Origin of the sequence: Hydrocarboniphaga effusa AP103 (genome assembly GCF_000271305.1) — a bacterium.
Lineage (GTDB): Bacteria > Pseudomonadota > Gammaproteobacteria > Nevskiales > Nevskiaceae > Hydrocarboniphaga > Hydrocarboniphaga effusa.
This window is the reverse complement of sequence record NZ_AKGD01000001.1, coordinates 57,672-113,179: the sequence shown is the minus strand read 5'-3', so window position 1 is coordinate 113,179 and position 55,508 is coordinate 57,672. Positions and strand designations below refer to the sequence as shown.

52 protein-coding genes and 2 tRNA genes (2 of these 54 cut by a window edge) are annotated in these 55,508 nt (G+C 66.1%); 23 read left to right on the top strand and 31 right to left on the bottom strand.

Features of this window, described 5'->3' with window-relative positions; all coding sequences use genetic code 11:
* The 5 genes from WQQ_RS00460 to WQQ_RS00440 all read right to left on the bottom strand — a co-directional run.
* A protein-coding gene (locus WQQ_RS00460) for an ABC transporter ATP-binding protein (RefSeq protein WP_050997634.1) crosses the window boundary here: on the bottom strand, positions 1-614 show its 5' portion. Its footprint begins 154 nt before the window's first position; the window shows 614 of its 768 coding nt (coding positions 1-614); its start codon is at positions 612-614; its stop codon lies off the left edge, out of view.
* A gap of 183 nt (positions 615-797) precedes the next feature.
* Positions 798-1,433 (bottom strand): glutathione S-transferase family protein, encoded by a 636-nt coding sequence (locus tag WQQ_RS00455; RefSeq protein WP_007183238.1) that lies wholly within the window; start codon positions 1,431-1,433, stop codon positions 798-800.
* A gap of 49 nt (positions 1,434-1,482) precedes the next feature.
* Complete coding sequence (locus WQQ_RS00450; RefSeq protein ID WP_007183237.1) at positions 1,483-1,737, bottom strand: hypothetical protein; 255 nt, start codon at positions 1,735-1,737, stop codon at positions 1,483-1,485.
* A 55-nt stretch (positions 1,738-1,792) separates the two neighbouring features.
* Positions 1,793-2,488 carry a glutathione S-transferase family protein gene (locus WQQ_RS00445; RefSeq protein ID WP_007183236.1) on the bottom strand — a complete coding sequence of 232 codons (696 nt, stop codon included), beginning with the start codon at positions 2,486-2,488 and terminating at the stop codon, positions 1,793-1,795.
* A 43-nt stretch (positions 2,489-2,531) separates the two neighbouring features.
* Positions 2,532-2,966: a hypothetical protein gene (locus tag WQQ_RS00440; protein WP_007183235.1), complete on the bottom strand. Its 435-nt coding sequence runs from the start codon at positions 2,964-2,966 to the stop codon at positions 2,532-2,534.
* Between the two features lie 19 nt (positions 2,967-2,985).
* On the opposite strand from WQQ_RS00440, the gene WQQ_RS00435 reads away from it, so the two are divergent.
* The 4 genes from WQQ_RS00435 to WQQ_RS22715 all read left to right on the top strand — a co-directional run bounded on the left by WQQ_RS00435 (position 2,986) and on the right by WQQ_RS22715 (position 10,256).
* The gene (locus WQQ_RS00435; protein ID WP_007183234.1) at positions 2,986-3,153 is read left to right on the top strand and encodes a hypothetical protein; all 168 of its coding nucleotides are present in this window, start codon (positions 2,986-2,988) and stop codon (positions 3,151-3,153) included.
* A gap of 96 nt (positions 3,154-3,249) precedes the next feature.
* Entirely contained in the window at positions 3,250-5,319 is a 2,070-nt protein-coding gene (gene flhA / locus WQQ_RS00430; RefSeq protein WP_050997633.1) for a flagellar biosynthesis protein FlhA, read from the top strand.
* Between the two features lie 222 nt (positions 5,320-5,541).
* Positions 5,542-6,615, top strand: coding sequence for a ribosome small subunit-dependent GTPase A (gene rsgA / locus WQQ_RS00425; protein ID WP_007183232.1), 1,074 nt, complete (start codon positions 5,542-5,544; stop codon positions 6,613-6,615).
* 212 nt (positions 6,616-6,827) lie between these two features.
* Entirely contained in the window at positions 6,828-10,256 is a 3,429-nt protein-coding gene (locus tag WQQ_RS22715; protein WP_050997540.1) for a DUF4394 domain-containing protein, read from the top strand.
* A 131-nt stretch (positions 10,257-10,387) separates the two neighbouring features.
* Here the strand turns inward: WQQ_RS22715 and WQQ_RS00410 are convergent, their stop codons facing one another.
* Positions 10,388-11,059 carry a cytochrome b/b6 domain-containing protein gene (locus WQQ_RS00410; RefSeq protein WP_007183230.1) on the bottom strand — a complete coding sequence of 224 codons (672 nt, stop codon included), beginning with the start codon at positions 11,057-11,059 and terminating at the stop codon, positions 10,388-10,390.
* 16 nt (positions 11,060-11,075) lie between these two features.
* Entirely contained in the window at positions 11,076-11,552 is a 477-nt protein-coding gene (locus tag WQQ_RS00405; protein ID WP_007183229.1) for a c-type cytochrome, read from the bottom strand.
* Positions 11,553-11,699: 147 nt separating this feature from the next.
* Between WQQ_RS00405 and WQQ_RS00400 the strand changes: the two genes are divergently transcribed.
* The 3 genes from WQQ_RS00400 (at position 11,700) to WQQ_RS00390 (ending at position 13,278) form a co-directional block, all read left to right on the top strand.
* A complete protein-coding gene (locus tag WQQ_RS00400; RefSeq protein WP_007183228.1) occupies positions 11,700-12,140 on the top strand; it encodes a YeeE/YedE family protein in 441 nt (146 codons plus the stop codon).
* Complete coding sequence (locus WQQ_RS00395) at positions 12,137-12,553, top strand: YeeE/YedE family protein (RefSeq protein ID WP_007183227.1); 417 nt, start codon at positions 12,137-12,139, stop codon at positions 12,551-12,553. Before WQQ_RS00400 ends, WQQ_RS00395 begins: the two co-directional genes overlap by 4 nt.
* Positions 12,554-12,651: 98 nt before the next feature.
* The gene (locus tag WQQ_RS00390) at positions 12,652-13,278 is read left to right on the top strand and encodes a TetR/AcrR family transcriptional regulator (protein WP_040452766.1); all 627 of its coding nucleotides are present in this window, start codon (positions 12,652-12,654) and stop codon (positions 13,276-13,278) included.
* A gap of 562 nt (positions 13,279-13,840) precedes the next feature.
* Here the strand turns inward: WQQ_RS00390 and WQQ_RS00380 are convergent.
* From WQQ_RS00380 to WQQ_RS00370, 3 genes are all read right to left on the bottom strand, one after another.
* On the bottom strand, positions 13,841-15,190 hold the full coding sequence (locus WQQ_RS00380; RefSeq protein ID WP_007183225.1) for a DUF1329 domain-containing protein: 1,350 nt from the start codon (positions 15,188-15,190) through the stop codon (positions 13,841-13,843).
* A 32-nt stretch (positions 15,191-15,222) separates the two neighbouring features.
* Positions 15,223-16,851, bottom strand: a complete 1,629-nt coding sequence (locus WQQ_RS00375; protein ID WP_007183224.1) for a DUF1302 domain-containing protein — start codon at positions 16,849-16,851, stop codon at positions 15,223-15,225.
* Positions 16,852-17,185: 334 nt separating this feature from the next.
* Entirely contained in the window at positions 17,186-18,922 is a 1,737-nt protein-coding gene (locus WQQ_RS00370; protein ID WP_007183223.1) for a sigma-54-dependent Fis family transcriptional regulator, read from the bottom strand.
* Between the two features lie 220 nt (positions 18,923-19,142).
* On the opposite strand from WQQ_RS00370, the gene WQQ_RS00365 reads away from it, so the two are divergent.
* On the top strand, positions 19,143-20,114 hold the full coding sequence (locus WQQ_RS00365; protein WP_007183222.1) for a PDR/VanB family oxidoreductase: 972 nt from the start codon (positions 19,143-19,145) through the stop codon (positions 20,112-20,114).
* 78 nt (positions 20,115-20,192) lie between these two features.
* Positions 20,193-21,272, top strand: coding sequence for an aromatic ring-hydroxylating dioxygenase subunit alpha (locus WQQ_RS00360; RefSeq protein ID WP_007183221.1), 1,080 nt, complete (start codon positions 20,193-20,195; stop codon positions 21,270-21,272).
* A gap of 238 nt (positions 21,273-21,510) precedes the next feature.
* Here the strand turns inward: WQQ_RS00360 and WQQ_RS00355 are convergent.
* The 7 genes from WQQ_RS00355 to WQQ_RS00325 form a co-directional block, all read right to left on the bottom strand.
* Positions 21,511-21,587, bottom strand: a tRNA-Pro gene (locus WQQ_RS00355).
* An 11-nt stretch (positions 21,588-21,598) separates the two neighbouring features.
* Positions 21,599-22,567 (bottom strand): polyprenyl synthetase family protein, encoded by a 969-nt coding sequence (locus WQQ_RS00350; protein WP_007183220.1) that lies wholly within the window; start codon positions 22,565-22,567, stop codon positions 21,599-21,601.
* Between the two features lie 142 nt (positions 22,568-22,709).
* Positions 22,710-23,258, bottom strand: coding sequence for a DUF3016 domain-containing protein (locus WQQ_RS00345; RefSeq protein ID WP_040452762.1), 549 nt, complete (start codon positions 23,256-23,258; stop codon positions 22,710-22,712).
* Positions 23,259-23,339: 81 nt separating this feature from the next.
* Complete coding sequence (locus WQQ_RS00340) at positions 23,340-24,290, bottom strand: hypothetical protein (RefSeq protein ID WP_192812938.1); 951 nt, start codon at positions 24,288-24,290, stop codon at positions 23,340-23,342.
* 363 nt (positions 24,291-24,653) lie between these two features.
* Positions 24,654-25,652 carry an inorganic phosphate transporter gene (locus WQQ_RS00335; protein ID WP_007183217.1) on the bottom strand — a complete coding sequence of 333 codons (999 nt, stop codon included), beginning with the start codon at positions 25,650-25,652 and terminating at the stop codon, positions 24,654-24,656.
* On the bottom strand, positions 25,652-26,278 hold the full coding sequence (locus WQQ_RS00330; protein ID WP_007183216.1) for a DUF47 domain-containing protein: 627 nt from the start codon (positions 26,276-26,278) through the stop codon (positions 25,652-25,654). Before WQQ_RS00330 ends, WQQ_RS00335 begins: the two co-directional genes overlap by 1 nt.
* 149 nt (positions 26,279-26,427) lie before the next feature.
* Positions 26,428-26,658, bottom strand: a complete 231-nt coding sequence (locus WQQ_RS00325) for a lipoyl domain-containing protein (protein WP_007183215.1) — start codon at positions 26,656-26,658, stop codon at positions 26,428-26,430.
* Between the two features lie 235 nt (positions 26,659-26,893).
* Between WQQ_RS00325 and WQQ_RS00320 the strand changes: the two genes are divergently transcribed.
* Entirely contained in the window at positions 26,894-27,523 is a 630-nt protein-coding gene (locus WQQ_RS00320) for a type 1 glutamine amidotransferase domain-containing protein (protein WP_007183214.1), read from the top strand.
* A 54-nt stretch (positions 27,524-27,577) separates the two neighbouring features.
* Here the strand turns inward: WQQ_RS00320 and WQQ_RS00315 are convergent, their stop codons facing one another.
* The 3 genes from WQQ_RS00315 to WQQ_RS00305 all read right to left on the bottom strand — a co-directional run bounded on the left by WQQ_RS00315 (position 27,578) and on the right by WQQ_RS00305 (position 29,891).
* A complete protein-coding gene (locus WQQ_RS00315) occupies positions 27,578-28,132 on the bottom strand; it encodes a hemerythrin domain-containing protein (RefSeq protein ID WP_007183213.1) in 555 nt (184 codons plus the stop codon).
* Between the two features lie 336 nt (positions 28,133-28,468).
* Entirely contained in the window at positions 28,469-29,050 is a 582-nt protein-coding gene (gene pth, locus WQQ_RS00310) for an aminoacyl-tRNA hydrolase (RefSeq protein WP_007183211.1), read from the bottom strand.
* 166 nt (positions 29,051-29,216) lie between these two features.
* Positions 29,217-29,891: a 50S ribosomal protein L25/general stress protein Ctc gene (locus WQQ_RS00305; RefSeq protein ID WP_007183210.1), complete on the bottom strand. Its 675-nt coding sequence runs from the start codon at positions 29,889-29,891 to the stop codon at positions 29,217-29,219.
* 169 nt (positions 29,892-30,060) lie between these two features.
* Here WQQ_RS00305 and WQQ_RS00300 point away from each other — a divergent pair, with 169 nt between their 5' ends.
* The 4 genes from WQQ_RS00300 to WQQ_RS00285 all read left to right on the top strand — a co-directional run bounded on the left by WQQ_RS00300 (position 30,061) and on the right by WQQ_RS00285 (position 34,573).
* Positions 30,061-30,717: a response regulator transcription factor gene (locus tag WQQ_RS00300; protein WP_007183209.1), complete on the top strand. Its 657-nt coding sequence runs from the start codon at positions 30,061-30,063 to the stop codon at positions 30,715-30,717.
* Positions 30,714-32,039, top strand: coding sequence for an ATP-binding protein (locus tag WQQ_RS00295; RefSeq protein WP_007183208.1), 1,326 nt, complete (start codon positions 30,714-30,716; stop codon positions 32,037-32,039). The genes WQQ_RS00300 and WQQ_RS00295 overlap by 4 nt, the downstream gene beginning before the upstream one ends.
* Complete coding sequence (locus WQQ_RS00290) at positions 32,039-32,893, top strand: DMT family transporter (RefSeq protein WP_007183207.1); 855 nt, start codon at positions 32,039-32,041, stop codon at positions 32,891-32,893. Before WQQ_RS00295 ends, WQQ_RS00290 begins: the two co-directional genes overlap by 1 nt.
* Before the next feature lie 213 nt (positions 32,894-33,106).
* The gene (locus tag WQQ_RS00285; RefSeq protein WP_050997538.1) at positions 33,107-34,573 is read left to right on the top strand and encodes a DegQ family serine endoprotease; all 1,467 of its coding nucleotides are present in this window, start codon (positions 33,107-33,109) and stop codon (positions 34,571-34,573) included.
* Positions 34,574-34,719: 146 nt separating this feature from the next.
* Here the strand turns inward: WQQ_RS00285 and WQQ_RS00280 are convergent, their stop codons facing one another.
* Genes WQQ_RS00280 through WQQ_RS00265 form a run of 4 tightly spaced genes read right to left on the bottom strand, consistent with a single transcriptional unit; the run spans position 34,720 to position 39,635 of the window.
* The gene (locus WQQ_RS00280) at positions 34,720-36,858 is read right to left on the bottom strand and encodes a phosphocholine-specific phospholipase C (protein WP_007183205.1); all 2,139 of its coding nucleotides are present in this window, start codon (positions 36,856-36,858) and stop codon (positions 34,720-34,722) included.
* Positions 36,859-36,881: 23 nt separating this feature from the next.
* Positions 36,882-37,901, bottom strand: coding sequence for a phosphonate ABC transporter, permease protein PhnE (gene phnE / locus WQQ_RS00275; protein ID WP_007183204.1), 1,020 nt, complete (start codon positions 37,899-37,901; stop codon positions 36,882-36,884).
* On the bottom strand, positions 37,894-38,706 hold the full coding sequence (gene phnC / locus WQQ_RS00270) for a phosphonate ABC transporter ATP-binding protein (RefSeq protein WP_007183203.1): 813 nt from the start codon (positions 38,704-38,706) through the stop codon (positions 37,894-37,896). The genes phnE and phnC overlap by 8 nt, the downstream gene beginning before the upstream one ends.
* A complete protein-coding gene (locus WQQ_RS00265; protein WP_007183202.1) occupies positions 38,703-39,635 on the bottom strand; it encodes a phosphate/phosphite/phosphonate ABC transporter substrate-binding protein in 933 nt (310 codons plus the stop codon). The genes phnC and WQQ_RS00265 overlap by 4 nt, the downstream gene beginning before the upstream one ends.
* 192 nt (positions 39,636-39,827) lie before the next feature.
* Here WQQ_RS00265 and WQQ_RS00260 point away from each other — a divergent pair, with 192 nt between their 5' ends.
* The 3 genes from WQQ_RS00260 (at position 39,828) to WQQ_RS22710 (ending at position 43,876) form a co-directional block, all read left to right on the top strand.
* Positions 39,828-40,799: a LysR substrate-binding domain-containing protein gene (locus WQQ_RS00260; RefSeq protein WP_007183201.1), complete on the top strand. Its 972-nt coding sequence runs from the start codon at positions 39,828-39,830 to the stop codon at positions 40,797-40,799.
* A gap of 166 nt (positions 40,800-40,965) precedes the next feature.
* On the top strand, positions 40,966-43,203 hold the full coding sequence (locus WQQ_RS00255) for a TonB-dependent receptor plug domain-containing protein (protein WP_007183200.1): 2,238 nt from the start codon (positions 40,966-40,968) through the stop codon (positions 43,201-43,203).
* Between the two features lie 13 nt (positions 43,204-43,216).
* A complete protein-coding gene (locus tag WQQ_RS22710) occupies positions 43,217-43,876 on the top strand; it encodes an HAD family hydrolase (RefSeq protein ID WP_050997537.1) in 660 nt (219 codons plus the stop codon).
* Between the two features lie 124 nt (positions 43,877-44,000).
* Here WQQ_RS22710 and WQQ_RS00245 read toward each other — a convergent pair whose 3' ends face one another.
* From WQQ_RS00245 to WQQ_RS00225, 5 genes are all read right to left on the bottom strand, one after another.
* A complete protein-coding gene (locus WQQ_RS00245) occupies positions 44,001-44,954 on the bottom strand; it encodes a ribose-phosphate diphosphokinase (protein WP_007183198.1) in 954 nt (317 codons plus the stop codon).
* Positions 44,955-45,197: 243 nt separating this feature from the next.
* Positions 45,198-45,272, bottom strand: a tRNA-Gln gene (locus WQQ_RS00240).
* A gap of 40 nt (positions 45,273-45,312) precedes the next feature.
* The gene (gene ispE, locus WQQ_RS00235; protein ID WP_007183197.1) at positions 45,313-46,170 is read right to left on the bottom strand and encodes a 4-(cytidine 5'-diphospho)-2-C-methyl-D-erythritol kinase; all 858 of its coding nucleotides are present in this window, start codon (positions 46,168-46,170) and stop codon (positions 45,313-45,315) included.
* 37 nt (positions 46,171-46,207) lie between these two features.
* On the bottom strand, positions 46,208-46,822 hold the full coding sequence (gene lolB, locus WQQ_RS00230; protein WP_007183196.1) for a lipoprotein insertase outer membrane protein LolB: 615 nt from the start codon (positions 46,820-46,822) through the stop codon (positions 46,208-46,210).
* Entirely contained in the window at positions 46,819-48,558 is a 1,740-nt protein-coding gene (locus tag WQQ_RS00225) for a tetratricopeptide repeat protein (RefSeq protein ID WP_157534453.1), read from the bottom strand. Before WQQ_RS00225 ends, lolB begins: the two co-directional genes overlap by 4 nt.
* 294 nt (positions 48,559-48,852) lie before the next feature.
* Between WQQ_RS00225 and hemA the strand changes: the two genes are divergently transcribed.
* From hemA to WQQ_RS00195, 6 genes are all read left to right on the top strand, one after another.
* Positions 48,853-50,115 (top strand): glutamyl-tRNA reductase, encoded by a 1,263-nt coding sequence (hemA, locus tag WQQ_RS00220; RefSeq protein WP_007183194.1) that lies wholly within the window; start codon positions 48,853-48,855, stop codon positions 50,113-50,115.
* A 77-nt stretch (positions 50,116-50,192) separates the two neighbouring features.
* Positions 50,193-51,269: a peptide chain release factor 1 gene (prfA, locus tag WQQ_RS00215; protein ID WP_007183192.1), complete on the top strand. Its 1,077-nt coding sequence runs from the start codon at positions 50,193-50,195 to the stop codon at positions 51,267-51,269.
* Entirely contained in the window at positions 51,262-52,113 is an 852-nt protein-coding gene (gene prmC / locus WQQ_RS00210) for a peptide chain release factor N(5)-glutamine methyltransferase (RefSeq protein WP_040452758.1), read from the top strand. The genes prfA and prmC overlap by 8 nt, the downstream gene beginning before the upstream one ends.
* A complete protein-coding gene (locus WQQ_RS00205; protein WP_007183190.1) occupies positions 52,110-52,877 on the top strand; it encodes a HesA/MoeB/ThiF family protein in 768 nt (255 codons plus the stop codon). The genes prmC and WQQ_RS00205 overlap by 4 nt, the downstream gene beginning before the upstream one ends.
* 3 nt (positions 52,878-52,880) lie before the next feature.
* Positions 52,881-53,225: a hypothetical protein gene (locus WQQ_RS00200; RefSeq protein WP_007183189.1), complete on the top strand. Its 345-nt coding sequence runs from the start codon at positions 52,881-52,883 to the stop codon at positions 53,223-53,225.
* Positions 53,226-53,333: 108 nt separating this feature from the next.
* Positions 53,334-54,422, top strand: coding sequence for a hybrid sensor histidine kinase/response regulator (locus WQQ_RS00195; protein ID WP_040452756.1), 1,089 nt, complete (start codon positions 53,334-53,336; stop codon positions 54,420-54,422).
* Positions 54,423-54,478: 56 nt separating this feature from the next.
* Here WQQ_RS00195 and WQQ_RS00190 read toward each other — a convergent pair whose 3' ends face one another.
* A complete protein-coding gene (locus WQQ_RS00190; RefSeq protein ID WP_007183187.1) occupies positions 54,479-54,877 on the bottom strand; it encodes a hypothetical protein in 399 nt (132 codons plus the stop codon).
* A gap of 116 nt (positions 54,878-54,993) precedes the next feature.
* Positions 54,994-55,508, bottom strand: the end of a protein-coding gene (locus WQQ_RS00185) for a sensor histidine kinase (protein WP_007183186.1). The gene runs 517 nt beyond the window's last position; 515 of the gene's 1,032 nt are visible here — the last part of the coding sequence; the start codon falls outside the window, past its right edge; it ends in the stop codon at positions 54,994-54,996.

Sequence of the window (55,508 nt, the reverse complement as noted above, 5' to 3'; positions counted from 1 at the left end):
ACTTCCTGCACCTCGAGCATGTTGTGCGAGGTCCACAGGATTCCGCCGCTGCCGTGAGTGGCGATGGCCTTGATCTGCGCGCGGATGTCGCGCGCGGTGGCCGGATCGAGCGAGGCCGTAGGCTCGTCGAGCAGCAGCAATTGCGGCATGTTGAGCATGGCCTTGGCCAGGCAGACGCGAGTCTGCTCCCCCGACGACAGCACGCCACAGCGCGTGTCACGGAAGCGCACGAGGTCGAACTGCTCGATCAGTGTCTCGATGCGCCGGGCGAGATTGCGCACTGCATAGAGCAGGCCGAAAAAACGCAGGTTCTCGTAGACCGTGAGATTGCCCGGCAGCGGCGCATAGACGGCCGCGAAATTGGTTCGTTCGAGCGCCTTGCGGCGCTGGCGCTGCACGTCGAACCCTTCGATCAGGATGCGTCCGGCGCTCGGTTCGAGCACCCCGAGCACCATGTTGAGGGTCGTCGTCTTGCCGGCGCCATTCGGACCCAGTAGGCCCACGATCTCGTTGCGCCCGACCTCGAACGACACGTCCGAGACGGCCGCGCGCTCACCATATCGCTTGCCGAGGCCTGACACCTGCAGTACCGGAGAAGACGGTTTCGGATTCACGAGTTTCGAAAGTGGCGACAGCCGCCAAGCTTGCCACGGAAAGCGCAAGCGTCGTTGCCCGTGCGCGACCGGTTGCCAAGCCGATAGGGCGGGGCCGCTCGCACGCAGGCCAAGACCCGCCTGGATTCACGACGTGGCACCATCGGCGCTTACTCTCGGCGGACGCACCTGGCGCCGAAGCGCCTAGGCTTGCTGCGCCGCCGCGAGCTCTGCATCGGCCTTGGCGGCCGCGACGATCTTCGGCCGCGAACCGATACGCTCGACATAGGCCTTGACCACCGGCGTGCCGTCGACGAGACCGAAGCCGAGCATCCACTTGAGTGCGAGCCCCCACAGCACGTCGGCCGAGGTAAAGCGGTCGCCGAGGATGTAAGGCCCTGCCGAGAGCTGCGCTTCGATGGTCGCCATCATGGTGTCGAAGTCGCCGTAGGGGCACATCGACGGCGGCGCCGGATCGCGCTTCATCGCCTTGTCGGTCACCGCGGGCTCGAACGAGGAGCCGTAGAACGCGAGCCAGCGCAGGAACGGCCCGCGCAGCGGATCGCCCATCTGCGGCGCGAGGCCGGCTTCTGGATAAAGGTCGGCGAGGTACTGGTAGATCGCCGACTGCTCGGTGATCAGCGAACCCAGGTGCACGATCGCGGGCACCTTGCCCATCGGGTTGATCGCGAGATACGCCGGCTCGCGCGTCTGCCCGGTCTTGAGGTTGAGCGCGTGCAGTTCGTAGTCGGCGCCGAGCTCCTCGAGCAGGGCGCGCACGCCGGCCGAGCGGCTTTGCGGTGCGTGATAGAAGATGACGCGGCGGTCGCTTGGGCTCATGGTTTCAACTCGATTCAATTCAACTCGATGCGCGGGCGAGGGTGCAGCCTCAAAGCGCAGCCGCTTCGCGAGTGGTTTCACGATCCCCGCTGGTCGGGAAGATGCATCCCAGGGCTCGCCGCAGAACGAAGCGGGTTCCTTCTGGAGAAGGCACGTCGAGGTCGGCGTTGACGCAGCGCGAGCCGTTCCAGCCTTGCTCCACTTCGAGCGCGCTCAACGAATCGGAGGTCTTGGGCTGCGTTGCGCAGGCACCGAGCAATCCGCAGGCGAAGAGCGCTGTGAGGATGACGAGCTGCCGGTTCATCGGGGGCTCCATGCGGGTTCTGCCAGAGAAAAGCCGTTTCGGGCTGGGCTGGATACTAAACGGCACGCAAGTCCTGCAGCCAGACGCCGACACTGCGTGCCTCCGCCTCGTGATCCGCTTCGCGCCAGGTCTCGGCGAGGCCGGCTGTGTACCAGTCACGCATCGCCGGTAGCGCGAGCAGGCGATCCGCATAAGCCTGCGCGGCCGGGCTCAGCGCCAGTGCGTAAGTCTGCACGCGAAACGCGACAGGACCGTAAAACGCATCGACGGCGCTGAACTTCTCGCCGGCCAGGAACGGTCCGCCGAATCGGTCCAGCCCCTGGTTCCAGAGTTCGTCGATGCGGCTGAGGTCCTTCTGCAGCGCCGGCGAGATCGCGTGCAGGCGCACGCGGATGCCGCAGTTCATCGTGCATTGATTGCGCAGCTCGCCGAAGCCCGAGTGCATTTCGGCCGCGGCGCAGCGGGCCCAGGCGCGGGCGGCGGCGTCGGTTGGCCAGACGCCGGCGTGGCGCTCGGCGAGGTACTCGGTGATGGCTAGCGAATCCCAGACCACGGTGCCGCCATCGACGAGGCAAGGCACCTTGCCGGTCGGCGAGAAGCGGCGGAATTCGTCCCAGTTCGAGCCCGGCGAAAACGGGGCCAGGTGCTCGTCGAAGCCGATGCCGAGTTCGCGCATCAGCAGCCACGGGCGCAGCGACCAGGACGAGTAGTTCTTGTTGGCGATGTGGAGCGCGTAGCGAGGCTCGGTCACGGTGGCGGTCCGTCTGCGTTCGGGTCGCTACCGTAACAGCCGCTCAGGAACCGCGCAGCGCTGGTTTGAGCTTGCCAGGCGCCGGCTCCGGCGGCGGAACCCAGTGCCGGGCCAGCAGCGCACAGCCGGCATAGAGCGTGCCCCAGCAGACTCCGGAGACGACGTATCGCATCAGCGAGAACATCGGCACGGTCGATTCGATGCTCAGGTGCCACCAGATGCAGAGCAGGAAGATCAGCAGGCCGATGGTGCCGCCCGAAAGAATGAAAGCCGGCGTTGCCGGCAGCCTGGGCCAGATTCGCAGCAGCAGGGCACCGAGCAGGTAGGCCGCGACGCAGCCTGTGGTCATCATCGCGCCGGCGAACGGAATGAGCGCCAGGCGTGAGATGTCGCCGTGGCCGACCGTGACCGAGCTGACGATGAAATAAAGTTCGGCCGCTGCGAAGCAGAGCAGGGTGGAGAGCAGCAGGCGTTTCATCGAGGCTCAGGCGGCGACGATGCACGCGCCCGATGGCCTGCTGTGGCTGCGCGACATCGGCAGAAGATTCGCTTGGAAGCTCGACATGGCTGCAAGGCTCGCGTCGGAAGAGGCCACTGAAAGTCTGCGCCCAAAAGATGCCCGCTCGCCATGCGGCGAGACGGACGTGCGTCGCATGCCGCTGTAGGAAAAAACCGGAATCGATGCCGCCGATCGAGGTCGGCCGTTCGTGTCGATCCGCGCTCGGGTGAGAGCGCGGGCACGCCGCTTGTACGGCAGCGGCGTGAACAACCCGACCTCCTTCCTCTCGCTCCTGCGCGGCGGCGCCTCCAAGGGCCTCGGCGCTCCGCTCGTACTGCTCGCGATCCTCGGCATGATGGTGGTGCCGCTGGCCCCGTTCGCGCTCGATCTGCTGTTCACCTTCAACATCGCGCTGTCGATCGTGATCCTGCTCGCGGTCATCTACGTGATGCGGCCGCTGGAGTTCTCGGCGTTCCCGACCGTACTGCTCGGCGTGACCCTGTTGCGGCTCGCGCTCAACGTGGCTTCGACGCGCGTGGTGCTGCTGCACGGGCACGAAGGCTCGCACGCGGCCGGCAAGGTGATCGAAGCCTTCGGCAACTTCGTGATCGGCGGACATTACACAGTGGGTTTCATCGTGTTCATCATCCTCACGATCATCAATTTCGTCGTCGTCACCAAGGGCGCCGAGCGCGTGTCGGAAGTCTCGGCCCGCTTCGTGCTCGACGCGCTGCCCGGCAAGCAGATGGCGATCGACGCCGACCTCAACGCCGGTTTGTTGACGCGCGAGGAGGCGAAAGCCCGTCGCGAGGACGTGCGCGAGGAAGCCGACTTCTACGGCTCGATGGACGGCGCCAGCAAGTTCGTACGCGGCGACGCCATCGCCGGCCTGCTCGTGCTCGTCATCAACATCATCGGCGGACTGCTGATCGGCACGATGGAGCACGATCTGCCGATCGGTGAGGCGGCCAGGAACTACACCTTGCTGACGATCGGCGACGGCCTGGTGGCGCAGATTCCGGCGCTGCTGCTGTCGACCGCGGTCGCGGTGCTCGTCACGCGCATGTCCAAGGCCCAGGACATGGGCCAGCAGCTCGCCGCGCAGATCTTCGGCCAGGCCAAGGCACTTGGAATCGCCGCCGCGGTGCTCGCGCTGCTCGGCATCATTCCGGGCATGCCGAACCTGGTGTTCCTGAGCCTCGCGGCGGGCTGCGGCTACCTCGCGTTCAGGCTGTCCCGACGCAAGCAGCAGGCGACCGAAGCCAGGAAGACGCAGGAAGCGCTGCCGGCGCCGAGCAAGCTGCCCGAGCTGAGCTGGGAGGACGTCGCGCCCGAAGACGCGCTCGGGCTCGAAGTGGGCTACCGGCTGATTCCGCTCGTCGACGCCAAGCAGGGCGGCGAGCTGATGGCGCGCATCAAGGGCGTGCGCAAGAAGCTCACGCAGGACCTGGGCTTTCTGATTCCGCCCGTGCACATCCGCGACAACCTCGAGCTGTCGCCGAACGCCTATCGCGTCACGCTCAACGGCGTGCCGCTGGCGAGCGGCTCGGTGCATGCGGACAAGTTCATGGCGCTCGATTCCGGCCGCGCGCTCGGCACCATCCCCGGCATCGCGGCCAAGGATCCGACCTTCGGACTCGACGCCACCTGGATCGAACGCGGGGCGCGTGATCATGCGCAGTCGATGGGCTACACGGTCGTCGATCCGGCCACCGTCGTCGCCACCCATCTGTCGCACCTGATCGGCCAGCATGCCTCGGACCTGTTCGGCCATGACGAGGCGCAGGCGCTGCTGAGCAATCTCGCCAAGGCCTCACCCAAGCTCGCCGAAGACCTCGTGCCCAAGACCCTGCCGATGGCGGTGTTCGTCAAGGTGCTCAAGAGCCTGCTGGCCGACCGCGTGCCGATCCGCGCGTTTCGCAGCATTGCCGAGGCGCTCGCCGAAGTGGCGCCCAAGAGCCACGATCCGGTCGCGCTCGCCTCGGCCGTCCGCGTCACGCTCGGGCGCCAGATCGTGCAGGACATCAACGGCATGGACGCCGAACTGCCGGCCTACACGCTGGCCCCGCAGCTGGAGCGCCTGCTGCAGGACACGCTCAACGCCGGCAGCCTCGCGCTCGAACCGGGCCTGGCCGAGCGCATGCAGCAGTCGATCGCCGACGGCGTGCAGCGCCAGACCGCGATCGGCCAGCCGGCCGTGCTGCTGGTTCCGGGCCCGCTGCGGCCGCTGCTGTCGCGCTTCACGCGCCAGACCGTGCCGGACCTGCACGTGCTCGCGTACAACGAAGTGCCCGAGAGCAAGCGCGTGCGGCTGATCGGGGCGCTCGGCTGAACAAAGCCCTGCGTTGACCCGGCGCAGGCCGCTCGCCATCATGCGCCCCGCGACCACCACGGTCGCCCGATCCCTCTGATGCCTGTGACTGTCTTTGCCTGAGCGCTCGACGCGCGTTTCCGCCGCTGCCGGTCCCTGCCGGCCCGGCGGTGCGTGCTTCGAAATCCTTCGCCGCGCCCACTGCGGCGCGGCGGCCTGCCGCTCTTTTTCACAGGACTTCCCATGTCTTCGAATCGATTGCCGCCCGCGCTAGCCGCGCTGGGCTGGACCGAGCGTTGCAGCCGCGAATTCGCGGCGCTCGATCTGCGCGGCGACGCCTTCGCCCCGGCGCGCGTCGTCGAACAGCATCGCCATCATTTCGTCGTTCATGACGGCCTCGAAACCGCCAGCGTCGAGATGAATCCCGCGCTGCTGCAATCGCTGCGACAGCAGGACGACGGCCTGTCGGTCGGCGACTGGGTCGTGCTCGATCGCAGCAGCGATCCGCAGCGCATCGCGCACTGCCTGCCACGCTCCAGCCTGCTCGTGCGCGGCATGGCCGACGGCTCGCGCCAGCGCATCGTCGCCAATGCCGATTGCGCCTTGCTGGTGATGGGACTCGACGGCGACTACAGCCCGAACCGGCTCGAACGCTATCTGCTCACGGTGAGGTCCGCCGGCCTGATGCCGGTGGTGCTGCTGACCAAACCCGATCGCTGCGAGGACGTGGACGCGCGCATCGAAGAAATCCAGAGGCTGGCCGGGCCGGCGACGCCGGTGCACGCGCTCGATCCGCGCCACGACGATGTGCCCGGACGGCTCGCGCCTTATCGATCGCCCGGAACCACGCTGGTGCTGCTCGGTTCCTCGGGCGTCGGCAAGTCGACCTGCATGAACGCGCTGCTCGGCGTGTCGGTGCAGAAGACGCAGGCGACGCGCGAGGGCGACGACACCGGCAAGCACACCACCACGGTGCGCAGCCTGCGCCAGCTGCCGGGCGGAGCCTGCCTGATCGACACCCCGGGATTGCGCGAACTGCGCCTGGCCGGCCGCGAATCGGTGGAGAAGGACGCCTTCGACGACGTCGCCGCGCTCGCGGCGCAGTGCCGCTATTCCGATTGCGCGCACGAGCGCGAGCCCGGCTGCGCCGTCGTTGCCGGCTTGCCGGCCGAACGCCTGGCCAGCTACCGCAAGCTGCGCGACGAGCTGACGGCGCTCGCGCGCTCGCCTCGGCAGATGGCCGAGCGCAAGCAGCAGGACAAGCAGGTCCATCAGGCGCAGAAGCGCTTCCGGCGCGAGCACGACAAGCGACGTTGAGTCTCTGGCTGCGGCGATGTCCACGCTCGTTTCGGCGCGGCGGGCATCGCTTTCGGTGTGCGGACCACGGCGCCGGAGGGGCGATCTGACGAATCGTTCGGGTTTCTGCATCCGGTCGTCGCGAGCTGCCGTAGCACTCCCAACGGCGGGCACTGGCGCTCGTCGTCCACGCGTCGCCATGAAGGCCGCGCGCACCATCAAGGGAGATGCAAATGAATAGCCGCTGGGTGAAGAGCCCGATAGCCGCCGTGCTGCCCGCCGTATTCCTGCTCAACGCCTGCAGCGACAAGGGGCCGCAGGCCGGCGAGCTGCTGTTGAGCGCCGCCAACTATTCGGTCGAAGAAGGCGCCGGCACCGCGACGATCACGGTGTTCCGCAATGGCCCGAACCTCACCCAGGCGCGTGTGAACTACGCGGTGAGCGCGGGCAGCGCGACCGCCGGCGCCGATTTCACCACCGTTTCCGGGACGCTGAGCTGGGACGTCGGCGACGCCGAACCCAAGAGCATCGTCGTCCCGATCCTCGAAGACACGATCATCGAGGGCAACGAAACCTTCACGGTGACGCTGTCCGAGCCCTTCCTCGCCGATCTCGGCTCGCCGGCGACGGCCACCGTCACCATCATCGACAACGACGCGGTCGGCGACAGCGTGGGCCTGGTCGGCAACCAGCTCGTCACCTTCAATCGCGCGGCTCCGGCCAGCGCGACGAGCGTCGTCACCGTCAGCGGCCTGGCCGCCGGCGAAACCCTGGTCGGGCTCGATCGCCGTCCGGCCGACGGCGCGCTGATCGCGCTGTCGACCGCCGGCAAGCTCTACACCATCGACGCCGGCACCGGCGCGGCGACGCTCAAGTCGACGCTGATCGCCGATCCGACCGACACCAGCAATCCGTACGCGAGCCTGTCGGGCGCGCGCTTCGGCGTCGACTTCAACCCGGTTCCGGATCGCCTGCGCGTGGTCTCGGACACCGGCCTGAATCTGCGCATCAACGTCGACACCGGCGCGACGATCACCGACGGCGTCATCAACGGTGCGGCGACCGGCTACTCGACGGCCGCGTACACCAACTCGTTCGGTGCGGCCTGCCGCACCGCGCTCTACGCGATCGACACGCAGACCAACCAGCTGCTCCTGCAGAACCCGCCGAACGACGGCACCGCGGTGGTCGTCGGCCCGCTCGGCATCGATGTCGATGCGGTCAACGCCTTCGACATCGCCACCGACGCCGCGGGCGCCAACAGCGCGTTCGCCGCACTGTCGGTGAGCGGCAGCACGGCGCTGTATTCGATCAACCTGAGCACCGGCACGGCGACGCGCGTCGCCGCCCTGCCGCTCGCCACGAGCGCGTATTCGGGCCTCGCGCTGAGCATCGCCTCGGGCAGCCGCCCGCAGGCGGCCGGCGACACGCTGGGCCTGACCGAGAGCAGCAAGCTCGTGAGCTTCAACCGCGCCGCGCCGGCCAAGCTCTGCACCTCGACCGCCGTCAGCGGCCTGGGCGCGGGCGAGGCGCTGGTGGGCTTCGATACGCGTCCGGCCGATGGCCTGCTCTACGCGCTCAGCAACGCGAGCAAGCTCTACACGATCGACAAGACCACGGCCGCCGCCACACTCAAGTCCACGCTGACCACGGCGCTGGCGGGCAGCGAATTCGGCGTCGATTTCAACCCGGTTCCGGATCGCCTGCGCGTGACCTCCGACACCGGCCAGAACCTGCGCATCGACGTGAGCACCGGCGCGACGACGGTCGACGGCGCGCTCAACGTGGGCGGCAGCGCGCGCGGCGCAACCGCGGTCGGCTATACCAACAGCCTCGCGGGCGGCAACGCGGCCTCGCTGACGACCACCACGTACTACCTCGACAGCGCCAACGATCAGCTGCTGACCTCGACCAACCCGAACGCGGGTGAACTCAGCGTGGTGGGCAGCCTCGGCGTCGATGTCTCGGGCATCAACGGCTTCGACATCAACGGCAGCGACAACACCGCGACGATCGCGGTCAACGCGCAGGGCACCACCACGACCACGCTGCACACGATCGACCTGGCGACCGGTGCGGCGAGCGCCTCGCTCGGCACGGTCGGCGGCGGCGAGCGTCTGCTCGGCGTGACCGCGTTCGCGGCTCCGGCGGTGGCGACGGTTTACGGCCTGACCTCGGGCGACGAACTCGTGAAGTTCTCGCCGGCGACTCCGGGCACGGTGACCACGGTCGGTGCACTCAGCGGCCTGCAAGGCGGCGAAAGCGTGCTCGGCCTGGACTTCCGTCCGTCCACCGGCAAGCTCTACGCGTTCACGAGCGCTGGGCGTCTGTACACGGTCGATACCGCCACCGCGGCGCTGACCGCGGCCTCGACGCTCGCGGCCGATGCGAGCGACACCAGCGATGCCTACGCCGGCCTCGGCGCGGACAGCGCCTACGGTGTCGACTTCAACCCGACCGGCCCGGTCGCGCTGCGCATCGTCGGCAACGCCGGGCGCAATCTGCGCGTGGCCAATCCGGATGCCGGCAACACCTTCACCGACGGCACGCTCTCGTACGGCGCCTTCGGCGTGAGCGGCGCGGCCTACACCAACAGCTTCGCGGGCACCGCCACGACGAGCCTGTTCGTGATCGATCCGACCACCGACCGTCTGTTTCTGCAGGCGCCGCCGAACGATGGCGTGCTCAAGGATCGCGGTCCGCTCGGCGTCGATGCGAGCAGCGTCAACGGCTTCGACATCGTCGGTGCGGATACCGCTTTTGCGGCGCTCACGGTGAATGCGATCACCTCGCTGTATCGCATCGACGTGACGTCGGCGTTCGCGGCAGCGCGCGCGACGAGCATCGGCGCCATCGGCATCGCCGGCGTCAAGGGCCTGGCGATCGCCCCGGCCACCGTCGCACCGGCCGATCCGACGATCGTCGCGCTGGTCGGCGCGGCGGGCGTCGACTCGCTCGTGAGCTTCGCGGCGAGCGCTCCGGCCACGGTATCGGCTCCGGTGATCATCACCGGCCTTGCCGTCGGTGATGCGCTGATCGACATCGATTTCCGCCCGGCCACCGGCGCGCTCTACGGCCTGTCGGGCAGCGGAGCGATCTACACGATCGACACCGTCACCGGCGTCGCCACCGCGGTGCCGGCGCTGACGGCCGATCCGACCGACACCACCGCTCCGTACACGGGCTTGAATGGTACGGCGCTCGGCATCGACTTCAACCCGGTTCCGGATCGCCTGCGCGTGGTCACCGATGCGGGGCAGAACCTGCGCATCAACGTCGGCAACGGCATCACCATCACCGACGGCACGCTCACGCGTCCGCCGCAGGCGGTCGCCGCTGCGTACACCAACAGCTTCCGCGCTTCGACGGCGACGCAGCTGTTCGTGCTCGACGGCAACAGCGCCGGCCTGAGCCTGCAGGCGCCGCCGAACGACGGCGTGCTCCGGAGCATCAACACGCTCGGCGTGAACCTCACCGACGCGAGCGCGATCGGCTTCGACATCGCCGGTGGAGCGAACGGCTTCGCACTCGCCGTGCTGGTCGTCGATGGCGCAACGCAGTCGAGCCTCTTCCGCGTGAACCTGGCGACCGGGCAGGCGACGCTGGTCGCGCCGATCGGCGTGCCGACTCCGCTGCGTGCGCTGAGCATCGAGGTGAAGTAAGTGTTGCGATTGACGTGAGCAGTACGAAAAAGCCGGCCTGATGGCCGGCTTTTTCGTGGCTCGCGATGCTGCGATCGCTCGCGCTCCTCGGATCTGCGCGCTGCGAATGGCCTGGGATGAGCTGTTCCTGGCTAGGCGCGAGCGATCAACACGCTGATCACCACCGCGACGACGATTCCAGCCAGCGCTTTGCCCATCGATGCGAACTGCAGCGGAGGTGAGGCTTCCGGGGGCAGGCGCTTGTCGCCCGTGAACATCGGCGTGATCAGGTTCTGCCGCTTGTAGAACAGATAGAACAGGACCACCGCCACGTGCAGGCCGACGAGTATCAGCAGCAGGTCGAAGCTGAGGCCGTGCACGCTCGCGTACGAACGCCCGGTGGAAAAGCTCACGAATCTGGCGAGCGGCCCGGATTCGAGGCCATCGGTGTCGACCGAAAACAGGCCCGTGAACACCTGCAGGCTCAGCAGCACGATCAAGGCGAGCACGCTCCAGCCGCCCATCGCGTTGTGCCCGGGCGTGATCGGGCCCTGGCGCGTGAAGAAATGCGCGGCGTAGTCGAGCACTTCGCGCGGGGTCTTGACGAAGCTGGAGAATCGCGAAGTCGTGCTGCCGGCGAAGCCCCAGTACCAGCGAAACAGCAGCAGCGCGAGCAGCACGTAACCCGAAACGCGATGCCAATCCATGCGCGCGTTTTCGGCGGACCACCACGAAAAGCAGAACAAGCCCGCCAGCGACCAGTGGAATACACGCGTCGGCAGATCCCAGATGCGCGTGCGGGTGGTGAGGGCGGGCTCGATCATCGTGCGGCTCCGACGCTTATTTCTTCTTCTGGCGATAGCTGTCGTGGCAGGCCTTGCAGGTGCCGCCGACGGTCTTGGTCTGCGCCGCGAAGCCCGCCGCGTCGCCCGCATCGGCCAACTGTGCCCAGCGCGCGGATTCGGTGACCAGGTCCTCGCGCTTTTTGCCGAAGTCGTCCGGGTTGCTCCAGATATCGGCCTTGGCCTCGGTCTTGGCGCCGGTTTCGGGGCCCGAACCCTGCGGGAACCAGTTGGCGATCTTGGTGGCTTCGACGCTGATGGTGCGCGCCGCCGCAGCGGTTTCCTCGTCGAGCCCGCCGCCGGCCTTGAGCTTGTCGTTCACGAGCTTGAAGTTGTCGCCGATCTTCTCGAAGCCGTCGTGGCGCTCCTTCATGACGGCTTCGGTGGCCGGATCGAGCTTGGGTTTGTTGCAGCCCGCGAGCGCGGCGGCGGCGATGAAAACGAGGCCCCAGGCCGGTGTGTATGGGTTCTTCATGCGTACATCCTTTGTCTGGACTTGAAAGGTCTGGATCGCTGCGCGCGAACTGGCCCGGCAGCGCCGGGACTATAGCGGCGCCAGACCGAACCAAGCCAGCGGCTGGGCTTATAGTCGCGGCTCGGATTCTGGGGATAGGGGAGTGCAATGCAGATCGTGGTGGATATCGCTGCCTGGCAGCGCGGGCTTGCCGGTGGCTTGCTGATCGGGGCGGCCGCCGCGACGCTGCTGGCGGCCAACGGACGCATCGCCGGCATCAGCGGGGTGATCGGTGGCTTGCTGAGCGCTCAGCCGAGCGGGGGTCGGCGCTGGCGCCTGCTGTTCGTACTCGGCCTGCTCGCCGGCGCGCTCGTCATGGCCAGGCTCGCGGGCCTGCACCACACGCCGGTCGCGGGTAGCCTCGCGGTGACGCTGGTCGCCGGCCTGCTGGTCGGTTTCGGCACGCGCATGGGCAACGGCTGCACCTCCGGTCACGGCGTCTGCGGTATTGCCCGGTTCTCCCGCCGCTCGATCGTCGCCACGCTGGCGTTCATGGGCGCGGGCATTGCAACCGTGTTCGTGCTGCGACTGCTCGGAGCGGTGTCATGAATGCCGTCGCCGCAATGCTCGCCGGCGTTCTGTTCGGTGCCGGGCTGGTGCTCTCGGGCATGACCGATCCGTCGCGCGTGCAGGGCTTTCTCGATCTGTTCGGCGATTGGGATCCGACGCTCGCCTTCGTCATGGGCGGAGCCTTGCTGTTCAACATTCCGGCGTATTGGCTCACGCGCCGCCGCGCCCGGCCGCTGTTCGCCGAAAGCTTCGAAGTGCCGACGCGTCGTGATCTCGATGCGCGGCTGATCGGTGGTGCGGTGCTGTTTGGAATCGGCTGGGGGCTGGCCGGTTATTGCCCCGGCCCTGCGGTGGTTTCGCTGCTGACCGGATCGAGCGACGTGCTGTGGTTCTGTGCGGCGATGCTGATCGGAATGCTGATCTGGGATCGCGGGTTTTCGCGGCGTCTTTGAGTCGAGATTTGGATGACAGCGAATGGGCCTTGGCTCGTCGTGTTGACGCAAGACAGTCGAATCGTCACAGTTATTGTTGCCGACAAGTAATGATCTGAATGCCCGCAGTCGCCCGAGCCCGCCGCACACAGGAAGAACGCACGGCCTTGTCCGATCAACGGATGTTCGAGGCCGCCATCGGCTTGATCATCGAGAGCGGAATTCCTGGCGCCACGCTTGCGGCTATCGGCGAACGCGCGGGCTATTCGCGCGGGCTCGTCACCCATCGCTATGGAAACAAGGCGAACCTGCTCGCGCACGTGCACGACGTGGTCGTCGCCGACTGGATCAATCGTGTCCAGCAAGCGGTGGGCGATCACAGTGGGCGCGAGGCTTTGTCGCGCATCGTCGACGCGCTGCATGCATTCGTACGCGAAGAGCCGAATGAGATCCGGGCGATGTATCTGCTGCGGTTCGCGAGCATCGATCCGAGCGCGCAGTTCCGCACCAACGTCGCCAAGGCCCATGCCGCTCAACGCCGTGACGTCCAGCGCTGGATCGAGCTCGGCAAGAAGAGCGGCAGCGTGCATGCCGGCATCGATGCCGCGTTGGTCGCGGAGCTTTTCTGTTCCGCCGCCGATGGTCTGATCTATCGCTGGCTCGTCAACCCCAAGCTGCCGATAAAGGCGCTGCACAGCTTGCTCAAGTGCGAAGTGGTCCGAGCGCTGTCGCTCGGTCACGCCTGAGCCTGGGAACCGTTCTGTCATGAAACAACAAAAAGGCCGCTTCGATGAGCGGCCCGGTTCATTGCAACGTTCCGATTTTGGTCGGGGCGACAGGATTCTGCGTCGATACCCGATAAGTTCATTCAGAAGAAAGGAAAACCCCTTTTTCGGGGGCTGACAGAGGTTCGGACCAAACTGCGGATTTGTGAGCGGTCATTGAGGAAAGCTGTACGTCATCAACTCGTCTACGAAAAAACCTGCCGATAGACCCCGGCGGTGGCGGGGCCCCGTCGGCTCGATCTCCGTTGTCCTGCACTCTTGCGGCGGCTTCGCCCCGAAGTCTTCGAGCTGCTGCGCGATGTTGCAGCCTCGGATGAACGTGATCAGTTCATCGAAGTCAGCAGGGGCATCCAGTAGCCGAGGCTCGTTCTCGAAGATGGCCTGATACTGGAGATCGTCAAATCTGAGCGTCGGCCTCTGCCACGCTGTGGCATTGTGGAGGACAACGCCGCCGGGGGGGGGCGGCGGCGACCCGCTGTCCGGACTCATCCGGACAGCGGGCATCACGAAAAATCGCTGCGAATCAGCTGTCCGCCTCGGCAGCCACGGCCTCGCCGGTGAAATAGCTTTCCGGCTTGCGATCCACGATCTTGTAGTACTCGCCGTTCAGCGACTGAACGGCACTGAAGGTCTTGGCTTCGAGATTGAAGATGATGACCGGCTTGATGAGCAGACCCGGCAGTTTCGGTGCGTAGAACGGTGTCACCTGCGATGTGCGCCACAGCTTGCCTTCGGCGTCGTAGCCGTCCATCAGCAGCATCACCCAGCTGTCCTCGTCGAAGTAGAAGCGACGCTTCGGCACCGCGTGCCGCTTGCCGGGCGCGACCGTGGCCTCCACTTCCCAGACGCGGTGCAGTTCCCAGCGAACGTTGGCAGGGTTCAGGTGGTTGGCGGAAAAGGCCTCGTCCTGCGATACCGTCACGGCCTGATTGGCGTTGTACGGCACGTACATTTCGCGCTTGCCGACGAGCTTCCACGAATAGCGGTCGGGATGGCCCATGAACCCCATGACCTCGTCGAAGTAGTTCGCGCCGGAGGCGACGAAATCCGGCGTGTCGTAGGCGACGGTCGGCGCGCGCCGCACGCGGCGCTGACCTACCAGATACTGCCAAGCCTGACGCGGCGTCACGGGATCAATGCTGTCGTGAATCACCAGCGATTCACCACGCTTGAACGGCGGATCCGTCGTATTGAAGCGCTGGATCCAGTACTCGCCGTTCCAGGTATCGGCCGAACCATCGCGGTAGTAGTACAGATGCTGGAACGACTCGTCGATGCGGGTCGCCAGTGTGCGCTTGCCGTCGGCGGTGCCGACGACGTTGCGCGCACCCAGATCGACTGATTCCGGTTCGAGGCGCAGAAGATGATTCCAGATGACCTCGACGCCGGACTTCGGGATCGGGAACGGAATGCCGCCGTAGCAAGCCTTCAGCGTCTTGCCGCCATCGACGGCCTGACAGCTCGCCGCGTTTTTCTTCGTATTGTCGTAGACGTACTGCGGCGCCACCGCAGTGCGATGGGTCGGATAGACATCGATGCGGAAACTGGACGGATAGCGCTGCATCAGCGCGACCGTGCCGTCACTCAGCTTGCCGCGATACTTCTCCATGTTCGCGACGCTGACCGAGAACAGGGGCTTTTCGTCGGGGAACACAGCCTTCGGCACGTCGCCGACGCTGGTACCGCCGACCTGCGGAGGCTTGGCGCTCCAGGCGGGAATCGAGCCGTCGGCGTTGCCCGCCTTTTCGCCGCCCAGGGGCGTCAATGTCGTGCCGAGGGTCGCCACCTCGTCGGCGCCGACTGCCGCCCGCGCAAGGCCAGTACAGAACAGTGCGGCCGCGGCAGCCGCGAGTACGGTATTTCGGATATTCATGCTTAGGTTCTCCTCAGAATCCTCTGCGGTCGTCAGAACGCGCGCTCGATCGAGACCGAGATGTAGTCGCGGTCGCCATAGAAGTTGTTGTAAGAGAGGGCCGGCGCGGCAGCGGGCCGAATGATGGCGCCATCCGCTCCGAAGTAGTGCGAGTAATTGACGCTGCCACTCCAGAGCTTGCGGTAGCTGCCCTTGACGCCGACATTGAGCGTGCCGCCGTGATGGGACGGGAACAGCACGCCATTGACCGCCGAGCGGCCGCTGATGCCGTAGGTCAGGCCGATCGGCAGCTGCAGATCGAGGCCCGGCAGAACCTGGAAGTACTCCGGCTGAAAGACCAACTGCGCCGCGCTCGCGTTGCGTGTCGCGAGCGGATCGACCGCGTCTTTGTTGTCGGTATGCGAGACCACGCGATTGAACGCGAACTCTCCGATGAACGATGCGCCGTCCCATATGGGGCTCTCGCCGAGGACGCTGATCGCCGAAGCGTTCAGGTGTAGCGTCCTGCCGACGGGATAGGCGGGATGGCGGTTGTTGTCCGCATCGGGGCCGACGATCGCCGTTGCGCCGGTTGCAGCGAGCGGCATGTTGTCGCGGTACGAGACTTCAGCCGCCACATTGGTCTCGCCGATCAGCGTGCTGACGGACGCGCCGAAGAGGCGGATGTCCTCGCCGTAGACAAGCAGGTAGTCGCCGATGTCGTTTGCACTGACCGCGTTGACGCCCGGGCGGGCATAGAACTGCGGCATCTTGTCGTGGAAGATCGCCGCGTAGAGACCGTACTCGCTGTCGCCAGCCTTGAGACGCAGCTGCATGCCGCCCTGCCCGGAGTCCTTGGCCTGCATGTCGTCGCCGCGGTGCACCCACAGGTCCGGGCCGAGCAGCAGGCGTTCGCCGCCCTTATCCGCGAAGTCGGAGAAGCTCCAGTAGCTGCCTGCGCCGGGCAGACGGGTCTTTCGCCATTCCAGCTGGTAGTACGCGCCGAGCGTCAGTCGGGCGTTCAGCTGCAGCTGCGCGCTGACCTGTCCGGCCGGGCGTGCAACCTCCTTGAACTGCGCGTTGGGGACGGACAGGGCCTTCGTCAGATCAAGCGGCGTCTGCGCCGCCGCGACGGCGTTTGAGCCGAAAAACAGGCTTTCGCCGTAGAGCTGCGTGAAGCGACCGCCTTTGACGTTGAGCCGCTTGTCGCCCATGACGAAGTTGCCGTAGACGAACGCGTCCATCAGCTCGGCCCTGCCGCCATGAAGTTTTTCGGTGTCGTTGACGAACTCGTCAGCGGGGCTGGATATCTGGTTGATGCCCTGATTGCCCGGATTGTCGGTGTCGCTGTGATAGACCGTGTCGTACCAGGCCTGACCACTGAGGCGCATGCCGTACATCTTCCGGTAGCGGAAGTCGATCGCGCTGAGTAGATCGAGTCGATTCGAGATCAGGCCTTTATCGAAGTTCAGATCGCCGTCATTGGTGTTGACCTGCGCCGTCGTCGGATCGCCGGCGACGGTGGTGGTGGGATCGTGGAGGCGCCATGCGGCGCTGTACTTCACGTTGTTGTCCCAGGACAGGCGCGCATCCTGAGAGCCAATGTCGATGTCGAATGCCACCGCCACGCCGCTTGCCGTCAAAGCGGCGACACACATCGCCGCGATCGCAACACGCGCCATGCACCCGGTTGAGCGCAATCTCATGACTCCTCCTCCGCATCTTTCTATTTTTGGTCTGCCGCCGGGTCGGACCGGGCGACTGGCGGCGACACTAATAAGGCATAGAAATACCGTCCAATACCATTTGATGGCGTAACAGATACCGATCAGGTATCGCTGCGTCCGCGCCGGGACGGGCGCGAACTCCCCGAGCGCCGCTTGCCGGTGTGACGCCGGGGGGCAGAACCGGTCAGCGCGCTGGCGCACTTCCCGCCCTTCGTGCGCCCCGGCCGAAGCCGTCAGCGCTTCAATGCCTGTGCGTCGCGCATGCGACCGCGGCGTGGCGACGCACGCGTCACCCGCCGGATGGCCTTCTTTTGCGCCAGCGGTATTCGAACTGCCCGCGCCCGAGCTTCAGCATGCGCGCCGCAGCCGAGGCATTGCCGCGGCATGTATCGAGCGCGTGCTGCAAAAGCAGCGTTTCCACCGCGTCCAGAGAGCCTGCGCGCCGGAGCAGCCGCTCCAGCAGCAGCGCCTCGTCCGCCGTGTCGGCCGCGGGCGGTGACGGTTCCGCCGACCTGGCGGCGGATTCGAAGGGGCGGCCTGGCAGCACTTCGCCTCCGGAGAACAGATGCTGGACATCGATGCCGGCACCATCGTCGGCGAGAATGATGGCGCGTTCGACCATGTTCTCGAGTTCGCGAACATTGCCGGGCCAGCTGTACGCCCACAGCGCCTCGCTGGCGGCGCGCGTGACGCCCGTAATGTGCTTGTTGAAGCGCCGCGCATAGCGGTTCAGAAAGACATTCACCAGCAGCGGTATATCGTCGCGCCGATCCCGGAGCGGCGGGATGTCGATCGGAAACACGTTGAGCCGGAAGAACAGATCTTCACGGAAGCGCCCGGCGCGAACCTCCTCGCGTAGGTTGTGATTCGCTGCCGCGACCACGCGCACGTCAAGCTTGCGCATCTGCGTGCCGCCGACCCGCTCGATCTCGCCCTCCTGCAGGACGCGCAGCAGCTTGCCCTGGGCCAGCATCGGCAGGCTGCCGATCTCGTCGAGCAGCAGCGTGCCACCGTCGGCCCGCTCGAAGCGCCCGGGGCGGGACGTGCTGGCGCCGGTGAAGGCGCCCCGCTCGACGCCGAACAGCTCAGCTTCGACAAGCTCCTGAGGCAGCGCCGCGCAATTGATCGACACGAACGGTTTCGACGCGCGCGGCCCGATCGCGTGCAGCGCGCGCGCGAAACGTTCCTTGCCGACACCGCTCTCTCCCGTGAACAGCACGGTCGCATCGGTTTGCGCCACGCGTTTGAGCCGCCAGGCGACCGCATTGAAGCCGGCCGAAGCACCGACCAGGTCCGGAAGCGCCGATCCGGCCGGAGCCTTGCCGCGTCCCTGCTCGTCCGGCTCCCGGTGACGCGGGACCGTGACGAACTCTTCGACCCGCATGAAGCTCAGCAGATCGTCGGCGTCGTCGCACTCCTCTACCGGCTGACCGATGACGCGACAGCAGGCGTGGCCCATCGCGACGCATTCGATCTCACGCCAGATGACCGGACGGCCCATCATGGCCGTGGTGTAACCGCAGGCATAGCCGGCCATCATCCAGCAGGCAGGGACGCCACTGATGCCGAAGTGCTGCAGGTGAGTTTCGGCCTCCCACGAGTGTTGCCAGTGGTAGTCGCCCCAGAAGCCGCCGGACTCGGTGTCGTATTGCATGCGCTCGACCACGCGGTTGCGTACGAAACCCTCGATCTCGCGCAGTCGCGGCCCCAGCTTCATGGCCTCCGGCACGCCGGCGCCGCCCTGACGGCGAAGCCCTTTGGAATCCTCCACGCCCTGCTGATAGCCGAGGCGCATGAACAGCTCCCGCGTCTTGTCGAGCCCCAGCCGTTCGATCAGTTCATGCCGCAGGGTCGCCAGCGAATAGCCATGCATCAACAGCATCCGCTGATCGAACAGGAGAATCTCGCCCCGATCCGGATCGAAACGCAGATGCTCGGCCAGCGCGGCGTCGTCGACCGTCGCAGCGACGAGTTTCAGAGCGGGGACATCGGTGCCCCGCCGATGGCAGGGGATCTTCTTTTCCATGGCGCGCGTAGTTCCTTGGTTTCAAAAAATTGTCTGATATCAAAAAGTCATTGTTTCTGATTTCAGACGATCTTTTCAGGAGCACGCCGCACGGCCATCGAGAAAGACAATCTAATTTATTGTTTTATAAGAGTTATAAACGAAGACGGTGAGGTGGTCTCGCTCTTGCTATCTCTCCGGCAGGCGCTCATCGATGGCGCCATGACAGCAGGAGGAGAGGATGTCGGATTCACCGATCGCCGCGACCACGCAGGCGCGCATCATCAGGCGCCGGATGCTGGCTGACGGCATCCTGGGACTCACACTGGAACGCATTGACGGCGAGCCGCTGGCGGTCGCCGATGCCGGCGCCCATATCGATCTGCACCTGCCGAACGGCCTGGTCAGGCAGTACTCGCTCAGCAACGCCCCGACCGGGCGCACCTACGAGCTCGGCGTGCTGCTCGATCCGGGCGGCCGGGGTGGATCGATCTGCGTGCACGAGGACTTGCGTGAAGGCGAGGTCCTGACGATCGGCGCCCCGCGCAATCTGTTCCGTCTGGTTGCCGGGGCGCGGCGAAGCCTGCTGGTCGCTGGAGGCATCGGGATCACGCCGATCATTTCGATGGCGGACACGCTGCACGCCGCCGGCAAAGCTTTCGAGCTGCACTATTGCTGCCGCTCGGCCAGCCGCGCCGCCTACCGTGACCGCCTAGGAAGCGCGGCCTACGCCGATCGCGTCCGCTTCTACTATGACGACGCCCCGCAGGACGGCCGCCTGGATACCGATGCGCTGCTGGCATCGCCCGCGAAAGATCTGGACCTCTATGTCTGCGGACCCGGTGGCTTCATGGACCACGTCATTGGCCGCGCCAGAGCCGCCGGCTGGCCGGAATCAAATATTCACGCAGAGCGGTTTTCTGCTGACGTTAGAGATCGCGCTGGCGACGCATTCCAGCTGGTGCTGGCGCGCTCCGGCCGCACCTTGCGGGTCGCCACGGAACAGTCGGTTCTCGATGTCTTGAGAGAAGCGGGCGTGCAAGTGCCGGTCTCCTGCGAGCAGGGCATCTGCGGAACCTGCATCACGCGCGTGCTGGAGGGGCAGCCGGAGCACCGGGACGTGTTCCTGACCGAGGACGAGCGCGCCTGCAATGACCGGTTCATGCCCTGTTGTTCTCGCGCCCGAAGCGCCCGGCTGGTCGTCGACCTGTAAGCGATTTTCTTGCGCGGCGCGCACGCCGGCGGCGCCCGTGGATCAGCACCAGAAGCCGCAACCCCTCGAGGAGACCCCATGTACAACGGAAAATACTTGCTCAACACCTGGTATGTCGCCGCGCTGTCGAGCGAACTGGAAAGCGAGAAGCTGTTCGCGCGAACCCTGCTCGACACGCCGGTGGTGATGTATCGCCAGCGCGACGGCGCAGCCGTCGCGCTGCACGACCGCTGTCCGCACCGCTTCTCGCCGCTGTCGATGGGACATCGCGACGGCGACAACGTGGTTTGCCCGTACCACGGCTTGCGGTTCAATACCGCGGGGCAGTGCGTCCACAATCCGCACGGCAATGGCGCCATTCCCGCGGCGGCGAAGGTCCGCACCTTTCCCCTGATCGAGCGTTACGGCTTCATCTGGATTTGGATGGGCGAGGTACCGGCCGATGCTTCAGCGCTTCCCGACTACGGTCCGATCGATCGCGGCCATCCGAACGGCGTCGCACATACCTACATGCGCCGCCCATGCCATTACGAGCTGATCACCGACAATGTCATGGACCTGTCGCACGTCGATCACCTCCACGGCGAGATCATCTCCACCCGCGGGCAGCTCTCGCCGAAGATTCCAAAACTGCAGGAAGCGGACGGCGAGATCAGCGTGCACTGGCAGTGGGAACAGACGCCCCCCATCATGATCTTCAACGCGTTCCTGCCGGAACCCGGCGCCAGCGCCCGGCATTTTGTGAGGGTCGCCTGGCGCGCACCGACCCACATCCAGCTGACGATCGGCGCTACGCAGGATTCGGGCGCCCCTCTGACCCACGATGCCTGCACTAGCCAGTACGATTTGCATACGTGCACGCCGGAAACGGACAGCACCACGCATTACTTCTTCGCCACGCGCCGCAACCACTTCGAAGAAGACGCCGAGTACAACCGCATGAAGATCACCGGCATGCACGACGCATTCGTCAACGAGGACGGCCCGGTCCTCGATGCCGTGCAGAAGCGGATGGGCACGTCGGACCTCTTCAGCCTGAACCCGGTCCTGATCAGCTCCGATGGAGGCCCCGTCCGCGTCCGCCGCATCCTGAAGCGGATGATCGAAGCCGAGCGAGCCGCTTCGAGCGCCGAGCCTCAAGCATCCAGTGTCGCGTGAGCTGGACCGATGCTGCGCCGGCGGACACGTCCGCCGGCGCAGCATCGCCGCTTCGGAACGCCCGGAACGAACATCTCGAGAAGGCGTTGTTTGGCAAAGCCTCTCAGTTGGCTGGAATCCCACGCCAACGTCCAATGAACATTGCTCCGGATCTTGTTCCAACGCGACAGACAATAAAAAACCGCCTTGCGGCGGTTTCATGTTGACTTCGATAAGCGCCTAAACTGCCCCTTATCATTGGTCGGGGCGACAGGATTTGAACCTGCGACCTCTTGCTCCCGAAGCAAGCGCTCTACCAAGCTGAGCTACGCCCCGATTTGTCTTTCTCAGCTGGCTCTGGAGAGCGCGAACTGAGTCAGATCCAGCAACGCTTTTTTGTATGACGAGTCGGGAAGATCGTCTAGCGCCGCTGCCGCCGAAACCGAGTAGGCCCCGGCGAGCGCGCGAGTGTACGGGATTGCTTGGGTGGCTTCAACGATTTTCAGCACTTCATTCAGAAGTCCCACCTTGCCGCCCGTGAGCGCTTCGCGGATGAGCGCGGATTGCTCGGCCGAGCCCACGCGCATGGCGTGAATCAGCGGTAGCGTGGGCTTGCCTTCGGCGAGATCGTTGCCGACTGCTTTGCCGCTGACTTCGGGATCGGCGGTGTAATCGAGCACGTCGTCGATCAGCTGAAACGCGATGCCGAGATCATGACCGTAACGGCCGAGCGCTTCGATCAGCGCAGGCGTGGCGTCGGCGCAGAGCGCGCCGGCCTGGCTCGCGGCACGGAACAGTACTGCGGTCTTGAGTTCGATCACGCGCATGTAACGCGCCTGGTCGACATCGGGATCGCCGGCATTCAGAAGCTGCAGCACTTCGCCTTCGGCGATCGCGTTGGTGGTATCGGCCATCAGTCGCATGACCGGCATGCGGCCAGAATCGACCATCATCTGAAAGCTGCGCGAGTACAGAAAATCGCCAGCGAGCACCGCTGCGGCGTTGCCCCAGGACGCATTCGCGGTCTTGCGACCCCGGCGCAGCTCGGAATGATCGACCACGTCGTCATGCAATAGCGTCGCGGTATGGATGAACTCCATGACCGCCGCGAGCAACTGCGGCTCCTCGGTCCTGCAGCCCAGCGCACGCGCGGACATCAGCAACAGGGCAGGGCGCAGCCGTTTGCCGCCGGCTCCGACGATGTAAGCCCCGATCTCGTTGATGAGGGCGACTTCGGACGCTAAGCGCGCACGGATGATGCGGTCCATGCCGAGCATGTCGTCGGCAATGGGGGCGAGAAGGGTCTTGAGGTCCATAGGGCGGGCTTGCGAAGGACCAAAATGCTAGGGGCTCGCGGCACCCAGGGTCAATCCGGACGATGCTGCGGCCGACCTTCCATGCCGTTATCCCGCCCGTTTAGCGGTCTTCGAGCCGGCGCCGCCGAAGTCTGGGCGAGGGTTACGGCTTGCGAGCCGCGACCGAGTGCTTGGACTGCGCGTCGAACTGGCCGCGGAACCAATCGTCGAGCATGGCCTTTTCGTAGCGCAGCGAATCGTTGTTCGCGCGGGCGGCCGGGCGACGCAGATAGTTCATGTCGGCGACGCGCTGCTCGCCGTGGGCGATCTCATGGCCGTCTTCGAGCAGGCGGTACTGCAGGCTCACGCTCGGCCAGGTCACGTCGACCATGTAGCGCACGTCCGGGTTGTAGTTGCGCCAGGGCTCGTAGCGGCCCGCGAGGTCGATGTCGGTGACTTTTATCTCCAGCCTCTGGTTCGCCGGCAGATAACGCTGGCCCAAGCCGACGAGGTAGTCGGAGAGTTCCTTCGTCACGCGCTCGTAGGACTGGAACCGGTTCTGCAGCGTCGCATCGGTGAACTTTTCGGGCTTGACGAAGCTCACCGCCACCCGGGGCTCCGCTGCAGGCGCGGATGCGCTCTGCGGCTGGGCATGGGCCGGCAGCGCCAGCAGGGCGCCGGTCAGGGACATCAAGGGAAGCAGGGTACGCATGGGAAACCTCCGAAGCCACATAGGCCGATCGGCAACGATCGTACCGATCTTGGACCGCTTCGCCGTGAGGAGGTTTCCGGCTCAGAACATCGGATCGACACGCAGCCCGTCGTTGCGGGCGAGCGCGCCGCGCGTGCGCATGGACACGTCGCCGAGGCCGCGCATGGCCGGCCCGGCCGCTTCGACGAGCACGAACGGGCGGCCCTGATGGGTGATGAAGGCCTCGTCCGCTTCGGGCCGGCGATCGAGGCCGAGCAGGTAGTGCCCCGGAACGTGCAGGCCGACGACGCGACGTTCGCCGAGGTCGAGCAGCATCGCCGCGAGCAGGGCGGATTTGGTATCGCAGTCGCCGTAGCCGCGTTCGAGCGCGAACGCCGGCGGATAGAAGCCCAGCAGCGAGCGCCCTTCGAGTTGTGCGACGGGCTTCTTGTACGGCAGTGCGGTCTGCACGAGCGTCATCGCGGTCTTGATCATCCAGTCGCCGTTCTGGCCCCGCTCGGCCGCGGCGCGGCGCAGTGCATCGGTCAGCGGACGCACGCGCGAGCGGTTGCGCAGCACCACGGCCGGTACGTCGACCGACAGCCGCGAGGCGCGCCCCGGATCGGCCGTGAGGCGCAGTGCATGCTCGCGGTAGTAGCGCGTGGTGTAGCCGTCGTAGGTGGCCTGATCGCAAGCCATGGCCTGGCGGCAGAGTCGCATCAGCGCATCGAGTTCGCGATCGTCGACGCCGAACTCGCTCAGCGAGCGGCGGCTTTCGGCAGTCGCGAGATCGAAGCCGAGCGCGATGGTTTGCCCGTCGAAATTTCGAAAGCGCGTCGACACGCGATAGCGCCCATCCGTGGTCGGCTGGCCCCAATAGCGATTTTGCGCGGTGGTATCGGCGCTCGCGGCGACAGCGCTTCGGTCTTCGTCGACCTCGGCACCTTGCTCATTACCGGCGACCGGTTGCGCGAACCAGGCCAGGCACAGCAGCACGGCGCGCAGGACGGCACTCGATCGCGATGAAGCGCACGACGAAGTATGGGGGCTCATGTGGATCGCCATGTCCGAAGAGGTCATGGCGATCGACGTTCAAACCCCGTTCTCGAATCCTGAGCACGGTTTCATCTGGCCGCATCAGGCGTGCACCGGCAGGCCGTGGCCTGCCGGTGCCGCCGGGCGATGCAAGAGCTTGTTGCAATTGGGGTTTGCGCTCACCGCGATCGAATGCCGCAGTGCGTCAGAAGGCGCGATACACCGGGCAGGCCGCGGATGGCCGGCGATTGGGCTCGGATGGACGGAATCGCCGGCTTGCGGGTTTTGAATCCCAGAGCGCCGGTTCGCCCGCGTATCGCGACGAATCGTGTCAGTTGAGTGGCCGATCAGGTGACGCAGCGCGTCGTCCGGCCGGTGGCTTCAGAACACCACGTGTGCCACTTCCCAGGCGATCGCGGACAAGAACGCCGCCGCCGGAATCGTGAAGATCCAGGCCCAGACGATGTTGCCGGCCACGCCCCAGCGCACCGCCGAGAGCTTGCGCGAAGCGCCGACGCCGACGATAGCCCCGGTGATCGTGTGCGTGGTCGACACCGGTACGCCGAGTCCGGTGGCCAGGAACAGCGTCGCCGCCCCGCTCGCCGATGCGCAGAAGCCGCCGACCGGGCGCAGCTTGGTGATGCGCATGCCCATGGTCTTGACGATGCGCCAGCCGCCGAACAGCGTGCCGAGACCCATCGCCGTCTGGCAGCTGATGACGACCCAGAACGGCAGGTCCGCATCTTTCTGCAGCGCACCCGAGACCATCAGCAGCAGCCAGATGATGCCCATGGTCTTCTGCGCGTCGTTGCTGCCGTGGCCGAGGCTGTAGAGCGCCGCCGAGACGAACTGCAGGCGGTTGAAGGTGCGCTCGACGCGGCGAGGCGAGGTGCGGAAGAAAATCCAGGCGATCGCGATCATCAGCGCGGCTGCGAGCAGAAAGCCCAGCAGCGGTGACAGCACGATGGCCGCTGCGGTCTTGAGAAAGCCTGCCGACACCAGCGAGCCGGTGCCGCCCTTGGCGATCGCCGAGCCCGCGAGTCCCCCGATCAGCGCGTGCGAGGAGCTCGATGGAATGCCGAAGTACCAGGTGATGACGTTCCAGCAGATCGCCCCGAACAGGGCGCCGAAGACGACATAGGTGTCGACGATGTTCGGGTCGACGACGCCCTTGCCGATGGTCGCGGCGACGTGTGAGCCGAAGAAAGCGAAGGCGATGAAGTTGAATCCGGCGGCCCAGATGATCGCGGCCTGCGGCGACATTGCGCCGGTGGAGACGATGGTGGCGATCGAATTGGCCGCGTCGTGAAAGCCGTTCATGAAATCGAACAGCAGTGCCGCTGCGATCAGCAGCACGAGAACTTCCATGCTGACGCTCATCAGCCGTTCTCGATCACGATGCCTTCGATGATGTTGGCAACGTCCTGGCAGCGGTCGGTCACCGATTCGAGCAGCTGGTAGATCTCCTTGAGCTTGAACAGCTGCTTGGCGTCGGCCTCACCTCGGAACAGCTTGGCCATGGCGCTGCGCATGACGTGGTCGGCATCGCCTTCGAGGCGGTCGACCTCGTTGCAGAGCTCGAGAATGCGCTTGGCGTTCTTGAGATTGCTGAGCAGGTCCACCGCTTCCTTGACCTTCTGCGTGCTGGTGAGGCAGAGGTCGGCGAGCGCGCGCGCCTCATCGGTGACCGCGCGGATGTCGTACAGGAACATGCACTGCGAGACGTCCTCCATGAGATCGAGGATGTCGTCCATCTTGGTGATCAGCTGATGGATCTCGTCGCGGTCGAGCGGAGTGATGAAGGTCTGATGCAGCAGCTGCATCGTCTGCGAGGTGATCTTGTCGGCCCGATGCTCGATGTTCTCGATGTTGCGCTTGCGCTCGTCGAGCTCATGCTCGGCCCGCATCAGCGCGGTGAGCTGCTCGGCCCCGAGCACGATCTGGTCGGCATGCTGGCTGAAATAGTCGAAGAATTTGCCCTCGCGGGGCATCAGGCGTCCGAACATGGGAGCTCGCGGTACTTTAAAAACGCAAGCTTAAAGCTTGAACGGAAGCTGAGCGAGATTGCGGCTGTAATCGATTTTGTGCTTGGCGCCACCGCGGCGGCCGACGCGACCGCTCGGCAACCATGATCCTGCGACCGTGCAACGCCGGCTCAGACGATCTCGCCGAGCTTGGTTCCGACCGGATACGCGGCGCCTGCGGCGTGCAGAATCTTGAGCCTGCCCGAGGCGGGAGCCTCGATGTCCTGTATGGATTTGTCGCTTTCGAGCGAATACAGCAACTGTCCCTGCATCACCGCCGCGCCGTCGGCGACGAGCCAATCGGCGAGCGTTCCTTCGGTCATCGAAAAACCGAGCTTGGGAAGGACGATCGGCGTACTCATGGCGTGCTCATGTTCCGGAAGGCTGCGGGCTGCGGGCTAGTGTAGTGAGTATTCCTGTCGACCGGGAGCGCATGGCGCGGCGGATCAGCCTGCACGATCGGGCTTCGATAGTCGTGCGGCTTGCGGGCGAGTCGGCGCCTTTTTGCGGCGTTTACGTCCGCGTGCGAGCCGGAACGTCTATTGCAACCGATCGGCTGCGCACGGATGCGCATCGTAAAAACGCAAGGAGCACGACATGAACGACAAGACCCCAGTACGCAGGAAAATCGCCATTCTCGCCACCGACGGCTTCGAGCAGGACGAGCTCTTGGGGCCCAGGCAGCTGCTCGAGCAGGCCGGCCTCGAGGTCGAGGTGCTGGCCCCGGCCAAGACCGCCAACCCCGGCGAGATCAAGGCCTGGAAATTCACCGATTGGGGTGAGACCGTCCGCGTCGATCGCAAGGTCGACGACGCGAAGGTTCAGGACTACGAGGCGCTCGTATTGCCGGGCGGGCAGATCAACCCGGACAAGCTCAGGCTCGAGCCACGGGCCATCGACTTCATTCGCGCGTTCGGCCAGACCGGCCGGCCGATCGCGGCGATCTGCCATGGCCCGTGGACCCTGATCGACGCCGGCCTTGCGAAAGGCAAGCGCATGACGAGCTGGCCCTCGCTCAAGAACGACCTGAGCAATGCGGGCGCGCAATGGGCCGATGCGGAGGTCATCGTCGATGGCCCGATCATCACGAGCCGCAAGCCGGACGATATTCCGGCTTTCGTCGACGCACTGATCAAGCAGCTCGGCATCGACTCGAAGCAGAAGAAGCAGCGTAGTACGAACAGGGCAGGTCGGCAGCCCGCTGCTGACCGCCTTTTTAGCGCATGAACAAAAGTGGGTTAGCGCGCTGGCGCTAACCCACTTGTGAAGCGCCCGAATCGATCAGGCCGCTTTTTTCATCGCGCGCTGCGGCAGCGGTTGCGACTCGATGAGCTTGGCGCGCACCACGCCGCGAGGGCTGCCCTCGTCGCGCAGCTGCGTCATGAGCTGCTCTTTCAGAACGAGCATGCGCTGGCCGATCGCTTCGAGATCGAGCGAGGTCTTTTCCACATCGGGAAAGTAGTCCTTCTCTTCTTCCTTGACGTGATGCTGCACGTATTCCTTCAGTACAGTCACGTAAGCCTTGAACAGCGGCTCGTTCGCGCGCATGCCATCGAGCCGCTGGATCAGGCCCTTGAGACTCGCGTGCTCGACATAGGCTTCATCGACCTGATCCTGGCCGTCGCTCTTCAGCACGTTGCGCGACTCCGGGTAAAAGATGCGCTCTTCGAGTTCGGTATGAATGGCGAGCGCCTTGCAGATGCGGCTGACGATTTCGGTTTGATCGGGGCCGGTTGTGGCTTTCTCGAACGCCTCGAACATGGCATCGACTTCGCGATGATCGGTTTCGAGCAACTTGATCGCATGCGTGGAAGAACGCGGATTCATCAGGCTCATGGCTTGCCCTCCTGGCTGGCTATTGAGGGCTCCAAGATTAGGCGCACGTGCTGAATCGTCGCAGGCTTCAAACGGCCGCTTTTTCAGCATTCAAGTCAGGGCGCGTACACGCGTGCTGGCCGAGCATCGACGCTTCTTGAAACGCAAAAAACTCAGGAGGCGACGACGAATCGCAATGATCGAAACGATGACGGCAAGCAGGCTTCGCGGGCTCGAAACGAGCAACCGAAGCAGGGCAAGGATTCACCGCAGGAACGCGAGAAGAGCATCAACGGTGGACATCAAGGCAGCACGGGCCAACGTGACAAGCACGATCGCTAGAACGCAGACCGGTGATCAGCGCGCAGCGGTGTGGAGCTGCTGAGTGCCCTTGTCCCAACTTTCCTTGAGCCAGGTTTCGACCGCGTTCAAGGAGTGACCGAGGCCATCGAGAATGGCGTCCTCATCGGTTTTGTTAGGGCGGCCGAGGACGTAATTGAGCACCAGCGTCTTGTCGCCCGGATGGCCGATGCCGATGCGCAACCGACGGTAGGCCTCACCCTGTGACTTGTGGATGTCGCGCAAGCCGTTGTGTCCGCCGTGCCCGCCGCCAAGCTTGAGGCGCATGGTGCCGGCCGGCAGATCGAGTTCGTCGTGAGCGACGAGCAACTGGTTCGGAGTCAGCTTGTAGAAATTCGCAAGTGCCGAGACGGCTTGGCCGCTGCGATTCATGAACGTGGTCGGCTTGAGCAGCAGCACGTCTGCAGGGCCGATCTTCACGCGCGCGGTTTCGCCGAAGAACTTCGATTCCGTGCGGAAATTACCGCCGTAGCGCAGGGCCGCGAGATCGGCGAACCAGAAGCCGGTGTTATGGCGAGTGCGCGCGTATTCCGGCCCTGGATTACCGAGGCCGACGATGGCGTAGAGCGAGTCGGGCATTGCGTGTTTTTCGAGACTGCTGACGAGGCGGCGACCTTAACAAAAAAGCCCTGCCGATGAGGCAGGGCTTTTCGTTGAGCCGGAGCTGGTGTCGCGTCTGGGAGAGCAGACACTCGCCTGGGCGTCGATCCCGGCTTCGCCGGGCCCCGACGCGTGGCTCGGTCTGCTACTTCTTCTTCGGAGCCGGAGCCGCCTTGGCGTCCGCAGCCTTCTGGTTGGCGGCCGGAACTTCAGCGGAGGCCGGAGCGGCTTCCTCTTCTTCGGCGGCCTTCGGCAGGTGGATCGCGACGACCGCGAGGTCGTTGTCGTGCTTGAGTTCGACGAAGGCGACGCCTTCCGGCAGCGCGATCTGCGAGAGATGGATCGACTCGTTGACGTTGAGGCCGGAGATGTCGATCTCGAAAGCTTCGGGCAGATCCTTCGGCAAGCACTCGACTTCGACTTCGTTCAGCAGATGCTCGACATAGCCACCGCCGGTCTTGACGCCCGGAGCCACGTCGCCGCCCTTGAAGTGCAGCGGAACGCGGATGCGCAGGGCGACGTCGGCCTGGATGCGCTGCAGGTCGAGGTGCAGAACCTGCTCGCGAACCGGGTGACGGTGCAGATCCTTGAGCACGACCTGCTCGGATTCGCCGCCGACGTTCAGCGTGATGATGGCCGAGTAGAAGGCCTCGAGCTTGAGCTGCTTCCACAGTTCATTGTGGTTGACGGAGATCATCTGCGGCTCTTTCTTGCCGCCGTAGACGATGCCCGGGACCGAGCCCGCGTGGCGCAGACGGCGGCTCGCACCCGTTCCCTGCGCCGACCGTGCTTCGGCTTCGATAACGAATTTCTGTTTCATGGCAAAACTCCAAAAATGGTTGACGACCCGTAGCCGCGACCAGCCACGGGGGCGCGGATTCTACGGGAGCGGTCGCAAAGTCGCCACCGATCGCGGCGGCTCCGGGCTTGACGTTTGGCCGCAACCGGGCAGGCTAGCCGGCTTTCCGTAGCGACGAATCGGGCCCATCGTGCGCATCCTGCTGGTCGAAGACGACGAAATGATCGGCAGCGGCCTGCGTGCGGAGTTGCGCCACCGCGGCTACGCGGTCGACTGGCTGCAGGACGCACCTGGCGCCCTGACTGCCGCGATCACCGAGCATTTCGACCTGATCGTGCTCGATCTCGGGCTGCTGCGCGGCGATGGGCTCGAGGTGCTGCGCCAGCTGCGCACGCAGGGTGTCGCGTCCCCGGTGCTGATCCTCACCGCGCGCGACGCGATCGCGAGCAAGGTCGCCTGCCTCGACGCCGGTGCCGACGATTACCTGACCAAGCCCTTCGACCCGGACGAGCTCGCGGCCCGCATTCGCGCCCTGGTGCGGCGCAAGAGCGGGCAGAGCGGCCCGCTGATCGAGCATCGCGATCTGCTGCTCGACCCGGCCGCGCACAAGGCCACGCAGGCCGGCGTCGAGCTGGCGCTGTCCCCGCGCGAATTCGCGATCCTGCAGGCCCTGCTCGAACGCCCCGGCCAGGTGCTCTCGCGCAGCCAGCTCGAGGAGCGGCTCTACGGCTGGGGCGAGGAAGTGGAGAGCAATACCGTGGACGTTCACCTGTCCGGCCTGCGGCGCAAGCTCTCGGCCGGCTTCATCCAGAACGTGCGCGGGGTCGGCTGGCGGGTGGCGACATGAGCTCGCTGCGCACGCGCCTGCTGCTCTGGCTGCTCGGGGCCGTGCTGCTCACGGGCATCGCGGGCGCGGCGTTCCTGTACCGGCAGGCGCTCGCCGAGGCCGACATCGTGTTCGACCAGCAGCTGCAGGAAACCGCGCATGCCCTGCGCGACCGCAGCTTCCTGCAGCCCGCGCCCGAGTTCGGTGAGCGCGAAGCCGCGGCCGACCTGGTCGTTCAGGTCTGGAGCCTGACCGGCGTGCGCGTCTACCTGTCGCAGCGCCACGCGAGCCTGCCGGGCTTGACCACGCTGGGGTTTTCGACCGTGCGCACGCCCGAGGGCGAATGGCGCGTCTACGGCCTGCGCACGCCGTTCAACGTGATCCAGGTGGCGCAGCCGATGCGCGTGCGCGAATCGCGGGCCGCGCATCTGGCCGCTCGCGTGCTGTTGCCGCTGCTATTGCTGATGCCGGCGCTCGGCATGGTGATCTGGATCTCGGTCGGCCGCGTGCTCGCCCCGCTGCGCAAGCTTGCGCAACAGGTCGGCTCGCGGCCGGCCGTCGAATCGGCCCCGCTGCGCGAGCGGGGCCTGCCGGCCGAGGTGCGGCCGCTGGTGACCTCGCTGAACGATCTTCTCGGCCGCCTGAGCAGCCAGCGCGAGCGCGAGCGCCGCTTCATCGCCGACGCGGCGCACGAGCTGCGCACGCCGCTGACGGCCCTGCGCCTGCAGCTGCGCGGGCTCGACCAGGCCGGCGAGCAGGAGCGCCGCGCCGCGATCGAGGCGCTCGAATCCGGCGTCGGCCGGGCCTCGCGGCTCGTCGAGCAGATGCTCGCGCTGGCCCGGCAGGACGCGCCGGAGTCGGAGGCCGGCTCCGAATTCCGCCGGCCGCTCGTGCTGGCCGAACTCGCGCGCCAGGTGATCGGCGAGCTCTACGCTGCCGCCGAGGCCAAGCAGGTCGATCTGGGGCTCGATGACGCGGCCTCCGAAGCAGTGCTCGTCGGCGAGCCCGAGGCGCTCAAGACCCTGCTGCGCAACCTGCTCGACAACGCCATCCGCCATTCGCCGCAGGGCGGGCGCGTCGATGTGTCGGTGCGCAACGCCGGATCGACGATCGAACTCGTGGTGCTCGACCAGGGCTCGGGCATTCCGGAAGCCGAGCGCGGGCGCGTGTTCGATCGCTTCTACCGCGCGCCCGATGCGCCGCCGGGCGGCAGCGGGCTGGGCCTGGCGATCGTGCGCAGCATCGCCGAGGCGCATGCGGCCACGGTGACGCTGGCCGGCGGTGACGATGGGCGCGGGCTCAAGGTGATCGTGCGCTTCGCCGCGCAGAAAGGATCGAACTGATGCGGACCGAATCGCTGGCCGGGCTGGCCTTCGTGTTGCTCTGGAGCACGGGCTATCTGGCGGCCGAATTCGCGCTGCAGGGCAGTGGCGCGTTCACGCTCGCGGTGCTGCGCTTCGCCGGATCCGGGGCGATCGTCGGGCTCTGGCTGCTGGCGTGGCGACGGCCGGCCGCGGCCGCGTTCTCCGAACTCAGGCACGCGGCGATCGGCGGCGTGCTGCTGCAGGCCGGATTCTTCGGCTTCACCTACGCGGGCATGCGCGCGGGCGTTCCGCCGGCCGCCGCCGGACTCATCGCCGGGCTCATGCCGCTGACGACGGCGATCGGTGGCGCGGTGTTCCTCGGCGAGCGCCTGCGCCGCTATACGCCGATCGGCCTCGCGCTCGGGCTCGCCGGCGTGCTGTTCGTGATCGGGCCGAAACTCGTGGCACCGAGTTCGCTGCTCGGCTACGGCTTCATGCTGCTGGCGCTGCTGTCGCTGAGTTTCGGCACGCTCTACCAGAAGCGCCACACCACGCATCTGGACCCGCGGCTCTCGCTGGTGGTGCAGCTGCTCGCCTCGCTGATCGTGCTCGCGCCGTTCGCGATCGCGCTCGAAGGCCTGCACTACGTGCCGCAGACCCGCGTGCTGCTCGGCACCGCCTGGTCGATCCTGGTGAATTCCTGCGCGGGCCTGCTGCTGTACCTGTGGTTGCTGCGCAGGGGCGCGGCCGGCCGCACGGCCGGGCTGTTCTACCTGGTTCCGCCGGTCACGGCGCTGCTTGCAGCGCTGCTGCTCGACGCGGCCTTCGGCTGGCACGAGCTGGTCGGCCTGCTGCTGGCTTCACTGGGCGTCTGGCTCGGGCAGCGGGAGTAATTCGGGGAGAGAGGGTTCGTCTGAAAAGTGGGCGCACTTTCCGATCAGCCCCTCACCCGGCGCTTGCGCGCCACTCTCTCCCACGCGTGGGAGCGGGGACAATCAAACCCGGCGTGGCTCGTCTTAAATCTCTCTTAAATCTTCGCCCCCATCGTGGCTGCACGCGGAACGATTTCCGCGGCTTTCCACCGACTTGTCAGGAGCGTTTTGAAGATGAGCATGAAGATCGTACGCAATCCCTTCGCCGCGGCGTTGTTGGGCGCTGCGGCCGTCGCCGTGCCCGGCACCGCGCTCTTTGCGATGGGCCACGAAAACCCGAGCGTCGCAGTCGCAGCCCCGGTGGCCGCGCCGGCCAACGTCTCGGCCCGCGCCGCGCTGCCGGATTTCTCGGCCATGGTGCGCGCCTATGGCCCGGCCGTCGTCAACATCACCACCAAAGGCACCGTGAAGACTTCGGCGCGCGGCCAGCTGCGCGGCTTTCCGGGCTTCGGCGGTAACGGCGACGATCCATTTTCGCAGTTCTTCGGACAGATGCCGCAGCAGGAGCGCCCGACCTTCGGCGAAGGCTCCGGCTTCATCGTCGGCGCGGACGGCGTGATCCTGACCAACGCGCACGTCGTCGCCGATGCCAAGGAAGTCACGGTCAAACTCACTGACCGCCGCGAGTTCACCGCCAAGGTCATCGGCCAGGACGCCAAGAGCGACGTCGCCGTGCTCAAGATCGATGCGCGCGACCTGCCGACCGTCAAGCTCGGCAACCCCGAAGAGCTCAACGTCGGCGAATGGGTGGTGGCCATCGGCAGCCCGTTCGGCTTCGAAAACACGGTCACGCAGGGCATCGTCAGCGCCAAGGGCCGCACCCTGCCGGACGGCTCCTACGTGCCGTTCATCCAGACCGACGTCGCGATCAACCCGGGTAATTCGGGCGGCCCGCTGTTCAATCTCGACGGCGAAGTGGTGGGCATCAACTCGCAGATCTATTCGCGCAGCGGCGGCTTCCAGGGCGTGAGCTTCTCGATCCCGATCGACGTCGCGCTCAACGTCAGCAAGCAGCTGCAGACCAGCGGCAAGGTCACGCGCGGCAAGCTCGGCGTGACGATCCAGGCCGTCAACCAGCAGCTCGCGCAAAGCTTCGGGCTGGCGCAGCCCACCGGCGCGCTGGTCTCGAACGTCGAAGAGGACAGCGCCGCCGCCAAGGCCGGCGTGCAGCCGGGCGACGTGATCCTGGCCGTCGACGGCAAGCCTGTACAGGACTCGTTCGCACTGCCGTCGGCGATCGCGTCGATGCAGCCGGGTGCCAAGGTCGAGCTGACGGTCTGGCGCGACGGCAAGAAGCGCGATCTCACCGCCAAGCTGGAGGCGATGGACGATACCCAGGTTGCCAGTGCCGACGAAGGCGGCAAGGCCGATGCCGGCGGACGCCTCGGCGTCGCGGTGCGCCCGCTCACCAGCGACGAGAAGAAGCAGATCGACGTCAAGGGCGGCCTGGTCGTCGAGGACGTCGCCGCCGCGGCGGCCGAAGCCGGCATCCGCCCGGGCGACGTGCTGCTGTCGGCCAACGGCAAGACCATCGACAGCGCCAAGCAGCTGCGCGAGATCGTCGAAAAGTCCGACCGCCACATCGCCGTGCTGATCCAGCGCGGCGAGGCGCGAATCTTCGTGCCGGTCGATCTGGGCTGAACGATGCGTTGAACGATGGACCGCTGCGGCGGTCCATCGACGCGTGAGCCGGCAAAGGCGCCGGTTCACGCGGGCAACGAAGCCCGGACATCGCCAACGGCGGCGATCGCGGATCGGATGGAGCACAGACGAGCTCCGGATCGATGTCAGGAGAACAGCGCAGGCCCCATCGCCATCGCCGGGTCGCTGAAGCCATGACTGCCGGACTCCGCGCGTCCGGCATGACGCTGATGCCAGTCCGGCTTGCCTTCCAGGCTCACGGTGAAGTCGTACCAGTGCGCGCTCTTGCGCAAGCTCCAGTGCTTGCTGGCCGTGGTGCCGGGCTTCAGTTTGAGCTTCACGATGCCGTCGCCGTAGGCGTTGTCGACGATCGTCAGCGTCACCGGCTCGCTGCCGGCTGCCGCCTGCGCTTCGAGCGTCAGGCTGCCGTCGTCGCCGTGGCGAAACCGCAGTTGCGGGGCCGAGGCCGCGTCACCGATGCGGCCCTTGAAATGGCGCACGTGGCCGTTGACGCCATGCACCCAGAGGTCGAAAGCCCCGTCGGTGTCGGCGGTGGTCCAGCGATCCGTCAGCGACTTGCCGGCTTCGACCGTGTAGCGGCGCGGGATGCGCTTGGGCTGCAGGCGATCGTAGACCTGGAACACTGCGCCTTGAGCCCCGGTGTTGCCGAAGTCCAAGGCCAGTTGACCGTCTTGGCTGCGCGCGTCGACGTGCAGCGCGTAGGGCAGGGCGCGCGAGGGGCGCATGCCTTGCTCCTGCCAGACCGGCTGCGCCTGCGCGGGCGCGGCCGGCACGGCGAGCTTGTTTTGCGCGCTTTCGATTTCGGCGTAGTTCGCCACGTCCGGCAGGCGCGGAAAGCGGGCCGCATTCGGGTTCTTGAAGTCGAACGCGGAGCTCAGGTCGCCGCAGACCGCGCGATGCCAGGGGCTGATGGCCGGAATGCGCACGCCGAAGCGGCGCTCCAGGAATTGTCCGACCGAGGTGTGATCGGCTACCTGCGAATTGACCCAGCCACCGCGGCTCCACGGCGAGATCACGTACATCGGCACGCGCGGCCCGAGGCCCCAGGGCCGGCGCGTGCCGCTGATGACGTCCTCGCGCTTGAGATGGTTGCGATAGGGATCGTGGAAGAAATGGCCGGCCAGATCGAGGGTCGCGGCGCCCGCGAGCTTGCCGTCGGCATCGAACGAAGGTGGCGCGGGCGGCGGCAGGTGATCGAAGAAGCCGTCGTTCTCGTCGAAGGTCAGAAACAGCGCGGTCTTGCTCCAGACCTCCGGGTTGCGCGTCAGCGCGGCGAGCACTTCGCTGGTGAAGTGGCCGCCCTGCTGCGGGCTGGACGGGGCGCCCGGGTGCTCGGACTGCAGGCGCGTCGGCAGTATCCAGCTCACCTGCGGCAGCGTGTCCTGCTCGACGTGCTGGATCAGGTCGTCGATGCTCCAGTGCGACATGCCGTTGCGATAGATCGGAGAATCGCGTTCCGCTTCGCGGAAGCTCTTGAACGCCAGGCAGCCGTGCATCGCGCCGGTCCAGTTGTCGTTCGGGTCCTGGTAGACGCGCCAGCTCACGCCGGCCTCCTGCAATACGTCCGGAATCGTCGGCCAGGTCAGCGCGTTGCTCACGTACCGGTAGCCCGGCTCGGGCAGCGCGCCGGTGACCCAGCAGCGCAGGTTGTCGGGTTCGGAATCGACGTCGGTGCTGTCGATGCCGCGTGCGCGCAGCTGCGGATCGAAGCTGGAGCCGCTCCAGAACACGATGCGGTTCGGATCGGTGCCCGCGGTGATGGAGCAATGGTAGGCATCGCAGATCGTGAAGGCTTCGGCGAGCGCGTACTGGAACGGCACGTCGGCACGCCGATAGTGGCCCATCGAATACTGCGTCTTGTACAGCGGCCACTGCCCGAACAAGCCCTGGTTCCAGGCCGCCTGCGCGTCCGAATACGAATGCGGCGTATCGGGCACCAGCAGCGCGTTCATGCGCGCGCTGTCGAGGTGGTACGGCGGAATCTCGCGCTTGCCGTCGGATTGCCACCAGACCGACTTGCCCGAGGCCAGCGGAATCGGAAAGCGATCACCGAAGCCACGCACCCCGCGCAGGGCGCCGAAGTAGTGATCGAACGAGCGGTTTTCCTGCATCAGGATCACCACATGCTGCACATCGCGGATCGTGCCCGTTTCGCTGCGTGCGGAGATGGCCAGCGCATCGCGGATGGACAGCGGCAAGGCAGTGGCGCCGGCAGCGCCGCCGACCAGGCGCAGAAAGTCGCGGCGACTGCGAGTCGTCGTCATGGGAGCAGCTCCTGCTGTGGGGGTTAGATGAAGCGGGCGCGCAGGCGTCCGGCCAGATGTTCGAGCAGCACCACGGAGGCGAAGATCGCGAGCAGCAGCGTAGCCACGTGCCCGAAGTCGAACATCTCGAAGCGTCCCTTGAGTTCCTGCCCGATACCGCCGGCACCGACGATGCCGATCACCGTCGCGGTTCTTACATTGCGTTCGAGGATGTACTGCACCTGGCCGATCACCGACGGCAGCACCGCGGGCCAGACCGCATAACGCAGAACCTGCAGATCGCGCGCGCCCGCCGCGCGCAACGCATCCTGCGGAGCGCGCTCGGCGTTCTCGATGCTTTCGGCGAAGAACTTGCCCAGAAAGCCCGCGCTGTGCGCACCGAGCGCCAGCACGCCCGCGATCGGACCGAAGCCGAAGGCCAGCACCAGGAACAGCGCACTGACCAGATCAGGTATCGAACGCAGCAGGCTGCTGGTTCCGCGCGCCAGCGTGTGCAGTAGCGGATGCGGTGCGTAGTCGCGGGCTCCGAAATACGCCAGCGGAAAGGCCATCAGCAGCGCGACCAGCGTTCCCCACAGCGCCATTTCCACCGTTTCGAACATCAGGCCAGCCACGCGCCAGAGATAGCCCAGCGGCTGCACGAGCACCTCGCGCGCAACCACCTGGGTCTGCACTTGCAGCGTGGTCGGATCGAGGCTGCGCGTCAGCGACTGCTCCTGCTCGAGGTGCGAGCCCAGCGGCAGATGCTTGCGGTCGAAGCCTTCGATGCGCGCCACTTCGCGTCGCTCCGACAATTGCGGCGGCCACAGCGAGCTGCTCACACGCCGTACGCCATCGGCGACTTGCGAGGGCCCGCCAATTCCAAGCGCCGAACCCGCGGCCTCGGCGCTCAGCAGCAGCATGCGATCGATCTCGGTGCGCTTGGCCGAGAACAGCAGCAGCGCGATCACGAGCAGCCCGATCAGCAGCCGGCGCAGCGAGCCGCGCGGCTGCAGTTGCCACTGCTCGGGCGGTTTGGCCGCGAGCGCGCCGGTCTCAGGCATGCGCCCACTCCCGAAGCAGCGGTGCCCGCGCGTCCGCGTTCGCAGGGTCGGTGCGGACATGCGGATCCAAAGCGGAATAAAGCGAGGCATGCGCCGCCGCATCGAACTCGGACGGCACCCCGTCGAACACCACGCGCCCCAGGCGCAAGCCGACGATGCGATCGGCGAATTCCAGCGCCAGCTCGACCTGATGCAGCGTGCAGAGCACGGCAACGCCCTGCTCGTGCACGGTGTTGCGCAGCAGGCCCAGGATGTCGCGGCTGATGCGAGGGTCCAGGCTCGCGACAGGCTCATCGGCGAGGATCAGTTGCGGATCGCACATGAGCGCACGGGCGATGCCGACGCGTTGCTGCTGGCCGCCGGACAACTCGTCCGCGCGACGGTACAGCTGGTTTTCGTCCAGCCCGGCATCGGCGAGCGCGCGACAGGCGCGGCGGCGCTGCTCGTCGCTGAACGCGCCGGTCATCGAGCGCAGCAGGCCCATGCGCGGCAGCAGGCCGCAAAGCACGTTGTCGAGCACCGACAGGCGCCCGACCAGGCCGTAATGCTGATGAATGCTGCCGATGCGGCTGCGTTGCTGGCGCAGTCGCGCGGTCGTGAGCGTCACGCCGTCGAAGCGGATGTCGCCTTCATCAGGGCGCGTCAAACCATTGAGCATGCGTAGCAGCGTCGACTTGCCGGCGCCGGAAGGGCCGAGCACCACGCAGAACTGCGCGCGTGGCATCGACAGTTTGAGCTCGTCGAGCGCCCGGGTGCCATCGGCGTAGCGCTTGCTCACGCCATCGAATTCGACGAGCGCGCTCATCGCTGGCCCGCCTTCCGCAGAATCGCGCCGAGTTGCGGGTCGCCGATGCGTTCGAGCATCTGCGCGGGCTTGTCGAATGCGGCCTCCGGAAACGCGGCATCGTAGCGATCCACCGGGCTGTTGCCATAGCCGCGCAGCGAAGCCGCGGCGATGTGGCCGGCCTGGTGTACGCGCGCAAACGCTGTCTTGAGTTTCTGCTTGATGGCAACAGGCAAGGCGGTGCTCATCGCCAGGGGCGGATTCGGAATCGCCTCGCTGCGCGCGAGTACGCGGTAATCCTCGGCGTGTACCGAGCCCGCATCGACCGCGCGCAGATACGAATTGAAGCTCAGGCAGGCCGCATCGACGAGTCCGCTGCTCAGCGCGGCGAGGCTGGCGGCGTGGCTGCCGGTGATGCGCAACTCGGACAGATCACGCGCCGGATCGAGTCCGGCCTCCAGCAGCATCGCCACCTGATACGAGAAGCTCGACGTGGAGTTGATGTCGCCGAAGGACATGCGCTTTGCGCCCAGGTCGGCGAGTGTCTTGAACGGGGCGTTCGCGCGCACGAAGATGCCGGCGTAATAGCTCGATTCGCCGTCGCGCACCGAAACCGCGAGCAGCTCGGCAGCGCCGGCCTTGCGCGCCTGCACGTAGGCCACTGGGCCGAACCAGGCGACGTCGATGAGCCCCCCTTTCATCGCCTCGACCACGGCCGAATAGCTACTGCCGACCCGTAGCGAGAAATGCAGGCCGGTGTCCGCAGTGATGGCATCGAACAGCGGCTTGAAGTCGGCCAGCGTGCCGGTGGCGGTGCCGCCGTCGGCAGGAATCAGCATCACGCGTAGCGGACGCTGCGTGCTGCCGTCGTTCGGTGTGGCGAATGCGGAAGGAATGAATGCCAGCGCGGTGAACGCGACCAGCAAGCGGCGCAGCAGGTTCCAGATCATGAGGAGCTCGGGCGAGCGTGGGTCACAACGATGGGCGCAGCCTATGAGCCCCTGATTGCACCGTCGTGAAAGAAAAATCGATGAATCGCCGCCCGGCATGAAAATCTTCTATGGATCGGGCACCAAAGTCACGGCAATGAAAGATTGTTGCCGTTAACTGCGGGCCGTCCATAGATCACGTCGATAGATTACATGCGCCTACTGACCGGCCTGCGCGCCTTTCACTACACCGCCCGCTGCGGTAGCACCACCGCCGCGGCCATCGAGATGGGTGTCAGCCAGCCCACCGTTTCGGCGCAGATCGGTGCGCTCGAAAAGCAGTTCGGCGTGCAGCTGTTTCTGCAGATCGGCCGAAAGCTCATGACTACCGAATTCGCCGACAGCCTGCTGGTGATCACCAATCGCCTGTTCGCGCTCGAGGAGGAAGCGCATTCCATGCTCATGGAAGCCGAAGGCATGTTGCGCGGTCATCTGCGCATCGGTGCGGTCGGACCCTACAACGTCATGCCGGTGCTGGCTGCGTTCCAGAAGCGCCATCCGCGCATCTATGTGAGCCTGTCGGTCGGCGATTCATCGCAGATCGTCGATCGCATCCTCAATTATCACGCCGACCTCGGCGTGCTCGTGCACGACGTGCAGGACGAGCGTGTCGAAAGCGTGGCCTACCGGCGCCAGCCGCTGGTGGTGTTCGCGCATCGCGAACATCCGCTGGCGCGGCGTGGATCGCTCAGCGTGCACGATCTTCATGGCTGCGAATTCGTCGGCCGTGAAAGCGGTTCGACGACGCAGCGTGTCTTCAACCAGGCGCTGGAACGCGCGGGTGTTCGCGTGAAGCAGATCATGGAAATCGGCAGCCGCGAATCGATACGCGAAGCGGTCGCCAACGGCATCGGCCTCGGCGTGGTTTCGGAAGTGGCTTACGTCGACGATCACCGTTTGGTGCCACTGCCGATCGACGATCTCGATGCGGCCACATACTCGCACGTGATCTGCTTGCGCGAGCGCATGAAATCGCGGCTGGTGATGTCGTTCCTCGAGTTGGTGCATCAGTTGCGCGCGGAACTCGAAGCGACGGACCGACGTCTGCCCAGCGCGGAGCTGGCGGTTCGTCCGCTTGCCGGTCGTGCACCTATAGAAGGATTGGGGCTCGGCACAAATCCCTGAATATCAGAACATTTCGTTCATTTTCCTGACATCGGTCAGAAAAAGAACCGCACCAGACTTCGGGGCAGGGCGATCGCAATTGATCGCCAAGCACGACGCACCGGCATTCGATCGCCGCTGCTGTGTCGTGTCGAGAATTCAAACGCTATCCCGAAGGAGCCTTCCGATGTCCGCGATTCATGTTCGCGTGCCGTTCCGGCGCGCGCTGTTGTCCCTTGCCGTCGGCGCGACGATCTGCAGCTTGCCTGCACAGGCACAGGATGCGGTCGCTCCTGCGGCTGTGGATCTGCTGGTGGCACAGGCGGGCGCCGGCGCCGCCGTCATCGAGGCGGCGCAGGCCGCAGTGGCGGTCAGTGCGGTCGAGGAGGTCGAGGTGCTCGGCCACGAGCGCGTGACCGCAGTGGCGCAGGATCTGAAGCAGTTCGGCAATCAGGTGCAGGTGATCAGCGCGGAGCAGATCGAGGCCGGCGGCTACACCAACATGGCCGAACTCGCGCAGGGTCTGATCGCAGGCGCCTATGTGGGCTACTCGCCCGACGAAGGCGAATTCACCATCCGTCTCGATGGCGGCGGCGATCGCGACACGCTGGTGACGCTGGACGACGTGCCGCTGTACGACCGCGGTCCGGGTGTCGAGGACATCTGGGGTTCGACGCTGATCGATCCGCACATGATCGAATCGGTGGAAGTGTTCCGTGGCGGCCAGAGCCTGTACTTTGGCAGCAACGCCGGCGTCGGTCTCGTGAGCATTCGCACCAAGAAGCCCGATGGTACGCAAAAAGGCGAGATGGGTTTCAGCTACGGCAGCTTCAACACGCGCGAGATCTGGGGCAATTACTCGTTTCCGCTGACCGCCTCGGGCAAGCACAGCGTGATGTTCTACGGCGGCCGCCTGGACACCGACGGGCCGACGATCTTCTCGCGCGAATCGCAGACCGACAACCATCTTGCCGCCGGCGGCATCACCGACTATTCCAACTCGCGTGACGACATCGGCGTGAAGTACCTGTGGAAGATCGACAGCAGCAGCCAGCTGCTCGCGAATCTGCAGTACGTGCAGATCGATTTCCAGGACACCTTCCCGAACACGACGATCTACGGCCCCACGAAGTCGAAGATGCCGCTGTTCAACCTGAGCTACAACAAGACCTGGTCGAGTGCCGTACGCACCGACATCACCGCCTCGTATCGCAAGCCCGAGCTCATCAACACCAAGTTCCTGCCTGAAATCTGCCGCATCGAGGCCGGCTGCCAGAGTCCGGGCAACCCGAGCACGACGATCGAGTGGGGTCATTGGACCGGGCGCCTGGAGCCCCAGACGCAGCGCGGTATCGGCATCAACGCGATTCCCGCCGGCTTCGAAGAGATGATCGTCACCGCGCTCAACCACGTGAGTTTCACGCCGTCGGTCGGCGCCACGCTCGGCGCGCAGTCCACCAACTATCGCGATGCCTCCGATGCGCGAGTTCGCATCGATGACGACATCGTCTCGAGCAACGCACTGATCGCCGATCTTCACCTGACGCCGACTTTCAGCCCCGGCACCAATCTGTCGATCGCCGGCCGCGTCGAAAACGAGAAGTCGTTCGGAACCAAGACCATCGGCAAGTTCGGCCTGCACCAGAATCTGCCGGGCAGCACCTTCGTTCGCGTCAACGGCGGCAACTCTTTCAGCCTGCCACGCACCAACGAGCTGTACTCGAATACCGACACCATGGTCGGCAATCCCGATCTGAAGCCCGAGAAGACCAAGACGCTCAACTACGGCGCGGGCGCCAACCTGCGGTTCGGAGAAGCGCAGGTGCAGGTCGAGATCGGCGGCTTCGCCACCGACATCACCGATCGCATCCAGTCCACCAGCGGACTGACGCCGAACACGCGCTACAACACCGACGCCGTCACCGAGATTCGCGGCATGGTCGCCGACGTCCAGGTCCAGCTCGCCAGCAACTGGCTGCTCAGCGCCAACTACACGCAGCAGAAGGCCGAAGTCGAGGGCACCCATCGACAGATCGATGCGACACCCGAATGGTTCGCAACCGGCCAGCTGCGCTATACCACCAGCGATCGCCGCTACCAGTTCAACCTGCTGCCGCGCCTGCAGGGCCGCACGATCACCAACGGTCCCATCGCTAGCGTGCCCGCGTACAACTGGGGCGATTGGTTCGTGCTCAACGCCACCGCTCAGTACTGGGCCGGCGAGGGGCGTGAACATCGTCTGCAACTGCGCCTGGAAAACATCCTCGACGAGGACTACAGCAACCGCGGCCTGTTCGGAAACCTGCAGTACGCCTCGGCCGGCGTGCGCCGCGAAGTGCTGCCGACCGATCCCGAGTACTACTACCCGTACGCGTTCCAGGCCAAGCCGCGCAGCGTGTTCTTCACGTACTCGTATGAGTTCTGAGTCCGGGACGGTGATGTCGACGCTCCGCCGTCGTTATCGTGGAATCGTGTTCGATCTCGACGGCACGCTGCTGGATACGCGTGCCGGCATGATCGAAGCCATCAATGCGGTGCTGCGGGAGCACAAACTGCAGCCCGTCGATGCGCAGGACCTCGCGCACAGCGTGCACTTCGGGCTCGATGCAATGCTGCGGCAGGCGCTGGAGTTGCGCGGCAGCGGCGAGTCCGTCGAGGCGCTGGCGCGGCAGGTCCGGCAGCGCTATCTGCGGACCGCGTCGGAATCGGTCCGGCTGTTCGACGGCGCTCGCGAGCTGCTGACCGCACTGAGCGCCGAGCGGGTGTGGCTGGCGATCTGCAGCAATCAGTCACAGGAAAGCGCCATGCGGCTGCTGGCGTCGTTCGGGATCGCCGGCTACTTCGACGCGGTGGCCGGTGGCGACACGCTCGAACGGCGCAAGCCCGACCCGCTGCCGCTGCAATGGCTGCTCGATCGCGGCGGCCTGCGGCCGAACGAAGTGCTCATGATCGGCGACAGCGACGTCGATCGCCGTTGCGCCGAAGCCGCCGGTGTCGATGTCGTGCTCATGGAGCACGGCTACGGCCTCGCCGAGGTGACCGAGCCGTGCGCGCGCTGGGCCAATTTTCGCGCGGTGGCTGGCGAATTGGTTCGCTGATCGCGATCGCAATGCGGGGCTCGACCGCGGCCCGCGAGCGGTCGCAAGCGAAAAGAGCACGCCATGGGCGTGCTCTTTTCGTTCGCGTAGAACGCAGGACGGGCCGTGGCCCGCCCGGCGGCGATCAATCGAGATACAACGAGCTGACCGATTCCTCCGCGCTCACGCGGCGGATGGTTTCGGCGAGCAGGCCGCCGATCGAGAGCTGGCGGATCTTCGGGCAGGCGGCGGCTTCGGGCGTCAGCGGGATGGTGTCGGTGACCACCAGCGTGTCGAGGCGCGAGTTGGTGATGTTGCTGATCGCCTTGCCCGACAGCACCGGGTGGGTGACGTAGGCGACGACCTTGATCGCACCGGCGTCCTTGAGCGCGCCGGCGGCCTGGCCGAGCGTACCGGCGGTGTCGACCAGATCGTCGACGAGCACGCAGGTCTTGCCGCGCACGTCGCCGATGATGTTCATGACCTTGGCTTCGTTCGGGCGCGGGCGGCGCTTGTCGATGATGGCGAGGTCGGCGTCGTCGAGGCGCTTGGCGACCGCGCGCGCGCGGACCACGCCGCCGACGTCGGGCGACACGACGATCAGGTTGTCGTACTTCTGGCGCCAGATGTCGCCGAGCAGCACCGGCGAGGCGTAGACGTTGTCGACCGGAATGTCGAAGAAGCCCTGGATCTGGTCGGCGTGCAGGTCGACCGTGAGCACGCGGTTGGCGCCGCACTCGCCGATCATGTCGGCGCAGACCTTGGCCGAGATCGGCACGCGGGCGCTGCGCGGGCGACGATCCTGACGCGCGTAGCCGAAGTAGGGCACCACGGCGGTGACGCGGCCTGCCGATGCGCGCTTGAACGCATCGAGCATCATCACCAGCTCCATGAAGTTGTCGTTGGTCGGCGCGCAGGTCGGCTGGATCACGAATACGTCCTTGCCACGGACGTTCTCGAGGATCTCGACCTGCACCTCGCCATCGGAGAACCGGGTGACCGATGCCTTGCCGAGGGGAATCTTCATGTAGTTGGCAATTTCGCGAGCCAGCTGGGGGTTCGCATTGCCCGTGAAGAGCATCAACTGTGCATCGGCCATCGGAATCGATCTCGTCGCAAGGAAACTACGGTGAGCTGTTGCCTGGGCAACTTGACTTGTCGGTCGTTACCGACCGACAAGCGACGCAACCTAAAATTGGCTGGGGCGGATGGATTCGAACCGTTCGGAAGGTTCGGGATCAAAACCCGCCTTTCACCGCACTTACAAATTGGCTGGGGCGGATGGATTCGAACCGTTCGGAAGGTTCGGGATCAAAACCCGCCTTTCACCACACTTACAAATTGGCTGGGGCGGATGGATTCGAACCACCGAATGACGGGATCAAAACCCGCTGCCTTACCACTTGGCTACGCCCCAAATTTGAGAGTCTTTCTGGTGCCGGAACAACAGCCGGCCCTCAGAGGCCGCGCATTATATCCGCGAGTGGCGAGCGATTCAGCCCTTTTCCAACAAAAGCTTGCCAGTGGCTCGGAACCGCTTGACGCACGCGCTCGGCCTCGAGCAGCGAGTCGAAGGCTACGAAGCAGGAAGCCCCGGTGCCGGACATGCATGCCTTGCCGTGCGCCGACAGCCAGTCGAGCACTGCACCGACCTGCGGGTGACGCGCGCGCGTCACCGCCTCGCAGACGTTGATGCCTTCGCCGGCCTTGAAACCGGCGAGATCGATCGGCGGCCGATCGCGCTGGAGTTCGGGCGCGTCGAAGATTTCCGCTGTCGAGACCTGAACGGGCGGGGTGACGACGAGGAAGTAAGGCTCGGGCAGCTCGATGGGCCAGAGCTTCTCGCCGATGCCTTCAGCCCAGGCCGAGTGGGCGCGCACGAACACCGGCACGTCGGCGCCCAGGCGCAGGCCGATGCCGGCGATTTCGTCGTACGGAATGCCGAGGTTCCAGAGCCGGTTCAGCGCCACCAGCGTGGTCGCGGCGTCGCTCGAACCGCCGCCGAGGCCACCGCCGAACGGGATGCGCTTACGCACCCGGATATCGGCGCCCAGGCCGGCGCCGCTGATCTCGCTGAGCAGGCGCGCCGCCCTGAGGACCAGGTCCCGATCGTCCGGGATGTCGTAATTGCCTTCGACGCGCCGGCAGATGCCGTCGCCGCGCGGAGTGAAGTACAGCGAGTCGCCGTAATCGAGGAACTGGAAGACCGTCTGCAGCAGGTGATAGCCATCGGCGCGTCGGCCGGTGACATGCAGGAACAGGTTCAGCTTCGCCGGCGCGGGCCAGGCGAATTCCACATTGAAAGGATGGGTCATCGGGCAGACAACTTTGTAGCGTCAACGGGACTACGGGTTATGGTGAGCCGATCTCGGGCTGCAGATTCCAGCGGTCGATCAGCAGTTTGAGCCGTACCTGGCCGTTGTCGGCCTCGAAGCGGCGCGGGAGATCGTACTCGCCTTCGCGTCGATATTCAGAATAGGTGAGCTTCCAGCCGTTCTGGATCAGCGTCTCGAGCCGGCCCTGGGCATCGAGCGAGGGCTGCGACGGAATCCGCGGGTTCGGGACGCCGAGCGCCCAGTAGCGCAAGCCGCTGATCGGCAGCGTCCAGCCGTAGCGGTGGCGGATCCAGCCTTCGGGGTCGGCGGTCTGTTGCACGCCGTCGCTGTTGCGCACTTCGACCAGATCAGCATCGCCGCGCAGTTCCACTGCTCCGGCTCCGAAGGGCCCGGCCAGGCGCAGCTCGAAATGCCGGTCTGCGCGTTCGAGCCAGTGCAGATCGGCGCGAAAGCCGAGTTCGGCGCTCGCGGCGCGTCCGTCGACCTGGAAGGATTCGATGCCGAGGATCTGGGCCTCGTGGCGGGCATAGGCCGCGCCTTTCTCGGCCGAACTGAGCTCGCGCTGTTGCGGCGAGAGCGAGCAGCCGGCCAGCAACAGCAGCGCGGCCAGCGCCGCGACCAGTGCCTTCATGGCGACAGGCGCTTGATGGTTTCCTTGAGCACTTCGTGATCCGGGCTGCCCTTGAGTGCGTCGCTCCAGACCGCCTTGGCCTGATCGCGCTGGCCGAGCGTCCACAGTACTTCGCCGAGATGCGCGGCGATCTCCGGATCGGGCGTGATTCCATGCGCCTTTGCGAGCAGATCTTTGGCGGTCTCGGCCTTGCCGAGCTTGAAGTTGATCCAGCCGAGGCTGTCGATGATGGCCGGGTCTTCGGGCTCCAGCTTCAGCGCTTTTTCGATCAGGTCGCGCGCCTCGGGCAAGCGATCCTTGCTGCCGTTGCTGAGCATGTAGCCGAGCGCATTGAGGGCGCGCGCATCGTCGGGCTTGGCCTTCAGAATGCCGCGCAGATCGGCTTCGGCCTCGGCGCTGCGCCCGAGCTGGTCGAACACGAGCGAGCGGCCGTAGAGCAGATCGGCATTGCCGGGCAGCTCGCGCAAGCCGTCGTTGTAGGCGGCGAGCGCTTCGTCGCGGCGGCCGGCGGTCAGCAGCATCTCGCCTTCGGCGAGCAGCAGGCGCTCGCGCAACGGCGGGAACTGGTCGCGCATGCGATGCAGGGTCTCGCGCGCCTGGTCGACGCGACCGAGGCGCGTGAGCACGGCGGCGCGGCGCACGGCCGCGTCGAGTGCCTGCGGCCCGCTGCCGACCGAGTCGTAGAGCGACAGCGCGTCGTCGTAGCGCTTCTGCTGCTCGGCAATGCGACCGAGCTGGAAACGCGCGTCGGGGCCGCGATCGATGTCCTTGGACAGCTGCTCGAACTGCTTGCGCGCGCCGTCGAGATCATTGTCGTTGAGCTGGAACACGGCGAGCGCGTAGCGCGCGTCCTTGTTCTTGGCATCGGCCTTGAGGATGCGCTCGACCTGCTGGCGAGCCCGATCGCGCTGCTGCGATTCGACCAGCAGCTTGGCGTAGGCCATGCGCATGTCGGCGCTTTCCTTCGGATACTTCCGGGTCAGCGCCTCGATGCTGCGATCGGCCTCGTCGAGCTTGCCGGCGCGCACGAGCACGCCGACGAGCAGCAGCACGTTCTCGCGCGAATCCGGGTTCAGCTCGACGGCCTTGCGGATCGCGGTCTCGGCGGTATCGACCCGATCCTGGCGCAGGGCCAGCAGGGCGGTGGCGTAATAGGCGCCCGATTCCTTCGGATATTCGCTGCTCAGGCGGTCGAGCACCGCGATGGCGGTGTCGTTCTTGCCGGGTTGCTGGACCATCAGCACGCCGACGTGACGGAAGCCGTCTTCGCGACCGCCGCCGTGACCTTCGACGATGGCCTTGGCCTGCGTGTAGGCGCCTTCGACTTCGTTGCGCTGCAGGTTCATCGCGAGCAGCACTTCGCGCGGATCCATGTTGTTGGCGTCGAGCTCGAGCCAGCGCTGGGCGGCCAGCTCGACGAGATTGGCGCTGCCGGCCGTGAAGGCCAGGCCGGTCGCGCGGGCGGCGAGCGCCGGATCGTCGACCTTGCGCAGCGCGGCGAGAAATTCGGCTGCCGCCAGCCCGGGCTCGTTGCGGGCCGCGGCCATTTCGCCGGCCATGATGTGAAAGCGCGCTTCCGGATCGGTGACGGTGGCGCCCGAGGTGGATTCGGCCTCGACGGTCTGTACCGGCGCATCGTCGTCCTTCTGCGCCCAGGCGTTCGGGGCGATCGAAGTCGCCAGCAGGGCCGAAGCCAGGGTGATAGGGGCAAGGCGGCGATGCAAAGGTCGGGTCACGAAGAGTCCAAGGCGAGACTTGAAGGGTTGGCGATTCACGCGACGGCGTTCAGGCCAATCGGCATGTCCTGAGACTGTTCAATGGTAGCGTGGTTCCTGAGCCCCTTGAGCACGAATTTTGCGACGCCCGGAACAGCGCTGGCTTGTCCTAAGGGCGGGGCTGCCAGACAATAGGGGGATTCACGGATTGGCTTGCCCGGCGCTGAAGGCGCAAGGTATGTCGAAGCGGATTTCGATTCCGGGAATCGATCCCCGACCGGGGGGCGACGTCGCCTCTTCCAGATCAGGTAGCAAATGGCCCTTATCACGCTCGGGCTGAGCCACCACAGCGCGCCCGTCGAGGCTCGCGAAAGGCTCGCCTTCACCGAAGCCGACCTGCCGGCCGCGCTCGCGCGGCTGCGGGCGCTGCCCGGTGTCGAAGAGGCGGCGATCCTGTCCACCTGCAATCGCACCGAGATTCTGGCGGTCGCGCCGGTCGAGGACGAAGCCAAGCTGCTCGAGTGGTGGCGCCGCGAGCTCAACGCCCCGCACGACTATCTCAATCAGTTCGTCTATACGCATCGCGACCAGGCCGCCGTGCTGCACAGCCTGCGCGTCGCCTCGGGCCTCGACTCGATGGTGCTCGGCGAGCCTCAGATTCTCGGCCAGATGAAGCAGAGCTTCGCCACCGCGCAAAGCCAGCGCGTGCTCGGGCCGGTGCTGTCCCGCCTGTTCCAGCATGCCTTCGCGGTCGCCAAGCTCGCGCGCAGCCGCACCCAGGTCGGGGCGCATCCGGTTTCGGTCGCCTACGCCGCCGTGCAGATGGCCAAGCGCATCTTCGCGGACTTTCGCGAAACTACCGCGCTGCTGGTCGGCGCCGGTGAAACCGTGCAGCTGCTCGCGCGCCATCTGCGCGGGCAGGGCGTGGGCCGGCTGATCGTCGCCAACCGCAGTCTCGACAAGGCCGAGAAGCTCGCACGCGAGGTGCACGGCTATGCGATTCCGCTGTCCGACCTGCCGCTGTATCTGCCGGACGCCGACCTGCTGGTGTCCTCGACCGCCGCGCGCGGCCACGTGATCGAGCGCGACGCGATGGTCGCGGCGACCAAGAAGCGTCGCCGCAAGCCGGTCTTCATGATCGACCTCGCGATGCCGCGCGACATCGATCCGCGCATCGCCCAGCTCGAAGACGTCTACCTGTACACGCTCGACGACCTGCGCGACGTGGTGCAGGACAACATGAAGGCGCGCACCGAGGCGGCCAAGCAGGCCGAGGTGCTGATCGGCGAATACGCGATCGAATTCACCCGCTGGCTCGAAAGCCGCGACGCCGGCACCACCATCGCCCAGATTCGCGCCAATGCGCGCGCCCATCGCGACGAAGTGCTGGAGAAGGCGCGTCGCCGCCTGGCTTCGGGCGCTTCGGCCGAAGACGTTATGGCCTTCGTTGCCGACACCCTCAGCAACAAGCTGCTGCATGCCCCGAGCAGCAAGCTGCGCGGCGCGAGCAGTGTGGAGCAGGCCTTGCTGGTGACCGCGGCGCGTCAGCTGTTCGATCTGCCCGACGAGGACGCGTAGTCCTTCCTCGCGCGGTTTCTCAACCGCAGCGCGGCACCCGGAAGCAAGCGGAGCCGCCGTCAGGCGATAATGGGCCGATGAAGCCTTCTCTCCTGTCCAAGCTGCAGAACATGGTCGAACGCCGCGAAGAGATCGCGGGCGAGCTGTCGACGCCCGAGGTGCTCGGCGATCCGGACAAGTTCCGGCGGCTGTCGCAGGAATACGCGCAGCTCGGGCCGCTGGTCGAATCGTTCTCGGCTTACCGCAGCACGCAGGACGAGATCGAGAGCCTCGATGCGATGCTCGGCGATCCCGAGATGCGCGAGCTTGCCGAAGCCGATCTGCCGGCCGCGCGTGCCCGGCTCGAAGAACTCGAGAAATCGCTGCAGGCCTATCTGGTGCCGAGCGATCCGCTCGACGGCAACAACGTCTTCCTCGAAATCCGCGCGGGTACCGGCGGCGACGAGGCCGCGATCTTCGCGGGCGACCTGCATCGCATGTACAGCAAGTACGCCGAAGCGCGCGGCTGGCAGCTCGAAGTGCTGTCGCTGTCCGAAGGCGAGCACGGCGGCTACAAGGAAATCATCAGCCGCATCGCCGGCTTCGGCGCGTATTCGCAGCTCAAATTCGAGAGCGGCGCGCATCGCGTGCAGCGCGTGCCGGAGACCGAGGCGCAGGGACGCATCCACACCTCGGCCGCGACCGTCGCGGTGCTGCCCGAGATCGAAGAAACACAGGCCATCGAGATCAATCCGGCCGATCTGAAAGTCGACACGTATCGCGCGTCCGGAGCGGGCGGCCAGCACGTCAACAAGACCGAATCGGCGATCCGCATCACGCACATCCCGAGCGGCGTCGTCGTCGAATGCCAGGAAGAGCGCAGCCAGCACAAGAACCGCGCGAAGGCGATGGCGCTGCTCGCGTCGCGGCTGCTCGATGCCGAGCGCAGCAGGCAGCAGGGCGATGTTGCGGCCACGCGCAAGAAGCTGGTCGGCTCGGGTGACCGCTCCGAGCGCATCCGCACCTACAACTTTCCGCAAGGCCGCGTGACCGATCACCGCATCAATCTGACGCTGTATCAGCTCGAACGCGTGATGGAAGGCGAGCTAGACGGCGTGATCGTGCCGTTGCTCAACGAGCATCAGGCCGAGCTGTTGGCCGAGCTCGGTGAGTGAAGCGACTCGCATGACCATGGCCGAGGCGCTCGCCAGCGGCAAGGCGCGCTTGGCGCCGTGCTCCGACTCGGCGCGGCTCGATGCCGAATGGCTGCTGGCCGACGTGCTCGCGATTTCGCCGGGCGCTTTGCCGGCGCGCAGCCGGCAGGCGCTCGATGAGGCGCAGCGCACTCGTTACGAGCAACAGCTTGCAAGGCGCGAGCAGGGCGAGCCGGTCGCTTATCTGCTGGGGACTCAAGGCTTTTGGACGCTCGATCTGCAGGTGAGTCCGGCGGTGCTGATTCCGCGTCCGGATACCGAGCTGCTCGTCGAATGGTCGCGCGCCATGTTGCCGCCGAAGGCTGAAGCGGAGGTTGCCGATCTCGGCACCGGTAGCGGCGCGATCGCGCTCGCGATTGCGCGCGAATGCCCGAAAGCGCGCGTGCTCGCGACCGATGTGTCGCAAGCCGCGCTGGACGTGGCCGAGCGCAATGCGCGGCTCAACCACATCGCCAATGTGCGCTTTGCTCAAGGCAGCTGGTTCGAGCCGCTGACCGATGAGCGCTTCGACCTGATCGTTTCGAATCCGCCCTACATCGCGGCCGGCGATCCGCACCTGCCCGCGCTGCGCCACGAGCCGCTGTCCGCGCTGACCGATGGCGCAGACGGCTTGAACTGTTTGCGTGAAATCGTCGCGGGTGCGCGAGCGCACCTGAAGCCGGGCGCCTGGCTGCTGGTCGAGCACGGCTACGATCAGGCTGCGGCCGTTCGTGAGTTGTTCGCGCAGGCGGGCTATTTGGATGTGCAGACGCGCCGCGATCTCGGTGGCAACGAGCGAGCGAGCGGCGGGAGACTCGGCGCGTGAGCAATCTTTCGCGCTATCGCCGCCAGATCGTGCTGCGCGAAGTCGGCGTCAACGGCCAGCAGCTGCTGCGCGATTCGAGCGTGCTCGTGATCGGGCTCGGCGGGCTCGGCAGCGCGGCCGCCCCGTACCTGGCCGGTGCCGGAATCGGGCGACTGCTGCTGTCCGATCTCGATCGCGTCGACCTGAGCAACCTGCAGCGGCAGACGCTGTACCGCCAGGCCGATGTCGGCCGCGACAAGCTCGCGGCGGCCGCCGAAACGCTGCGCGCGCTGAACCCCGAATGCGAGCTCGACCTGCTGCCTGGCCCGCTGTCCGACGCGGCCTTGCTCGCGGCCGCGCGCGAGGCCGATGTGGTGCTCGACTGCACCGACAATTTCCCCACGCGCTTTGCGATCAACCGCGCCTGCGTGGCCGCGCGCAAGCCGCTCGTTTCGGGCGCCGCGATCCGCTTCGAAGGCCAGCTCGCGGTGTTCGACCTGCGTCGCGGCGGACCGTGCTACGCCTGCCTCTACGCCGAAGGCGGCGAAGCCGCCGAAACCTGCGAGGAGGCCGGCATTCTCGGCCCGGTGGTCGGCACCATCGGCAGCCTGCAGGCGCTCGCGGCGATCAAGCTGCTGCTCGGCCAGGATGCCGAAGCCGGTACGCTGCGGCTCTGGAACGCACTCGATCGCCAGCAGTGGCGCACGCTCAATCTCCGTCGTGAACTGCGGTGCCCCGCCTGTGGCGATGCACGCGGCGACAAACCCCACGAATCGAACCTCTAGGCCATGAACCCAGACCTGCTCGTCCCGCGCCGCCTCGCCATCCAGATCCTGCACGAGGCCCAGATCGCCCAGCCCAATCCGATACACGGCTGGGTCTACGAGCGCGGCGGGCGTCCAGCGGTGTTCCGGCTCGCGGCCGCCGACATGGGAACCCACCGTGCGGACGAAGACCTGTGGGCGCGGCTGTGGTCCAACCCGACCTCGCCGGCGGTACCGCAGGCGAACGAATTGCGCGAAGGCATCCTGAACCTCGTCGTCTCGCTCAACACCAAGGGCGTGCTCGAGATGCGCGCCTGGGAGCTCGAGTCGGGTTTGCCTGTCGAACGTGTGTTGAGGGTTGAGGACTAGGTCTCTCCCATGGGTACAACCGTCGAGCAGCCGGTCCGGTTAAATTGCAGGATGCACCGCGCACGCCTCCGTTCAGCCCCCGGCCATCGCGCCTAATTCGTGAGATCAATGGACCGAGACGTCATATTCGTGGTGGACGATCAAACGTCCAATATCGAGGTCGTTACCGCGCTGCTCGAGCGCGCGAACTACGAGGTGGTGCCCGCGCTGTCGGGTGAAGAGGTGCTCGAGCACTGCCTGCGCCGCACGCCGAGCCTGGTGTTGCTCGACATGCGCATGCCGGTGATGGACGGCTTCGAAGTCTGCGAGCACCTGCGCGCGAACCCGCGCACCGCCGACGTGCCGATCATCTTCCTGACCGCCGCGCGCGAGCGCGAAAGCGTGATCCAGGGTTTCCAGCATGGGGCGGTCGACTACGTCACCAAGCCTTTCGTCGCCGAAGAACTGCTCGCCCGCGTGAAGACGCACGTCGAACTCAAGCGCGCGCGCGATCATCTCGCGCTGGTCGCGCAGGAGCGTGCCGACCTCACCCAGATCGTCGCGCACGATCTCAAGAACCCGCTGTCGAGCATCCTGTTCGCGGTCGATCTGCTCGAACGCGGCAAGGACAGCCCCGAGAAGATGGCGGCCGAGGTGCGCGAGTCCGCCAAGCATTGCCTGAGCTTCATCGACAGCTATCTCGGCCGCTGGGCCAAGTCGCAGGACCTGCGCAAGGTCGAGATCACGCCCTTGCGACTTGCCCCGGTGGTGCGCGGCACGGTCGACAGCTTCGCGTTGCTGTCGCAGGAGCGCGAGATGAAGGTGAGCGCCGACATCGTCGAAGACCCCGAAGTGCTCGGCAACGCGACGGCGATCCGCCACGTGCTCGAAAACCTGATCTCGAACGCGCTGCGCTACGCCCCGCGCGGTAGCGAAGTGACGGTGCGCTGCGAGACCGGGCGCTCGGGCATGGCCCGCGTGTCGGTGGCCGATCGCGGCCCCGGTGTGCCGCGCGAACGCCAGCAGCAGCTATTCAAGCGCTACGTGCGCCTGCAGGCCGACTCCGAAGTGCAGCATGCGAGCGGCCTGGGCCTGGCGATTTCGAAGGAGGAGATCACGCGCATGTCCGGACACCTCTGGTACGAGGATCGCGAGAACGGCGGCGCCGTGTTTTCGTTCGTGCTGCCGCTGGCCGGCAAGGCTGCTCCGCGGCCTTGACCGCGGCAACGCGCTGATCACGCGGCGCCGGGCCAACACGCTTCGCCCGCCTTACTTCACAGCGCTTCGCGCGTGAAGGAATGTTCCATGTAGTCGCAGTGCGTCCATTTGACGCGCAGTTCGAGCGGCGGCTTGTCCTTGAGCCCGGCCGGAACGGTGACGGTGCATTCGAGGCTCACTTCGCCTTCTTCGCCGAACAGATGCGTCTTGCTGCCCTCGTCGCAGCCCGCCAGCGGGGTGCCATCGAGCGCGACCAGATCGGCCTGGGTGTCGTCATGGCCACCCGAAAAGCCCACCTTGAAGCGATAGCGAAGCGGCTGCTCCGCACCTTGGAGCGGACACTTGAGGTCGATCGAACTGTAGGTCTTGTTCGGCACGTCGCACTGCACCGCGTCGGCCGCTGTGGCCGAGAGCGACCAGGCCGAGAACATCAGCATGGCGATGGCATTCTTCATGGGTTGCTGCCCTGGATCCCGTCGTTTCCCGCGCGAACCGCGGACTCGCCATTAGATCGGGGGCGTGTGTCGTTTTCGTGGCGCCCGCCTGCGCCTGCACGATCTCGGGATAGCGCTCAGGCGGTCGCGGCGCCTTGGGCCGGCAGTCGCAGCGAAAAGCAGGCGCCGGTGTTGGGACCGTCGCTGCTGATGTCGAGCCGGCCGCCATGCAGGCGTGCCACTTCGCGCGCGATGCGCAGCCCGGTGCCGAGACCGCCGGGGTTGACGCCGGGCGCAGCGGCGACGGAAGCGCGCAAGGCCGCGAGCTTGTTCGCATCGAGCCCGCGACCGCTGTCGCGAACGCGAAGGTTCAGCGCGCCGGCCTCGCTCTGCAGTTCGACATCGATGCGTCCGCCCTTGGGCGTGAACTTGATCGCGTTCGCGAGCAGGTGATGCAGCGATTGCTGCAGGCGCCCGGCGTCGGCCTGGATCGTCGCGGGGACCGCGCCGGGCGTGTAATGCACCTCGATCTTGCGGGCCTCGGCCTGCTGCCTGAGCCCGGTGATCGCGGCGCTGACGACGGGTGCCGGATCGACGGTCTCGATCTCGAGCTCGAGCGTTCCGGCCTCGAGCCGCGACACGTCGACGAGGT

What these genes read in the sequence shown, in the direction of transcription:
- WQQ_RS00410 (WP_007183230.1), bottom strand. Translation starts at nt 11,059, where the DNA reads ATGATCGAGCCCGCCCTCACCACCCGCACGCGCATCTGGGATCTGCCG.
- WQQ_RS22715 (WP_050997540.1), top strand. Translation starts at nt 6,828, where the DNA reads ATGAATAGCCGCTGGGTGAAGAGCCCGATAGCCGCCGTGCTGCCCGCC.
- WQQ_RS00320 (WP_007183214.1), top strand. Translation starts at nt 26,894, where the DNA reads ATGAACGACAAGACCCCAGTACGCAGGAAAATCGCCATTCTCGCCACC.
- WQQ_RS00350 (WP_007183220.1), bottom strand. Translation starts at nt 22,567, where the DNA reads ATGGACCTCAAGACCCTTCTCGCCCCCATTGCCGACGACATGCTCGGC.
- WQQ_RS00405 (WP_007183229.1), bottom strand. Translation starts at nt 11,552, where the DNA reads ATGAAGAACCCATACACACCGGCCTGGGGCCTCGTTTTCATCGCCGCC.
- WQQ_RS00330 (WP_007183216.1), bottom strand. Translation starts at nt 26,278, where the DNA reads ATGTTCGGACGCCTGATGCCCCGCGAGGGCAAATTCTTCGACTATTTC.
- WQQ_RS00295 (WP_007183208.1), top strand. Translation starts at nt 30,714, where the DNA reads ATGAGCTCGCTGCGCACGCGCCTGCTGCTCTGGCTGCTCGGGGCCGTG.
- WQQ_RS00285 (WP_050997538.1), top strand. Translation starts at nt 33,107, where the DNA reads ATGAGCATGAAGATCGTACGCAATCCCTTCGCCGCGGCGTTGTTGGGC.
- WQQ_RS00260 (WP_007183201.1), top strand. Translation starts at nt 39,828, where the DNA reads ATGCGCCTACTGACCGGCCTGCGCGCCTTTCACTACACCGCCCGCTGC.
- WQQ_RS00435 (WP_007183234.1), top strand. Translation starts at nt 2,986, where the DNA reads ATGCACGCGCCCGATGGCCTGCTGTGGCTGCGCGACATCGGCAGAAGA.
- WQQ_RS00265 (WP_007183202.1), bottom strand. Translation starts at nt 39,635, where the DNA reads ATGATCTGGAACCTGCTGCGCCGCTTGCTGGTCGCGTTCACCGCGCTG.
- ispE (WP_007183197.1), bottom strand. Translation starts at nt 46,170, where the DNA reads ATGACCCATCCTTTCAATGTGGAATTCGCCTGGCCCGCGCCGGCGAAG.
- WQQ_RS00450 (WP_007183237.1), bottom strand. Translation starts at nt 1,737, where the DNA reads ATGAACCGGCAGCTCGTCATCCTCACAGCGCTCTTCGCCTGCGGATTG.
- WQQ_RS00335 (WP_007183217.1), bottom strand. Translation starts at nt 25,652, where the DNA reads ATGAGCGTCAGCATGGAAGTTCTCGTGCTGCTGATCGCAGCGGCACTG.
- WQQ_RS00200 (WP_007183189.1), top strand. Translation starts at nt 52,881, where the DNA reads ATGAACCCAGACCTGCTCGTCCCGCGCCGCCTCGCCATCCAGATCCTG.
- WQQ_RS00375 (WP_007183224.1), bottom strand. Translation starts at nt 16,851, where the DNA reads ATGGCGCGTGTTGCGATCGCGGCGATGTGTGTCGCCGCTTTGACGGCA.
- rsgA (WP_007183232.1), top strand. Translation starts at nt 5,542, where the DNA reads ATGTCTTCGAATCGATTGCCGCCCGCGCTAGCCGCGCTGGGCTGGACC.
- pth (WP_007183211.1), bottom strand. Translation starts at nt 29,050, where the DNA reads ATGCCCGACTCGCTCTACGCCATCGTCGGCCTCGGTAATCCAGGGCCG.
- WQQ_RS00395 (WP_007183227.1), top strand. Translation starts at nt 12,137, where the DNA reads ATGAATGCCGTCGCCGCAATGCTCGCCGGCGTTCTGTTCGGTGCCGGG.
- WQQ_RS00440 (WP_007183235.1), bottom strand. Translation starts at nt 2,966, where the DNA reads ATGAAACGCCTGCTGCTCTCCACCCTGCTCTGCTTCGCAGCGGCCGAA.
- WQQ_RS00290 (WP_007183207.1), top strand. Translation starts at nt 32,039, where the DNA reads ATGCGGACCGAATCGCTGGCCGGGCTGGCCTTCGTGTTGCTCTGGAGC.
- prfA (WP_007183192.1), top strand. Translation starts at nt 50,193, where the DNA reads ATGAAGCCTTCTCTCCTGTCCAAGCTGCAGAACATGGTCGAACGCCGC.
- WQQ_RS00195 (WP_040452756.1), top strand. Translation starts at nt 53,334, where the DNA reads ATGGACCGAGACGTCATATTCGTGGTGGACGATCAAACGTCCAATATC.
- WQQ_RS00325 (WP_007183215.1), bottom strand. Translation starts at nt 26,658, where the DNA reads ATGAGTACGCCGATCGTCCTTCCCAAGCTCGGTTTTTCGATGACCGAA.
- WQQ_RS00360 (WP_007183221.1), top strand. Translation starts at nt 20,193, where the DNA reads ATGTACAACGGAAAATACTTGCTCAACACCTGGTATGTCGCCGCGCTG.
- WQQ_RS22710 (WP_050997537.1), top strand. Translation starts at nt 43,217, where the DNA reads ATGTCGACGCTCCGCCGTCGTTATCGTGGAATCGTGTTCGATCTCGAC.
- WQQ_RS00305 (WP_007183210.1), bottom strand. Translation starts at nt 29,891, where the DNA reads ATGAAACAGAAATTCGTTATCGAAGCCGAAGCACGGTCGGCGCAGGGA.
- WQQ_RS00390 (WP_040452766.1), top strand. Translation starts at nt 12,652, where the DNA reads ATGCCCGCAGTCGCCCGAGCCCGCCGCACACAGGAAGAACGCACGGCC.
- WQQ_RS00365 (WP_007183222.1), top strand. Translation starts at nt 19,143, where the DNA reads ATGTCGGATTCACCGATCGCCGCGACCACGCAGGCGCGCATCATCAGG.
- phnE (WP_007183204.1), bottom strand. Translation starts at nt 37,901, where the DNA reads ATGCCTGAGACCGGCGCGCTCGCGGCCAAACCGCCCGAGCAGTGGCAA.
- WQQ_RS00315 (WP_007183213.1), bottom strand. Translation starts at nt 28,132, where the DNA reads ATGAGCCTGATGAATCCGCGTTCTTCCACGCATGCGATCAAGTTGCTC.
- WQQ_RS00340 (WP_192812938.1), bottom strand. Translation starts at nt 24,290, where the DNA reads ATGAGCCCCCATACTTCGTCGTGCGCTTCATCGCGATCGAGTGCCGTC.
- WQQ_RS00190 (WP_007183187.1), bottom strand. Translation starts at nt 54,877, where the DNA reads ATGAAGAATGCCATCGCCATGCTGATGTTCTCGGCCTGGTCGCTCTCG.
- WQQ_RS00255 (WP_007183200.1), top strand. Translation starts at nt 40,966, where the DNA reads ATGTCCGCGATTCATGTTCGCGTGCCGTTCCGGCGCGCGCTGTTGTCC.
- WQQ_RS00345 (WP_040452762.1), bottom strand. Translation starts at nt 23,258, where the DNA reads ATGCGTACCCTGCTTCCCTTGATGTCCCTGACCGGCGCCCTGCTGGCG.
- phnC (WP_007183203.1), bottom strand. Translation starts at nt 38,706, where the DNA reads ATGAGCGCGCTCGTCGAATTCGATGGCGTGAGCAAGCGCTACGCCGAT.
- WQQ_RS00380 (WP_007183225.1), bottom strand. Translation starts at nt 15,190, where the DNA reads ATGAATATCCGAAATACCGTACTCGCGGCTGCCGCGGCCGCACTGTTC.
- lolB (WP_007183196.1), bottom strand. Translation starts at nt 46,822, where the DNA reads ATGAAGGCACTGGTCGCGGCGCTGGCCGCGCTGCTGTTGCTGGCCGGC.
- WQQ_RS00455 (WP_007183238.1), bottom strand. Translation starts at nt 1,433, where the DNA reads ATGAGCCCAAGCGACCGCCGCGTCATCTTCTATCACGCACCGCAAAGC.
- hemA (WP_007183194.1), top strand. Translation starts at nt 48,853, where the DNA reads ATGGCCCTTATCACGCTCGGGCTGAGCCACCACAGCGCGCCCGTCGAG.
- WQQ_RS00245 (WP_007183198.1), bottom strand. Translation starts at nt 44,954, where the DNA reads ATGGCCGATGCACAGTTGATGCTCTTCACGGGCAATGCGAACCCCCAG.
- WQQ_RS00370 (WP_007183223.1), bottom strand. Translation starts at nt 18,922, where the DNA reads ATGGAAAAGAAGATCCCCTGCCATCGGCGGGGCACCGATGTCCCCGCT.
- WQQ_RS00280 (WP_007183205.1), bottom strand. Translation starts at nt 36,858, where the DNA reads ATGACGACGACTCGCAGTCGCCGCGACTTTCTGCGCCTGGTCGGCGGC.
- WQQ_RS00400 (WP_007183228.1), top strand. Translation starts at nt 11,700, where the DNA reads ATGCAGATCGTGGTGGATATCGCTGCCTGGCAGCGCGGGCTTGCCGGT.